At 58.7% G+C, this 56,372-nt stretch carries 54 protein-coding genes, 2 tRNA genes, 1 riboswitch and 2 other annotated features (1 of these 59 cut by a window edge); of the genes, 42 read left to right on the top strand and 14 right to left on the bottom strand.

All coding sequences use genetic code 11. From position 1 onward, the window contains the following. The first annotated feature begins 176 nt into the window (after positions 1 to 176). The 3 genes from GXM22_RS12930 (at position 177) to GXM22_RS12920 (ending at position 3,913) form a co-directional block, all read left to right on the top strand. Positions 177 to 1,724, top strand: coding sequence for an alkaline phosphatase (locus GXM22_RS12930; RefSeq protein WP_005935196.1), 1,548 nt, complete (start codon positions 177 to 179; stop codon positions 1,722 to 1,724). Positions 1,725 to 1,891: 167 nt separating this feature from the next. After that, positions 1,892 to 1,988: riboswitch (THF riboswitch) on the top strand. Between the two features lie 147 nt (positions 1,989 to 2,135). Further along, a complete protein-coding gene (locus GXM22_RS12925; RefSeq protein ID WP_005935200.1) occupies positions 2,136 to 2,645 on the top strand; it encodes a folate family ECF transporter S component in 510 nt (169 codons plus the stop codon). Further along, positions 2,642 to 3,913 carry a bifunctional folylpolyglutamate synthase/dihydrofolate synthase gene (locus GXM22_RS12920; RefSeq protein ID WP_005935201.1) on the top strand — a complete coding sequence of 424 codons (1,272 nt, stop codon included), beginning with the start codon at positions 2,642 to 2,644 and terminating at the stop codon, positions 3,911 to 3,913. Before GXM22_RS12925 ends, GXM22_RS12920 begins: the two co-directional genes overlap by 4 nt. 154 nt (positions 3,914 to 4,067) lie before the next feature. On the opposite strand, the gene fba is transcribed toward GXM22_RS12920, so the two are convergent. After that, the gene (gene fba / locus GXM22_RS12915) at positions 4,068 to 4,931 is read right to left on the bottom strand and encodes a class II fructose-1,6-bisphosphate aldolase (RefSeq protein WP_005935203.1); all 864 of its coding nucleotides are present in this window, start codon (positions 4,929 to 4,931) and stop codon (positions 4,068 to 4,070) included. A gap of 565 nt (positions 4,932 to 5,496) precedes the next feature. On the opposite strand from fba, the gene rlmB reads away from it, so the two are divergent. The 18 genes from rlmB (at position 5,497) to GXM22_RS12830 (ending at position 27,338) form a co-directional block, all read left to right on the top strand. Next, positions 5,497 to 6,300, top strand: coding sequence for a 23S rRNA (guanosine(2251)-2'-O)-methyltransferase RlmB (rlmB, locus tag GXM22_RS12910; RefSeq protein ID WP_005935208.1), 804 nt, complete (start codon positions 5,497 to 5,499; stop codon positions 6,298 to 6,300). A gap of 45 nt (positions 6,301 to 6,345) precedes the next feature. Next, the gene (locus GXM22_RS12905; protein ID WP_005935210.1) at positions 6,346 to 8,961 is read left to right on the top strand and encodes a hypothetical protein; all 2,616 of its coding nucleotides are present in this window, start codon (positions 6,346 to 6,348) and stop codon (positions 8,959 to 8,961) included. 138 nt (positions 8,962 to 9,099) lie between these two features. Further along, entirely contained in the window at positions 9,100 to 9,639 is a 540-nt protein-coding gene (gene rbr, locus GXM22_RS12900) for a rubrerythrin (protein WP_035394827.1), read from the top strand. Between the two features lie 111 nt (positions 9,640 to 9,750). Then, on the top strand, positions 9,751 to 10,449 hold the full coding sequence (locus GXM22_RS12895; RefSeq protein ID WP_005935214.1) for a LytR/AlgR family response regulator transcription factor: 699 nt from the start codon (positions 9,751 to 9,753) through the stop codon (positions 10,447 to 10,449). Next, complete coding sequence (locus GXM22_RS12890; protein ID WP_005935216.1) at positions 10,449 to 11,120, top strand: sensor histidine kinase; 672 nt, start codon at positions 10,449 to 10,451, stop codon at positions 11,118 to 11,120. The genes GXM22_RS12895 and GXM22_RS12890 overlap by 1 nt, the downstream gene beginning before the upstream one ends. A gap of 215 nt (positions 11,121 to 11,335) precedes the next feature. Then, complete coding sequence (locus GXM22_RS12885; RefSeq protein WP_035394829.1) at positions 11,336 to 13,165, top strand: ABC transporter ATP-binding protein; 1,830 nt, start codon at positions 11,336 to 11,338, stop codon at positions 13,163 to 13,165. Continuing rightward, positions 13,162 to 15,018 (top strand): ABC transporter ATP-binding protein, encoded by a 1,857-nt coding sequence (locus tag GXM22_RS12880; protein ID WP_005935219.1) that lies wholly within the window; start codon positions 13,162 to 13,164, stop codon positions 15,016 to 15,018. The genes GXM22_RS12885 and GXM22_RS12880 overlap by 4 nt, the downstream gene beginning before the upstream one ends. Before the next feature lie 266 nt (positions 15,019 to 15,284). Then, positions 15,285 to 16,271: an Ig-like domain-containing protein gene (locus GXM22_RS12875; protein WP_035394831.1), complete on the top strand. Its 987-nt coding sequence runs from the start codon at positions 15,285 to 15,287 to the stop codon at positions 16,269 to 16,271. 17 nt (positions 16,272 to 16,288) lie between these two features. Beyond that, positions 16,289 to 16,411, top strand: a complete 123-nt coding sequence (locus tag GXM22_RS15370; RefSeq protein ID WP_005935225.1) for a hypothetical protein — start codon at positions 16,289 to 16,291, stop codon at positions 16,409 to 16,411. Between the two features lie 277 nt (positions 16,412 to 16,688). Beyond that, a complete protein-coding gene (locus GXM22_RS12870; RefSeq protein WP_005935227.1) occupies positions 16,689 to 17,321 on the top strand; it encodes a helix-turn-helix domain-containing protein in 633 nt (210 codons plus the stop codon). Between the two features lie 128 nt (positions 17,322 to 17,449). Further along, complete coding sequence (locus GXM22_RS12865) at positions 17,450 to 18,511, top strand: SseB family protein (RefSeq protein ID WP_005935229.1); 1,062 nt, start codon at positions 17,450 to 17,452, stop codon at positions 18,509 to 18,511. Between the two features lie 97 nt (positions 18,512 to 18,608). After that, a complete protein-coding gene (dnaK, locus tag GXM22_RS12860; protein WP_099357279.1) occupies positions 18,609 to 20,411 on the top strand; it encodes a molecular chaperone DnaK in 1,803 nt (600 codons plus the stop codon). Between the two features lie 81 nt (positions 20,412 to 20,492). Continuing rightward, positions 20,493 to 20,752, top strand: a binding site (T-box leader). 113 nt (positions 20,753 to 20,865) lie between these two features. Beyond that, positions 20,866 to 21,792 carry a MetQ/NlpA family ABC transporter substrate-binding protein gene (locus GXM22_RS12855; RefSeq protein ID WP_035394877.1) on the top strand — a complete coding sequence of 309 codons (927 nt, stop codon included), beginning with the start codon at positions 20,866 to 20,868 and terminating at the stop codon, positions 21,790 to 21,792. A gap of 150 nt (positions 21,793 to 21,942) precedes the next feature. Further along, entirely contained in the window at positions 21,943 to 22,956 is a 1,014-nt protein-coding gene (locus GXM22_RS12850; RefSeq protein WP_005935238.1) for a methionine ABC transporter ATP-binding protein, read from the top strand. Then, positions 22,953 to 23,609, top strand: a complete 657-nt coding sequence (locus GXM22_RS12845; protein ID WP_005935240.1) for a methionine ABC transporter permease — start codon at positions 22,953 to 22,955, stop codon at positions 23,607 to 23,609. Before GXM22_RS12850 ends, GXM22_RS12845 begins: the two co-directional genes overlap by 4 nt. A gap of 195 nt (positions 23,610 to 23,804) precedes the next feature. After that, a complete protein-coding gene (locus GXM22_RS12840) occupies positions 23,805 to 25,079 on the top strand; it encodes an O-acetylhomoserine aminocarboxypropyltransferase/cysteine synthase family protein (protein WP_005935242.1) in 1,275 nt (424 codons plus the stop codon). Between the two features lie 171 nt (positions 25,080 to 25,250). Continuing rightward, a complete protein-coding gene (metA, locus tag GXM22_RS12835) occupies positions 25,251 to 26,189 on the top strand; it encodes a homoserine O-acetyltransferase MetA (RefSeq protein WP_005935244.1) in 939 nt (312 codons plus the stop codon). 117 nt (positions 26,190 to 26,306) lie between these two features. After that, positions 26,307 to 27,338, top strand: a complete 1,032-nt coding sequence (locus GXM22_RS12830) for a DmpA family aminopeptidase (RefSeq protein WP_035394880.1) — start codon at positions 26,307 to 26,309, stop codon at positions 27,336 to 27,338. 78 nt (positions 27,339 to 27,416) lie between these two features. Here GXM22_RS12830 and GXM22_RS12825 read toward each other — a convergent pair whose 3' ends face one another. The 3 genes from GXM22_RS12825 to GXM22_RS12815 are packed head-to-tail and all read right to left on the bottom strand — an operon-like array spanning position 27,417 to position 29,618. Continuing rightward, the gene (locus GXM22_RS12825) at positions 27,417 to 28,292 is read right to left on the bottom strand and encodes a LysR family transcriptional regulator (RefSeq protein ID WP_005935248.1); all 876 of its coding nucleotides are present in this window, start codon (positions 28,290 to 28,292) and stop codon (positions 27,417 to 27,419) included. 11 nt (positions 28,293 to 28,303) lie between these two features. Continuing rightward, a complete protein-coding gene (gene tsaA / locus GXM22_RS12820; protein WP_005935250.1) occupies positions 28,304 to 28,996 on the bottom strand; it encodes a tRNA (N6-threonylcarbamoyladenosine(37)-N6)-methyltransferase TrmO in 693 nt (230 codons plus the stop codon). A 1-nt stretch (position 28,997) separates the two neighbouring features. Continuing rightward, positions 28,998 to 29,618, bottom strand: a complete 621-nt coding sequence (locus GXM22_RS12815) for a LexA family protein (RefSeq protein WP_005935252.1) — start codon at positions 29,616 to 29,618, stop codon at positions 28,998 to 29,000. 183 nt (positions 29,619 to 29,801) lie between these two features. Here GXM22_RS12815 and GXM22_RS12810 point away from each other — a divergent pair, with 183 nt between their 5' ends. Both GXM22_RS12810 and GXM22_RS12805 read left to right on the top strand, forming a co-directional pair. Next, on the top strand, positions 29,802 to 30,041 hold the full coding sequence (locus tag GXM22_RS12810) for a helix-turn-helix domain-containing protein (RefSeq protein ID WP_099357280.1): 240 nt from the start codon (positions 29,802 to 29,804) through the stop codon (positions 30,039 to 30,041). Further along, positions 30,041 to 30,334, top strand: coding sequence for a hypothetical protein (locus GXM22_RS12805; RefSeq protein ID WP_005935258.1), 294 nt, complete (start codon positions 30,041 to 30,043; stop codon positions 30,332 to 30,334). The genes GXM22_RS12810 and GXM22_RS12805 overlap by 1 nt, the downstream gene beginning before the upstream one ends. Before the next feature lie 39 nt (positions 30,335 to 30,373). Here GXM22_RS12805 and GXM22_RS12800 read toward each other — a convergent pair whose 3' ends face one another. Next, positions 30,374 to 30,538: a FeoB-associated Cys-rich membrane protein gene (locus GXM22_RS12800; RefSeq protein ID WP_035394833.1), complete on the bottom strand. Its 165-nt coding sequence runs from the start codon at positions 30,536 to 30,538 to the stop codon at positions 30,374 to 30,376. A 158-nt stretch (positions 30,539 to 30,696) separates the two neighbouring features. On the opposite strand from GXM22_RS12800, the gene GXM22_RS12795 reads away from it, so the two are divergent. From GXM22_RS12795 to GXM22_RS12775, 5 genes are all read left to right on the top strand, one after another. Continuing rightward, positions 30,697 to 30,773, top strand: a tRNA-Val gene (locus tag GXM22_RS12795). Between the two features lie 271 nt (positions 30,774 to 31,044). Next, positions 31,045 to 31,527: a GNAT family N-acetyltransferase gene (locus tag GXM22_RS12790; protein ID WP_005935263.1), complete on the top strand. Its 483-nt coding sequence runs from the start codon at positions 31,045 to 31,047 to the stop codon at positions 31,525 to 31,527. Between the two features lie 235 nt (positions 31,528 to 31,762). Next, positions 31,763 to 32,044, top strand: a complete 282-nt coding sequence (locus GXM22_RS12785) for a type II toxin-antitoxin system prevent-host-death family antitoxin (RefSeq protein ID WP_005935267.1) — start codon at positions 31,763 to 31,765, stop codon at positions 32,042 to 32,044. Next, positions 32,034 to 32,330 carry a type II toxin-antitoxin system RelE/ParE family toxin gene (locus GXM22_RS12780; RefSeq protein WP_005935269.1) on the top strand — a complete coding sequence of 99 codons (297 nt, stop codon included), beginning with the start codon at positions 32,034 to 32,036 and terminating at the stop codon, positions 32,328 to 32,330. Before GXM22_RS12785 ends, GXM22_RS12780 begins: the two co-directional genes overlap by 11 nt. 124 nt (positions 32,331 to 32,454) lie before the next feature. Next, on the top strand, positions 32,455 to 33,219 hold the full coding sequence (locus GXM22_RS12775) for a nucleoside phosphorylase (protein ID WP_005935271.1): 765 nt from the start codon (positions 32,455 to 32,457) through the stop codon (positions 33,217 to 33,219). Between the two features lie 215 nt (positions 33,220 to 33,434). On the opposite strand, the gene GXM22_RS12770 is transcribed toward GXM22_RS12775, so the two are convergent. Then, a complete protein-coding gene (locus GXM22_RS12770; RefSeq protein ID WP_005935273.1) occupies positions 33,435 to 34,379 on the bottom strand; it encodes a bile acid:sodium symporter family protein in 945 nt (314 codons plus the stop codon). Positions 34,380 to 34,485: 106 nt separating this feature from the next. Further along, positions 34,486 to 34,742: a binding site (T-box leader), on the bottom strand. A 309-nt stretch (positions 34,743 to 35,051) separates the two neighbouring features. Here GXM22_RS12770 and GXM22_RS12765 point away from each other — a divergent pair. Further along, on the top strand, positions 35,052 to 35,540 hold the full coding sequence (locus GXM22_RS12765) for a DUF6514 family protein (protein ID WP_005935277.1): 489 nt from the start codon (positions 35,052 to 35,054) through the stop codon (positions 35,538 to 35,540). A 78-nt stretch (positions 35,541 to 35,618) separates the two neighbouring features. Then, positions 35,619 to 35,933 carry a hypothetical protein gene (locus GXM22_RS12760; RefSeq protein ID WP_097773328.1) on the top strand — a complete coding sequence of 105 codons (315 nt, stop codon included), beginning with the start codon at positions 35,619 to 35,621 and terminating at the stop codon, positions 35,931 to 35,933. 87 nt (positions 35,934 to 36,020) lie between these two features. On the opposite strand, the gene GXM22_RS12755 is transcribed toward GXM22_RS12760, so the two are convergent. From GXM22_RS12755 to GXM22_RS12730, 6 genes are all read right to left on the bottom strand, one after another. After that, positions 36,021 to 37,391 carry an NCS2 family permease gene (locus tag GXM22_RS12755; RefSeq protein WP_005935280.1) on the bottom strand — a complete coding sequence of 457 codons (1,371 nt, stop codon included), beginning with the start codon at positions 37,389 to 37,391 and terminating at the stop codon, positions 36,021 to 36,023. Positions 37,392 to 37,626: 235 nt separating this feature from the next. Then, a complete protein-coding gene (locus GXM22_RS12750; protein WP_005935284.1) occupies positions 37,627 to 38,775 on the bottom strand; it encodes a hypothetical protein in 1,149 nt (382 codons plus the stop codon). Between the two features lie 17 nt (positions 38,776 to 38,792). Continuing rightward, positions 38,793 to 40,244, bottom strand: coding sequence for an MBOAT family O-acyltransferase (locus GXM22_RS12745; protein ID WP_005935286.1), 1,452 nt, complete (start codon positions 40,242 to 40,244; stop codon positions 38,793 to 38,795). Positions 40,245 to 40,413: 169 nt separating this feature from the next. Next, positions 40,414 to 41,025, bottom strand: coding sequence for a recombinase family protein (locus GXM22_RS12740; protein WP_035394836.1), 612 nt, complete (start codon positions 41,023 to 41,025; stop codon positions 40,414 to 40,416). Positions 41,026 to 41,109: 84 nt separating this feature from the next. Then, a complete protein-coding gene (gene mscL / locus GXM22_RS12735; protein WP_005935290.1) occupies positions 41,110 to 41,568 on the bottom strand; it encodes a large conductance mechanosensitive channel protein MscL in 459 nt (152 codons plus the stop codon). A 230-nt stretch (positions 41,569 to 41,798) separates the two neighbouring features. Then, a complete protein-coding gene (locus GXM22_RS12730) occupies positions 41,799 to 43,490 on the bottom strand; it encodes a M3 family oligoendopeptidase (RefSeq protein WP_035394885.1) in 1,692 nt (563 codons plus the stop codon). A gap of 244 nt (positions 43,491 to 43,734) precedes the next feature. Between GXM22_RS12730 and acpP the strand changes: the two genes are divergently transcribed. The 10 genes from acpP (at position 43,735) to fabZ (ending at position 52,321) form a co-directional block, all read left to right on the top strand. Next, a complete protein-coding gene (gene acpP, locus GXM22_RS12725; protein WP_005935295.1) occupies positions 43,735 to 43,962 on the top strand; it encodes an acyl carrier protein in 228 nt (75 codons plus the stop codon). Between the two features lie 11 nt (positions 43,963 to 43,973). Further along, entirely contained in the window at positions 43,974 to 44,846 is an 873-nt protein-coding gene (accD, locus tag GXM22_RS12720; RefSeq protein WP_005935297.1) for an acetyl-CoA carboxylase, carboxyltransferase subunit beta, read from the top strand. Continuing rightward, positions 44,843 to 45,796, top strand: a complete 954-nt coding sequence (locus GXM22_RS12715) for an acetyl-CoA carboxylase carboxyltransferase subunit alpha (RefSeq protein WP_005935299.1) — start codon at positions 44,843 to 44,845, stop codon at positions 45,794 to 45,796. The genes accD and GXM22_RS12715 overlap by 4 nt, the downstream gene beginning before the upstream one ends. After that, on the top strand, positions 45,793 to 46,737 hold the full coding sequence (locus GXM22_RS12710) for a beta-ketoacyl-ACP synthase 3 (RefSeq protein ID WP_005935301.1): 945 nt from the start codon (positions 45,793 to 45,795) through the stop codon (positions 46,735 to 46,737). The genes GXM22_RS12715 and GXM22_RS12710 overlap by 4 nt, the downstream gene beginning before the upstream one ends. Positions 46,738 to 46,915: 178 nt before the next feature. Continuing rightward, the gene (locus tag GXM22_RS12705) at positions 46,916 to 47,851 is read left to right on the top strand and encodes a DUF561 domain-containing protein (RefSeq protein WP_005935303.1); all 936 of its coding nucleotides are present in this window, start codon (positions 46,916 to 46,918) and stop codon (positions 47,849 to 47,851) included. Next, entirely contained in the window at positions 47,845 to 48,912 is a 1,068-nt protein-coding gene (locus GXM22_RS12700; RefSeq protein ID WP_005935305.1) for an NAD(P)H-dependent flavin oxidoreductase, read from the top strand. Before GXM22_RS12705 ends, GXM22_RS12700 begins: the two co-directional genes overlap by 7 nt. Further along, on the top strand, positions 48,909 to 49,841 hold the full coding sequence (locus GXM22_RS12695; protein ID WP_035394840.1) for an ACP S-malonyltransferase: 933 nt from the start codon (positions 48,909 to 48,911) through the stop codon (positions 49,839 to 49,841). Before GXM22_RS12700 ends, GXM22_RS12695 begins: the two co-directional genes overlap by 4 nt. Beyond that, positions 49,838 to 50,587: a 3-oxoacyl-[acyl-carrier-protein] reductase gene (gene fabG, locus GXM22_RS15140; RefSeq protein ID WP_005935309.1), complete on the top strand. Its 750-nt coding sequence runs from the start codon at positions 49,838 to 49,840 to the stop codon at positions 50,585 to 50,587. Before GXM22_RS12695 ends, fabG begins: the two co-directional genes overlap by 4 nt. A gap of 15 nt (positions 50,588 to 50,602) precedes the next feature. Beyond that, a complete protein-coding gene (fabF, locus tag GXM22_RS15135; protein WP_005935311.1) occupies positions 50,603 to 51,841 on the top strand; it encodes a beta-ketoacyl-ACP synthase II in 1,239 nt (412 codons plus the stop codon). Between the two features lie 3 nt (positions 51,842 to 51,844). Beyond that, entirely contained in the window at positions 51,845 to 52,321 is a 477-nt protein-coding gene (gene fabZ / locus GXM22_RS12685; protein WP_005935313.1) for a 3-hydroxyacyl-ACP dehydratase FabZ, read from the top strand. 194 nt (positions 52,322 to 52,515) lie between these two features. Here the strand turns inward: fabZ and GXM22_RS12680 are convergent. Together GXM22_RS12680 and GXM22_RS12675 are read right to left on the bottom strand one after the other, a co-directional pair. Beyond that, a tRNA-Val gene (locus GXM22_RS12680) sits at positions 52,516 to 52,591 on the bottom strand. Positions 52,592 to 52,735: 144 nt separating this feature from the next. Continuing rightward, positions 52,736 to 53,329, bottom strand: coding sequence for a TetR/AcrR family transcriptional regulator (locus tag GXM22_RS12675; RefSeq protein WP_035394844.1), 594 nt, complete (start codon positions 53,327 to 53,329; stop codon positions 52,736 to 52,738). A 248-nt stretch (positions 53,330 to 53,577) separates the two neighbouring features. Here GXM22_RS12675 and GXM22_RS12670 point away from each other — a divergent pair, with 248 nt between their 5' ends. Next, positions 53,578 to 55,677 (top strand): efflux RND transporter permease subunit, encoded by a 2,100-nt coding sequence (locus GXM22_RS12670; protein ID WP_005935321.1) that lies wholly within the window; start codon positions 53,578 to 53,580, stop codon positions 55,675 to 55,677. A gap of 5 nt (positions 55,678 to 55,682) precedes the next feature. After that, positions 55,683 to 56,372, top strand: the 5' portion of a protein-coding gene (locus tag GXM22_RS12665) for a hypothetical protein (protein WP_005935323.1). The gene runs 1,215 nt beyond the window's last position; 690 of the gene's 1,905 nt are visible here — the first part of the coding sequence; its start codon is at positions 55,683 to 55,685; its stop codon lies off the right edge, out of view.

Here is a 56,372-nt window from a genome sequence, read left to right as displayed (position 1 = left end):
CGATTTTACAAAGACCACCTGTTTTTTACCAATTCCTGTTTTTCATTGCCCAAGGTTTACCTAAGATTTGCCTTACCATGGTTTCCCCTCTTTCTCCGAACGGGTACAATAGAACCGTTCCCAAGATACATTGCAACAGGGCCCGGGAGGGCTCAGGATAAGAGAGGAATTATCGTATGAAAGAACATAAAATGTCCCGCCGCAACTTCCTGAAAGTGGGTGCTGTGGCATCTGCCGCCGGTCTGATGACTGCTGCCCCTGTGGCTGCAAACGCTGCCGCTCCGGCCGCTTCCACCGCAGCTGACGAGGAGAACTGCTTTGGCCTGTTCCAGAAGAAGCCCAAGTACATCTTCCTGTTCATCGGCGATGGCATGGGCACTGCCCAGATCCAGTCTGCCCGGTTCTATCAGGGCACTGTCACCAACAACGGTGCCATCACCGAGGCAGAGCTGAGCTTTACCCAGTTCCCGGAGGTGGGCAGCGTGACCACCTACGACAGCACCTCCTTCTGCCCGGACTCCGCTTCCACCGCCACCTCCATCGCTTCCGGCAAAAAGACCGAGAGCGGTGTCATCAATATGTGCCCCTGGACCCGTGATGTGCCCTATGAGACCATTGCGGAGAAGCTCCATAAGCAGAAGGGCTACAAGGTTGGCATTGTTTCCACGGTGAATATTGACCACGCTACCCCTGCTGCCTTCTATGCACACCAGAAGACCCGCAAGAACTACTATCAGATCGGCGTGGAGCTGGCAAACTCCGGCTTTGAGTATTTCGCAGGCGGCGAGTTCCAGAAGGTGAACGGCGATGGCACCGACCCCAACAACCACGAGGTGGCTGCACAGGCTGGTTACCATGTTGTCACCACCCAGGCCGGTGCTGCTGCCCTGAAGGCCGGGGCCGGCAAGACCCTGATCATTGCCGAGAACCTGGCCGACGGCAAGTCCATGAACTACGCCATGGATGCTGCTCCGGGAGAGTGGCAGCTGACCGACTATGTCCGCAAGGGCATTGAGCTGCTGGACAACAGCAACGGCTTCTTTATGATGGTGGAGTCCGGCAAGATCGACTGGGCCTGCCACGCCAACGATGCCGCTGCCTCCATCCATGATGTGATCGAGATGCACAACGCAGTGCAGGCCGCTGTGGAGTTTTATGCCCAGCACCCCGACGACACCCTGATCCTGGTGACCGCTGACCACGAGACCGGTGGTCTGGGCATTGGCTACAAGACCACCAACTACGATACCTTCCTGACCAACCTGGCCCACCAGAAGATGTCCTACGCAAAGTTCGATTCCACCTATGTGAACAACTACGTGAAGAATCAGACTCCTTTTGAGACCGCTATGCAGGACGTGAAGGCAAACTTCGGCCTGACCCTGCCCACCGACCCCGATGCCGCCAGCGCAGGCAAGCTGCTGCTGACCGACTACGAGGTGGAGAACCTGCGCACCGCTTACGAGCGCACCCTCAAGGTCGGCTCTTCCAGCCAGAGCAAGATGAGCCAGCAGGATTACGAGCTGTATGGCACCTACATCCCCTTCAGCATGGCCATCTGCCACACCATCAACCACAAGTCCGGTGTGGACCACACCACCTACGCCCACACCGGTGCCATGGTGAACCTCTACGCCCGTGGTCAGGGGGCAGACAAGTTCCGCGGCGTGTATGACAACACCGAGATCTTCCACAAGCTGGCTGAGCTGACCGATGTGCAGTAATTGACCAGACCTTTTGTACCCCAAAGCCCTCCGGGACGAGACGCACCGGAGGGCTTTTTGTGTAGGCCGGAATTGTGCACCCCGCCAAAAATCTGCCCCGCGAATTGGGAAAGATGATGGGAGTTGTGGTTGCAATGGGCCGGAAAAAGGCATATAATAAGACCATCAACAGAGTAAGGCCATGCGCGTTAAGTGCCGCATCAACGGGGAGTTGTGCTGCGGACGAAGGTAAGACCCGCGGTGCATGGCCTGCATCCCGCTGCTGCATGGACTTGGGTGCAGATGGGGCCGTCTGCGGCCCCGTCTGGATGTGAACCGTTGAATCACGCCCTCCTTTGTGCGGTTTGTCACAGGGGAGGGCGTTTTGCATTGCCTGCCCCGCGGTTCCCGAAACAGGGGAGGACAATTGATATGAACCATTCCAGAAATTCCGTCCGCAAGCTCACCATGCTGGCCCTGCTCACTGCCATGAGCATCGTGTTTGCCCGGGTGCTGAGCATTTCCACCGGCTTTGTCCGGTTCAACCTGGGCAGCCTGCCCACCCTGCTGGCCGCTGTGCTGTTCGGGCCGGTGGAGGGCTTTGCCGTGGGTGCAGTGGCCGATATGATCGGCGGCACCCTTTCCGGCTACGCCATCAACCCGCTGATCACGCTGGGGGCTGGCTCCATCGGCCTGACGGCGGGCCTTCTCTGGCGCGCCCTGCCCAACCTGCGGCTGGGCCTGCGCACCCAGATCAGCGTGTTTGCCGGCCATGCGGTGGGCTCCATTGTCATCAACTCGCTGGCACTCCACCTCTTCTATAACTATCCGTGGAGCGTGCTGGTGACCCGCATTCCAAACGCGCTGGTCCTGGCGGCGGTGAACACCGTGCTGGTGCGCCTGCTGCTGGAAAACAAAACGATCCGAGGCATTGCACAATGAACTATGAAGAAGCGCTGAACTATATCCATGCCGTCCAGTGGGCGGGGCACAAGCCGGGCCTGACCCGCACCCGGACCCTGCTGACCGCACTGGGAGATCCGCACAAGCAGCTGAGATTCATCCATGTGGCGGGCACCAATGGCAAGGGCAGCACGGCGGCCATGCTGGCTTCCTGCCTGCAGGCGGCGGGTTACCGGGTGGGCCTGTATACTTCGCCCTTTATCAACCGGTTCAACGAGCGCATTCAGGTAAACGGCCAACAGATCCCGGACGAGGCGCTGGTGCGGCTGGTGGAGCGTGTGAAGCCCGCTGCCGATGCCATGACCGATATCCCCACCGAGTTCGAGATCATCACGGCATTGGGGATGCTCTGGTTCGCTGAGACGAAATGCGACATCGTGGTGCTGGAGGTGGGCCTGGGCGGCACGCTGGATTCCACCAACGTCATCGACCCGCCGGAGTGTGCGGTCATCACGGCGCTGGGCATGGATCATGTGAAGGAGCTGGGCCCCACCCTGGCCGATATCGCATCGGCCAAGGCGGGCATCATCAAGCCGGGCAGTCCGGTGGTGAGCTATGGCGGTGTGCCCGAGGCCGATGCCGTCATCGCCCGTACGGCGGCAGAGCGGCACGCGCCGCTGACCGTGGTGGATCTCAGCAGGCTGACCATCGAGGACGGGGATCTGGATGCTGTCACCTTTGATTTTGACGGCCTGAACGGCATCCGCCTGCCCCTGATCGGCAGCTATCAGCCCCGGAACGCCGCCACGGCCATTACGGCCCTGCGGGTGCTGCGCAGCCGGGGCTGGAACATCCCGGACAGTGCCATCCGTGCCGGTCTGGAACAGGTGCGCTGGCCGGGCCGGTTCGAGCTGCTGCGGCATTCGCCCGCCTTTTTGCTGGATGGCAGCCACAACGCCCACGGAATGCGGGCCACCGTGCAGAGCCTGCGGGACCGCTTTCCGGGGCAGAAGTTCGTGTTCCTGCTCAGCATCATGGCGGACAAGGATGTGGACGAGATGCTGGCACTACTCCTGCCGCTGGCCGGGCAGTTCGTCACCGTAGCGGCCCATACCCCCCGCGCCATGCCCGCTGAGACGCTGGCCGAACAGATCCGCGCCCGGGGCGGCAGGGCTGAGCCTGCTCCCACCATTGAAGCCGGTGTGGCCCGGGCGGTCGCCCTTGGGGGCACCGGCCCCGTGTGCGCGCTGGGCACGCTCTACTTCTCCGGCGATGTGCGGGAAGCGTTTGCAAAATTGAACCAGTAAAGAAGAGGGGCTGCGGCACACGGGAAAAACCGGTGCAGCAGCCCCCTTTTTGCGGACTGGCTTACAAAAAAATGCCCCGCTGTTCTGTGCATCACAGAACAGCGGGGCAGTATCATTTATGGGGCGGGAATGTGCTCAGGAGATGCGCTTCGGCTCAGGCCTTGCCTGCGCAGCCGAACAGCTCGATCTTCTCCTTGCACTTGTCAACGATGGCCTGAGCGCCGGGAGCCAGCAGCTTGCGGGGGTCGAAGCCCTTGCCCTGCTGATCCTTGCCAGCCTCGATGTACTTGCGGGTGGCCTCAGCAAAGACCAGCTGGCACTCGGTGTTGATGTTGATCTTGGAAACGCCCAGGCTGATGGCCTTCTGGATCATCTCGTCGGGGATGCCGGTGCCGCCGTGCAGGACCAGAGGAATGTTGTTGGTAGCCTTGTGGATGCGGTCCAGTGCCTCAAAGTCCAGGCCCTTCCAGTTGGCGGGGTAAACGCCGTGGATGTTGCCGATGCCGGCAGCCAGGAAGTCGATGCCCAGATCGGTGATCTTTGCGCACTCAGCGGGGTCTGCGATCTCGCCAGCGCCCACAACGCCGTCCTCAACGCCGCCGATGGAGCCGACCTCGGCCTCGATGCTCAGGCCCTTGGAGTGTGCCAGAGCGACCAGCTCCTTGGTCTTTTCCGCGTTCTCCTCAATGGAGTAGTGGCTGCCGTCGAACATGATGGAGGAGAAACCGGCCTCAACGCAGGCCTTGCAGCCCTCGTAGGTGCCGTGGTCCAGGTGCAGGGCAACGGGAACGGTGATGCCCATGGTCTCCACCATGGAGCTGACCATGGCGGCAACGGTCTTGAAGCCGGTCATGTATTTGCCTGCGCCCTCAGAGACACCCAGGATAACGGGGCTCTTCATTTCCTCGCAGGCGGTCAGGACTGCCTTGGTCCACTCCAGATTGTTGATGTTGAACTGGGGCACACCGTAGTGGCCATCGCGTGCCTTGATCAGCATTTCGGTTGCATTTACCAACATTATTCATTACCTCCGCAAAATCATTTTGGGGTGAAAAAGCCGTTTTGGATACAAGATTGCGCATCCTTTAACGAACCTAAGGGTAGTATACCCCAATTACAGGATAAAATCAAGGCGGTTCCCGCGGCGTTTTCAACACAAATTCACATTGGGCATTTTGATGTTGGAGATTCTGGCAAAAACCACTGGATCTCCCTTCAAAAAATTGTCACAATTCCGACTTGAATTTTACAAAAAGTACGGCGAAAAGTTTGCGTGTCGAACCTGGGAGGTTGAAAACTCGGTGGAAACTGTGGAATTCCACCCGGAAAGTGGGCGTACAAACTTGATTTTTGAACATTTTCCACCGGGTTTTCAACATGTGGAAAAATTTGAGCCGAATTACCGATTGTATAGCCTGCTGAATGTGGAAAACTTTTGCCTTCGGCAAACATTGCGAAGAATGCCGGGGTATGCTATACTTTAGAATGTATCAGTGTCAAAATATAGTAAAACTGAAACAGAACGAAACCATGGCGCGGCTCAAACGGCCCGCCTTGCCATAGAATGGAAGGAGAACACATCAATGGACGAACAGAAAATGCCGCGCCGCCCCCGCCGCAGCAGCACGGAGGAGCAGCCCAAGAATGAGAGCCTGGTCTACGGCAAAAACCCCGTGACCGAGCTGCTCAAGAGCGGTTCCGGCGTGGATACCGTGCTGATCGCGGAGGGCATGGCCCCCGCCGTGGCAGCTTACTATACCGCCATGGCCAAGGAGGCCGGGGCCACGGTCAAGCGGGTGCATCCCAACAAGCTGCGCCTGATGACCGGCACCGAGAGCCACCAGGGCGTGGCCGCCTTTGCCAGCGAGATCGAATATGTGACCGTGGAGGACCTGCTGAACGTTGCCAGAGAGAAGGGGGAGCCCCCTTTCCTGGTGCTGAGTGACGGCATCGAGGACCCCCATAATCTGGGCGCGGTGATGCGCTCTGCTCTGCTGTGCGGAGCCCACGGCATCGTCATCCCCAAGCGGGGCGGCGCATCCGTGACCCCCACCGTTATCAAGTCCAGCGCCGGTGCGGCCGAGCGCCTGCCTGTGGCCCGCGTGGCCAACATCGGCGAGACCATCCGCCGACTGAAGGATCAGGGGGTGTTCGTCTACTGTGCCGATATGGATGGTGTTCCCCTGCGCAAGAACAACCTGACCGGCCCCATCGCACTGGTGCTGGGCAGCGAGGGCAGCGGTGTATCCCAGCTGGTGAAAAAGCTCTGCGATGGTGTGGTGCGGCTGGATATGGCCGCTCAGGGCACCGGTGTGGACAGCTTCAATGTCTCGGTGGCGGCTGGCATCATCCTGTACGAGATCCAGAGCCAGCGCGCCGCAGAGTAAGAAACAGCGGCCAGACCGCCGTGACCAGAACAGGGAGGGACTAGGATGCCAAAGGATGATAAGCGCAAAGAGCTGACACAGGAAGAGATCGATGCGCAGAACGAGAAGTTCCGCACGTTTTTCAGCACCAGCGTGGCACAGGTGCCCGAAGAGATGAAGCGCCGCGATGAGGAAAAGGAGAATACCGGCAGCCTGCTGGGCAAGCTCTTTCACCGCGAAAAGGACAAAGAGGAGCCAGCCGCCGCCCCGGCCGTGCAGAATGAGCTGCCGCCCACGGGTGAGATCGTGCTGGGCCATGAGGAAGAAGCAGAGGCCGGCCTGGAGCTGGCATTGGAGCCCGGAGAGCTGGAGGAAGCAGAGCCTGTGGCTCTGCCCACCGCGCCGGAAGTCCCCGCAGCGCCGAAGCCGGAACCCCGGCCTGCACCCCAGCCCGAGAAAAAGCCGGAGCCGCCCTGCCGCCGGAAACCCCTGACCCCGCAGGAGCAGCAGGAGGATGCAGAGATGGCCGAACTCAAGGCCATGCTCTATGGCACCCCCAAGCCTGCCCCGGTGGAGGAGGTGCAGGATGCCCCCGAAGAGGTGCTGGCCGTGGAGCCGGAAGCTCCCGCAGCGCCTGAGGGCCCGGCCATCCCCATGGTGTTTGCCGAGGATCAGTCGGTAAAGCAGGCGAAGTCTGCCCCGGAAGCCGCGCCAGAGGTTGAGCCGGAACCGGAAACGGCGTTCCAGTTCTTTGGCAAGGGCGCGGACGAGAACGAGCCGCAGGCCCCTACCCGCACCGAGGCCCCCAGCAAGGACGACAGCATGAGCCTGCCGCTGATGGGACTGGAAGAGGACGAAGCGCCCGCCCGGCCTGCCGCCCCGGCAGAGGAGGCCCCGGCCCAGCCTGCTGAGGAAGCGGCCCCTGCCGCGCCGGAGGCTGAGGAGAAACCTGAAGAAGAAGCCGAGCCGGAAACGCCCGAGCAGGTGGGAGAGAAGCTTCGCCGGATGGGCGCGGAGCTGACGCTGCGGTGCGTGCTGGAGGGCATCCTTGCCGTGGTACTGCTCCACTTTGGCCTTGTTGCCGAGGGGCTGCTGGCCCCTGTGGCCTCCCTTGACCCCGTGATCGCTCCGGCGACGTTCTATGCCGCCAACCTGCTCTTTCTGGCCGGTGCGCTGGCTGTGGGCTGGCCTGTCCTGCGGGATGGTCTGCAGGGTCTCAAGGGCCGCCCCAGTGCAGACACCATGCCGGCGCTGGCCGCCTGCGGTGCGCTGGTGCAGGCTGCGGTCGCCCTGCTCAACGCCCAGAGCTATCAGAACTCCAGCTGGACGCTGCTTTCCGGCGTGGCCGCACTGGGCCTGTTCCTGGCCCTGCTGGGCAGCCGTGTCCTGCTGACTGCCGTCAGAAACGGCTATGACCTTGCCGCCCGATCCCCTGAGGGGCTGCAGGGCGCATTCCGTGTCCGGGATAAGGACCTGATCCGGGTGCTGGCCCGGAGCCTGGATCAGAAAGACCCCTGGGTGCTGCTCAGCCGCCCTGTCCAGTGGGACGAGGCGCTGGTGGAGCAGAGCTTCGGGGAGCGCGCCAGTGAGCGCCGCGCCCGCAAGACAGCCCTGATCCTGCTGGGTGCCGCCGTGCTCAGCGGGCTGGTGTTCCTGCTGTTTGGCGGCGGGCCCAACGGCATGGCCGCAGCCCTGACCTCCATGCTCTGCATGGGTGCACCGCTGTCCTCCACCTTGGTTGCGGGCATCGCTTCTCTGCGCCTGCAAAAGACCGCAGCCGCCGCCGGTGCCGTGGTGCCCGGCTGGGCTGCCATTGAGGAGCTGGGCGGTGTGGACACCGTGCAGGTGGATGCCGACGAGCTCTTTACCGCAGACAGCGTGAATCTGGAGGATATCCGCATCTTCAAGGGCGGCCGCATCGACCGTGCCATCCTCTATGCGGCCAGTATCCTCAACCACAGCTGCGAGACCCTGCGGGGTCTGTTCCGCCAGATCATCGAGGACCGCACCGAGATCCTGTACCCTGTGAAGGATCTGGAGGTCCACCACGGTCTTGGCTTTGCCGCCTGGTGCGATAACAACCGGGTGCTCATCGGCAACCGGCTGTACATGGAGCGGGAGGGGGTGCCCCTGCCTGAGCAGGAGTACGAGGATGAGCACTCCCAAAACGGCGCGCTGCAGATCCTGTATCTGGCTGTTTCTGGCAGCCTGCACGCCATGTTCGTGCTCCATTATGTGGGCGGCCGCAACGCCGCCCGCGGGCTGGAGGTGCTGCAGCGGGAGAACATCCGCCTGCTGGTCACCTGTGAGGACCCCAGCCTGACGGCCCGCCACATCACCGAGGCTTACCATCTGCCCGAGGGGATGATCACCCTGCTGGATGAGGAACAGTGCAGCGCGCTGACCCCTGCCCAGCCGGACGAGACTGCCCGCTGCTGTATGCTGCATGATAAGGGCTTTGCCAGCCTGATCGGCGGCCTGCGCGCGGCGGAAAAGGCCCAGAACGCCGAGACGAGCGCCACCACGGTGCAGATGGTCTCGGTCTGGTTCTCGGTGGTCATCGGTGTTCTGCTGACCTACGCGGGCAGCATCGGCACCCTGTCGGTGGCCGCTGTCCTGATGTATCAGGCAGCTTGGAGTGCTTTGAGCATTGCGGTCTGCGCCCTGAAACAGCACAACTGAGAATAATTCTCAAATAAATAGGAATTATTCTTGATTTCCTTGGCGAACTCTGGTATAATACTCTCAGAAGGAATGCCCCGGCGGTCACCGGCGGCGAGATGATACGCACACTACGCATCATAAAAGGAGAGCATGAATATGGAACTCAAGGGTACCAAGACCGAACAGAACCTGTGGGAAGCATTTGCAGGCGAGAGCCAGGCCCGCAACAAGTACACCTTCTTCGCCAGTGTGGCCAAGAAGGAAGGCTATGAGCAGCTGGCTGCCATCTTTGAGGAGACTGCCGCCAACGAGAAGGAGCACGCCAAGATGTGGTTCAAGGCCCTGAACGGCGGCTCCATCCCCGACACCATGACCTGCCTGGAAATGGCCGCCGGCGGTGAGCACGACGAGTGGACCGAGATGTATCCCCGCATGGCCAAGGAAGCCAAGGAAGAGGGCTTCCCCCAGCTGGCCGCCCTGTTCACTATGGTGGCACAGATCGAGAAGGAGCACGAGGAGCGCTACCGTGAGCTAGCTGAGAACCTGAAGAACAACAAGGTCTTTGCCCGTGAGGAACAGCAGGTCTGGCAGTGCCGGAACTGCGGCTATACCTACATCGGCAAGTCCGCACCCCTCAAGTGCCCCGTCTGCGCACATCCCCAGAGCTACTTTGAGTTGAAGAAGCATAATTATTAAGCGTTATAAAAAGAAGCGGCTGGTGCGCCAGCCGCTTCTTTTTTGTTGCAATCGGGGAGAAAGTGTGTCATACTTCTACCCAGAGTTTACGGAAAGAGAGGAGAAGCCGCCATGTCATACCGTGCCGCGATCTGTGATGACAGCACGACCGATGCTGAATTTGTGGGGAGCATTCTGCACCAGTGGGCCGCAGAGCGTGGCATTGAGGTGGAGAGTGAGCGCTTTGCCTCGGCGGATGCCTTTCTTTTTCGCTACGCAGAGGACAAAAGCTTTGACCTATTACTTCTGGACGTGGAAATGCCGGGCACGGACGGTGTGACGCTGGCCAAAACGGTGCGGCAGGAGAATGAAGCCGTGCAGATCGTGTTCATCACCGGCTACTCCGATTACATTGCCGAGGGCTATGACGTGGCCGCCCTCCACTACCTGGTGAAGCCGGTCAGCCGCGAAAAGCTCTTTGCTGTTCTCGACCGTGCCTGGGAAAAGCACCGCCGCAACGCCCGGTGCCTGAACCTGGAGCTTTCCGGCGAGCTGGTGCGCCTGCCGCTGTATGAGGTGCGGTATCTGGACGTGCACCAGAATTACGTCACGGTTCATGCCAAGCAGGATTACACCGTCAAGCGGACGCTTGGTGAGTTCGAGGCCCAGCTGGACGAAGGCTTCCTCCGGGTGGGGCGGGGGATGATCCTGAACCTGAAACAGATCCGCCGTGTGACCAAAAAGGAAGTCGTGCTGGCCGATGGTACCGCCCTCCCATTGCCCCGGGGTGCCTATGAGCCCCTGAACCGGGCAATCATTGAGAGGACTTAATGATGAAACTTAAATTCTTTTCAAAGCTCCTCGATAAACGCATCGCCGCTTACCAGCGGGAGCTCATCGAGACCCACTACAAAGAGGTGGACAACATGTACCGCCAGATGCGGGGATGGCGGCACGATTACCGGGGACACATCCAGACCATGAAGGTGCTGGCGGCACAGGGGGATATGGACGGCATCAAAGCCTACCTGGATGCATTGGATACCGACCTGAACACTGTTGATCTGGCTGTAAAAACCGGCAACGCCATGGCTGATGCCATCATCAACAGCAAGATCTCCCTTGCCAAGAGCCGAAATATCCCGGTGCAGATCGATGCCCATATCCCGGTCAAACTGAAAATGAGTGAGCTTGACCTCTGCTGCATCCTGGGCAACCTTTTTGATAACGCCATGGATGCCAGTGCGGAGCTGCCCGAGGAGGAGCGGCTCATCCGGGTATATATGGATATGAAGGGCACACAGCTCTATATCTCCTTCACCAATTTCACGGCAACTAAAAAGCAGAAAAAGCTTGCGGGCCGTTTTGTCACCACCAAGGGCGAGGGCCACGGCTTCGGGCTGGTGCGCATTGATGCCATCGTGGAAAAGCTGGATGGCTACCTCAGCCGCAACAGCGAGGATGGGGCATTCACGACGGAGATATTGATTCCACAGGTGTAAACCTCTCAGGCGCTCCGCGCCAGCTCCCCTGATTGGGGAGCCAAGTTCACGCTGCTACTGGCTTGCCTCTCCTACTAGGAGAGGTGGCAATGCGAAGCATTGACGGAGAGGTTCCTGCAATTCATCCCCCAAATCAGGCGTTTCGTCCCCGGAATGTGTTGGGGGCGATTTTTTGTGTTAGGATCATTGCCAGACAAGTGAAAGGGGATTCCAAAATGGGAAAGAACGAGAAAACCAAAAAGCCAAAGCCCAAATACAATGTCTGGCAGAACACTGCCTACATGCTCTCGGTGGCCTGGGACACCCGACGGAGCGTGCCGCTGCTGGTGGTGCTGCTGGCCGTCTGCACGGCAGGCAAGACCACTGCCGAAATGCTCATCAGCCCGGCGGTGCTGGGCAAACTGGAAAGCGGCGCGCCGCTGGGCCAGCTGCTGGGTGCCATCGGCGGGTTCACCATCCTGCTGTTTGCCCTGACCGCGCTGTGCTACTACATCGACCACCTCACCATGTTTGGCCGGTGCGGCGTGCGGCTGGAGCTGCTGAAGCGCGTCAACACCAAGCGCACCCGCACGGCCTATGCCAACCTGCTGGATGAAGCCTTCCGTCTGATGTATCAGAAGGGCCACGATGCCTGTATGAACAACCGTGCTTCCGGCGAGGCTTTTTGGAAAAGTTGGACGGATATCATGACAAATCTCATCGGCTTCGGGGTGTATCTGGCTCTGCTGTCCGGGCTGAACCCCTGGCTCTGTGTCCTGACGGCCCTGACCGCTGTGGTGAGCTATTTTTCCACCAGGAATATCAACGAGTGGGGCTACCGCCACCGGGAGGAGGGGGCAAAGATCACCCGGAGCCTGCATTACCTGCGCAACACCGCCGAGGGACGCGAGTTCGGCAAGGATATCCGCATCTTCGGCCTGCGGCAGTGGCTCACTGACCTGTACGATTCTGCTTTGCGGCTCAACTATGCCTTTCTTGAAAAGCGGGAGCGCGCCTACCTGACCGCCAACCTCATCGACCTGGCCCTGCTGCTGGTGCGCAACGGTGCGGCCTATGCTTATCTGCTCTGGCTCACCGTGACCAGGGGCCTGCCGGTGTCGGAATTCCTGCTCTACTTCGGTGCGGCCTCCGGCTTTGCCCAGTGGGTCACAGGCCTGATGGAGCAGTTTGCCCTCCTGCGCAAGCAGAGCCTGGACATCTCCACCATCCGGGAGTTCCTCGAGCTGCCGGAACCCTTCCGGTTTGAGGAGGGCATCCCGCTGGAAAAGCGGCTGGATATGCCCTATGAGCTGCAGCTGGAGGATGTGAGCTACCGCTACCCCGGTGCGGAGAAAAACACCATCGCCCACATGAGCCTGACACTGCACCCCGGCGAGAACCTGGCCATCGTGGGCTTGAATGGCGCTGGCAAGACGACACTGGTCAAGCTGATCTGCGGCTTCCTTGACCCCACCGGGGGGCGTGTTCTGCTGAACGGGCAGGATATCCGGCAGTATAACCGCCGGGATTACTACAAGCTGTTTGAAGCGGTCTTTCAGGATTTCAGCGTGCTCTCCTGCACGGTGGCCGAGAATGTGGCCCAGGCCATGGACGGCATCGACGAGGAAAAGGTGCGGTACTGTCTTGACCAGGCAGGGCTGACGGAAAAAATCACATCCCTCCCGGCGGGTATCAAGACCCATGTGGGCCGGGATGTCTATCTGGACGGCGTGGAGTTCTCCGGCGGCCAGACCCAGCGCCTGATGCTGGCCCGTGCCCTGTATAAAGACGCGCCTATTCTTGTGCTGGATGAGCCCACTGCCGCCCTTGACCCCATCGCCGAGGATGATATCTACCAGAAGTACAACGAGATGACCCGGGGCCGCACCAGCCTGTTCATCAGCCACCGGCTGGCCTCCACCCGTTTCTGTGACCGCATTCTCTTCCTTGAAAACGGCCGTGTGGCCGAGGAGGGGACCCACGACCAGCTGATGGCCCAAAACGGCGGCTATGCCAAGCTGTTTGCGGTGCAGAGCAAATATTACAAGGAGGGCAAGGCCGTATGAACGAAGAAAAAATGACCCTGAAGGAAAGCGTCCGGCTGACCCTGCGGGCCTGGTGCTTTTACTGGAAAAATACGCCCCGCTTTGTGCTGTCCACCGTGCTGTGGGCACTGGCGGATGCCGTCAGCCCCTATGCCGTGGTCTGGTTCTCGGCCCGGCTGGTGGCTGAGCTGTCGGACGCGCGGGACCCGCAGGCCCTTGCCGTGGATGTGGCGTGGGTGCTGGGCGTGACCGCTCTGCTCACGCTGGTGCGGTCGGTCCTGCTCCACTGGAAGAGCGTGGAGCGGGAACAGCTGAACTGGCAGCTGGGCCATGACTGCTTTATGGAAAAGCAGATGTCCATGGATTATGCCGACGAGGACAGCCAGCAGGTCTACGACCTCTACAATTTCATCCAGCAGAGCGAAAGCTTCTGCAGCGGCGGCAATCCTAACGCTGTGGCGCTGCTGGACAGTGTATCCGCGGCGGTATTCCGTATTCTGGGCGGCGCGGTGCTGTCGGTGGGGCTGTTCACGGCCAGGGTGCCCGCCGGCCCGCTGACAGTCCTCAACAGCCCGCTCTGTGTTCCGGCAGTGCTGGTGCTGATCCTGGCCGTGGCGTGGCTCTCGCCGGTGTGCGCTTCCAGCGCGGGCATCAGCAGCCCGGATATCGAGGAGGAGGGCCGCTGGGGCAACCGGCTCTGGGCCTTCCTCATGGGGGTATGTCGGGATGACAAAAAGGCGCTGGATGTGCGGATGTACGACCAGTTCGAGTTTTTGAAAGATCACGCCGCCGTCTCCATGCCTGCCTTTGAGCGGGCCCGCAAGGGGAAATTCGGCATCCTGAATGCCACGGGCAACGCCGTTTCGGCTCTGCTCATGGGTCTTGCCTACCTCTTTGTATGCCTGAAGGCCTACGGCGGGGCCTTTGGTCTGGGCGCTGTGACCCAGTATGTGGGCGCAGCCACCAACTTTTTTGTGGGCATCGGCGGGCTGTTCACCGCCGTGGGCGACTGCAGATTCAACGCCCCCTACCTGAAAACGCTCTATGACTATCTTGACCTGCCCAACAAGATGTACAAGGGCAGCCTGACCACCGAAAAGCGGAGCGACCGCCAGTATACCGTGGAGTTCCTGGATGTCTCGTTCCGGTACCCCGGCAGCGAGCAATATGCCCTGCGCCACCTGAGCATGACCTTCAAGGTGGGGGAGCGGCTGGCCGTGGTGGGCATGAACGGCAGCGGCAAGACCACCTTCATCAAGCTGCTCTGCCGCCTATACGACCCCACCGAGGGTGTCATCCTGCTCAACGGCATCGACATCCGTAAGTACCGCTACGATGAGTACATGGATATCTTCTCGGTGGTGTTCCAGGATTTCAAGCTGTTCGCCCTGCCGCTGGGCCAGAATGTTGCCACGGCCCAGCATTATGATGTCGCCCGTGCCGCCGACTGCCTGCAAAAAGCGGGCTTTTCCGACCGGTTGGCCCGGATGCCCAAGGGGCTGGACACCTGCCTTTATAAAGATTTGGACGAGGATGGCGTGACCATCTCGGGCGGCGAGGCCCAGAAGATCGCCATTGCCCGGGCCCTGTACAAGGATGCACCTTTCATCGTGCTGGATGAGCCTACCGCCGCCCTGGACCCGGTGGCTGAAGCGGAGATCTACGCAAAGTTCAACGAGATCGCGGGCGATAAGACTGCAATTTATATCAGCCACCGGCTGTCCTCCTGCAAGTTCTGTGATGAGATCGCCGTGTTCGACCACGGCGAGGTCGTCCAGCAGGGCACCCATGAGGAACTGCTGGGGGAGCCGGATGGAAAGTATTACGAACTGTGGAACGCCCAGGCACAGTATTACACCGAAGAAAGCGCGTGAACCTGGCCTCCCTATCAGGGGAGCTGTCACCGGAGGTGACTGAGCGCTTTTTGGCCCTGATGTTCTGCACAAAAAAATCGGAAAAAACTGGAATTCCCGACGAAATCGGGTGCGAAAGCACAGCACTTTGGGCGAAAAACTTGACCCACAATGGCCGGACGTGTAAAATAAATCAATAGTGAGAAAAATCATGGACGCGAAATTTTTCCATGTGTGCGGCATTCCTTTGATCCCATGGGATGAAACAAGGAGGGAAGTTCGACCCAATGAAATGGAAATTCCAAACCGCGGGGCGGCTTCTGGCCCTGCTGGCTCTGAGCGGGGCCCTGCTGGCTGCCCCTTTGCCCGCGCAGGCCGCGCCCGGTGTGCTGACAGGCCTGACCGGAACCGGCTCCAAGCTGGAACTGGAGCTGACCGAGATGGAGCTGGAGATCACCGATGATGACCCCCGCCCCAAGGGCTACCTGTATACCAGCGGCCAGAGCGATTATTACTTTATCGTCTGGATGAGCAGCAACTCCAATGTTGCCACGGTGGATGGCGACGGCAAGGTGACGGGCCGCAATGCAGGCACTGCCATCATCACCGCCATCTCCGACCACGGCGAACGCGCCGCCTGCAAGGTGACCGTGACCCGCAAAAATGAAGAAGCAGCCAGAAAAAAGCCCACGCTGGATACCACCAGCCTGAGCCTTGTGCTGCAGTACAATGACCTGCACCCCACCCATCAGCTCCAGCTGACCAACAGCGACCACTCCTTCCTCTATGTCTACCAGTGGATGAGCAGCAACCCCGAGGTTGCCACAGTCAGCGACAAGGGCCTTGTCACGGCTCAGGCGGCGGGCACCACCACCATCACGGCAATGGTCTCCAACGGCCAGGCTTTGCGGTGCAGCGTCACGGTGACTTCGGATATCGGCAAGGTGACCTTGAACAAGAGTGACCTGCTGCTCCGCACCGTGGGCACCCAGGAACGTCTGACGGCCACCGTTGCGGTGGAAGGCGGCGGCAGTGTGCCCATTACATGGGTCAGCAGCAACCCCGGTGTCGTTACCGTGGATGCGGACGGCGTGGTGACCGCCATTGCCGATGGAGAAGCCAAGGTCACGGCTCTTTCGCCCGCCGGACGCTTTGACGTGTGCAGCGTTGTGGTGGGCATGGCGGCGGAGAAGTACGAATCTGAAGCCGACCTTGCTGACGAGCTCAAGCTCCCGGATCCCTACGTTGCCGTAAGGCTGAATAAACTGGCATAAAGAAAAAGCACCCGCCCATGGCTGTTTTTGACGGCTATGGGCGGTTTTTGCGTGTATGGAAACAGATGCGCTGGGAAAAACTTGCCGAAGAGGAATTTTTTGCAAAAAATATTTTGCGTTGCGTGTTGTGGTGTGCCTGACACATCCGGCCGCCTCCGGCAGGTGAAAAAGGACAAAATGGCCCGAACGTTGTTTAAGACAGGGGGCGGATGCCCCACGGAGCGGCGAAATCTCTGTAAAAAAGGCGGCTACCCGGCTTGAATGACACATTTAACGAAAATTTGACGTGAAGTGATTGAATTTGCAACTCTTGACAGAAGGCGGGACAAACCATTATCCTTTTATCAGAGGAAAGTATTTTATGTCGCCAGACGTTGGAATGCCTGGTGTACAAGTGTGTGTCAGGAGGGAAAGAATATGTCCAACTACCGGAACCGAATCGGGGAAGCCATTGCCTTTGCCCGGAACGTGGCGGGCAGATCTCAGCAGGAGCTTGCGGATATGCTGGGGCGGGACAAGCGCACCATTCAGAAATGGGAGCGGGGCGAGATCCGCATTGCGCTGGAGGATTTTCTGGATGTATTCGATACTCTGCACCTGCCGGTGGGGCCCTATGAAATGTGGATCCGGCATCCGAAACTCTTTCCGCGCGGCACGGAGGATATCAAGGGCTTCAGCACCGAAAAGAAGCGGAGGACACTGGCGGATTATTATCTGCATCAGGCTGCACCGCTGGAGATCGAGCAGGAGTATTACATCCTGTTCGGCGACCACGGCAGCAACAGCTGCGGCATCCGGCAGGAGCTGCTGGCCAACCTGCAGACTCCGCTCCGTGACCGCAAACGGATCGTGAACCAGATCATCGACAACTACTATGAGGCCCGGGCCATCGGACATCTGACCGACCCGGAGGGCCAGCAGCCAGTGATGCCCATTCTGGAAGCCTGCTACGATGCCAGTGCACGGAGCGTGAAAGCCAACGAGAACCGGTACAGCATCGGCAGCATCGAGAACTATCTGGATGGCGCAGATGATGCGGCAGATGAATGAACCTGACAGCAGACGGCCATGTGCAGCCGCCTGCTGTTTTTGCGTGCGGCCTGCCTGCGGGAAAATATTGTGAAATTTGCGGATTCCTGCTATACTTATCCTATTGACGAAAAAGAAGGGTGAGATAAATGGCATACAACATGGGCGGTCGGCGCTTCCGGCCGGTGGGCAGCGGAAAAAAGCGGACTGCGCCGCAGTACGGGCCGGTGGGCACAGGCTGCCCGTTTGTGGAGGAGGCCGTGGCGCGGCTGTACCGGGAACAGAGCGAGGAACATTTCTGGAGCCTGATGAACGCCCTGAACTATGCGCTGGAATTGCAGACCAAGGTGCTGGTGCCGCTGGATGCGGCGGTGGACCCCCAGAGCGGGGCCGCACCCTGGGCACACCTGCCCATCCCGGAGGAGCGGGCCGAGGGCCTGCCGCCCTGGCTGCTCCACACCCGGAAAGAGCGGAACTATCTGCCGCTGTTCACCTCGGTAAAGAACGCCGAGGCGGAAAAAGCCAGCGCAACCCGCCCCATGGTGGAGCGCGGCCTGCGCAGCGCCATGGAGTATGCACTGGAAACGGACGGCATCGATGGTGTGGTGCTGGACCCGTGGACAAGTTCTGCCACGCTGGATGTCTCCCTGCTCAGCGGGCTGCTGAAATCGGAGCGGGGAAGCGACAACCCCGGCGCTCAGGAGCTGGAAGCCGGGCACGCCGCCGCCCGGGCCGGGGATTGGCAGGAAGCGGTAGCACGCTACACTGCCGCCGCCGAGGCGGGCAGCGCAGAGGCGCTTTCTGCCCTGGGGGACTGCCTGTATTATGGCCGGGGTACCCGGAAGAATAAGACCCAGGCCCGGCGGATGTGGAAAAAGGCCGCACAGGCCGGGGAGGTGCAGGCCATGATCGCCCTGGGAGATGACTGTGCCGCATCGGGCGGGGAGATGGCGGAGACCCTGCAATACTACCGCCGCGCCCAGAGCGCTGCCCGGGAGGTGCCGGACATCGCCTACACCCCGCAGGTCTGCCTGCGTCTTGCCCAGTACGAGACCCAGTACCTCTCCCGCAAAAAGGCGCTGCTGCAGGTGGCTGAAGCCGTGCAGGGCTTTCGGATCCTGCAGGCTGAGGGTGAAACGGATGCTGCCGACTGGCTGCGGGAGGCTGAACTGCTGACCGATCAGCTGCTGGCCGACGATAAAAACGCCTGAAACACAGTTTCTTTACATTTGTTCTAAGAAATCGTCATAGGAAACCGGTAAGATATTCAAGGAAATATTCTGCGCCGAAGAAAAGAGGACAAGCACTATGAGCAAAGTGATCGGAATCGACCTTGGTACCACCAACTCCTGCGTGGCGGTGGTGGAGGGCGGCAAGCCTGTGGTCATCACCAACGCCGAAGGCGAGCGCACCACCCCCAGCGTGGTGGCCTTTACCAAGGATGGCGAGCGTCTGGTGGGCGGCGCGGCAAAGCGCCAGATCGCCACAAACTCCGGCCGCACGGTGTCCAGCATCAAGCGGTACATGGGTTCTGATCACCGAGTGCATATCGATGGCAGAGACCTGACCCCGCAGGAGATCAGCGCCATGATCCTGACCAAGATCCGCCGCGATGCCGAGAGCTATCTGGGCGAGCCTGTGACCGAGGCCGTCATCACGGTGCCTGCCTATTTTGACGACAGCCAGCGCAAGGCCACTCAGGACGCGGGCCGCATTGCGGGCCTGAATGTTCTGCGCATCATCAACGAGCCCACCGCCGCCGCGGTGGCTTACGGCCTGGACAACGAAGCCCCCCAGAAGATCCTGGTCTACGATCTGGGCGGCGGCACCTTTGATGTTTCGATCATTGAGATCGAGGACGGCACCTTTACGGTGCTGGCCACCGGCGGCGATACCCATCTGGGCGGCGATGACTTTGACGAGCGCATCGTTGAGTGGGCTGTGGCGGAGTTCCGCAGGTCTGACCGCATCGATCTGACCAAGGACCCCGCCGCCATGGGCCGCCTGAAGGAGGAAGCGGAAAAGGCCAAGAAGGAGCTTTCCAGCGCGCTTTCCGCCCAGCTGAACCTGCCGTTTATCGCGGTGGGCAAGGATGGCCCTCACCATCTGGATCTGAGCCTGGGCCGCCCCCAGTTTGAGATGATGACCGGTGACCTGCTGGCCCGCACCGTTCAGCCGGTGCAGAACGCCCTGCGGGATGCCGGGCTTTCCGCCAGCCAGCTGGGCAAAGTCCTGCTGGTGGGCGGCAGTACCCGGATGCCCGCTGTGGAGCGGCAGGTCCGGGAGCTGCTGGGCTGTGAGCCCAGCCACACCCTGAATCCCGATGAATGCGTGGCCATGGGTGCCGCCGTGCAGGGCGGCCTGCTGCAGGGCGGCGGAAAGCTGGCCGGTGCCACCGGCGCGGCCGCGCAGGGCCTTGTGCTGATGGATGTCACCCCGCTGACGCTGTCCATTGAGACGCTGGGCGGCGTGGCCACCCCCCTCATCACCCGCAACAGTATGATCCCCACCCGCAAGAGCCAGATCTTTACCACGGCCCGCCCCATGCAGACCAGCGTGGAGATCAACGTGCTGCAGGGCGAGCGCCACTTTGCCCGCGACAACAAGAGCCTGGGCAAATTCAAGCTCACCGGCATCCGCTCCGGCTTCTCCTCCAAGCCCCAGATCGAGGTCACCTTTGACATTGATGTGAACGGCGTGGTCAAGGTGTCTGCAAAGGATCTGGGCACCGGCCGGGAGCAGAACATCACCATCACTGGCAGCACCAATCTTTCTGAGAACGAGATCCAGCGCGCCATGGCCGATGCCGCCGCCTACGAGGAGGAGGATACCCGCCGCAGGGAGCGGCTGGAGCTCCACAACCAGGCCGAGATGCTGGCTTACAAGGTGGATGAAGCCCTCTCCAAGTGCAAAAAGGAGCTGGACAAGGACGAGAAGAACCGAGTCAAGAACGACCTTGCCAGCCTGCGCCGCTGCCTGCGCAAGGATAAGCCCGAAAAGATGAACGAGACCGAGGAGGCGAACCTCCGTCAGGCAAAATCTCAGCTGGAAGCCAGTGCCAACCACCTGATGGTGCTGTACAGCACGGAGCAGGATGCCGGCCGGCAGTAAGCAGGCAATTCCCTACTGAAAAACTTCGTTGAAAGGGTTGACAAACCCGGAAGAGTGGGGTATTATGTATGCAATATCACAAAAATGGCTGTGAAGAGAAGAGTAGGTTTTCGCATTGATCCTTCCAGAGAGCCCGGGCGGTGGAAAAGGGCAGGAAACAGGGAACTGAAAATGGTCTCGGAGCCGCGGGGGCGAAGTGCAAGAGTGCTAAGCCTGCGACGGGAGCGCCCGTTACAGCGTCCGGTTGTCGCGTTGCAAAACGCCGCAGCAGTGAGGCTGTCTCTGTGAGGGGACAGTAAACCAAGGTGGTACCACGGAAGTTTTACGCTTTCGTCCTTGTGGGTGTATGCCCGCTGAGGACGGAAGCGTTTTTTATTTTGCTTCCGGTGCAAAGGGTGCGGATTGTGCCGCACCGCACAAAAACATTTTTGTAAAAGTAGAGAGGGAAAACAAAATGTCTAAGATCACTCGTCGTAATTTTCTGAAAGTTTCCGGCGTGGCCGCTGCTGCCGCTGCCCTGACCGCCTGCGGCGGCTCTTCCTCCACCGCAAGCTCCGCCGCTTCCGGCGCTGCATCCTCTGAGGCTGCCTCCACCGCTGCCAAGCTGGACAAGATCAAGGTCGCTGTTCCCAACGATACCACCAACGAGGCCCGCGCTCTGACCCTGCTGGAGAAGAACGGCTTCTTCAAGCTGAAGGCAGATGCAGGCCTGACCGCCACCAAGAACGACATCGAAGAAAACCCCCTGAACGTCAATGTGGACGAGGTCGAGGCTGCTCAGGTGCCCAACGTCCTGCAGGATGAGGACTACGCTGTCATCAACTCCAACTACGCCATCTCCGCCGGTCTGGACCCCATGACCGACGCTCTGGCCATGGAGGATGGCACCTCTGCCTACGTCAACGTTCTGGTCTGCAAGGAAGGCAATGAGGAGGAGCCCAAGATCAAGGCTCTGGTCGCTGCCCTGCAGAGCCAGCAGGTCAAGGACTTTATGACCGAGAGCTACGGCGGCGCTGTGGTCTCCGTTGTGGAAGACCCCACCGACGGCTATGATCCTTCCATCGATTATGACGCACTGAACGGTGAGACTGTCAGCTGCGCTGCCACCCCCGCTCCCCACTGCGAGATCCTGGAGGTCTGCAAGCAGATCCTGGCCGACAAGGGCATTACGCTGGACATCCAGGAGTACGATGACTATGTGATCCCCAACACCATCGTTGAGGATGGCCAGTGCGATACCAACTACTTCCAGCATCAGCCCTACCTGGACAACTTCAATGAGGAGAAGGGCACCCACCTGGTCTCCGTTGCCGGTATCCACGTTGAGCCCATGGGCATCTACGGCGGCAAGCAGAGTGACCTGAGCCCGATCGAGGGTTAAGCGAACTCCCCCAGTCACCTTGCGGTGACAGCCCCCTCGGGGAGGGGGCCTTTGCCTGACCGTTCTGTTTCAGGCTCCCTCTATGAGGGAGCTGGCAAATCCGTAAGGATTTGACTGAAGGAGCTTATTCAACAGCAAGGAGCAATTTCTGTGATCGAGATCAAACACCTTTCCAAGACCTTCCAGATGAAGGACGGCGCAGTGAATGCGCTGAAGGACATCAACCTGACCATCCCGGATGGCTCGATTTACGGCATCATCGGCATGTCCGGCGCGGGCAAATCCACGCTGGTGCGCTGCATCAACCTGCTGGAGCGCCCCACCGAGGGCAGCGTGGTCATTGACGGCGTGGAGATGGAAAAGCTCACGCCTGCCCAGCTGCGTCAGCGCCGCCGGGAGATCACGATGATCTTCCAGCAGTTCAACCTGCTGATGCAGCGCAGCTGCCTGAAGAACATCTGCTTCCCCATGGAGCTGGCAGGTGTGAAGAAAGAGGAAGCCGAAAAGCGCGCCAAGGAACTGCTGGAAATGGTGGGCCTGCCCGATAAGGCCAACGCCTACCCGGCCCAGCTCTCCGGCGGCCAGAAGCAGCGCATTGCCATTGCCCGCGCACTGGCAACTGACCCCAAGGTCCTGCTCTGCGATGAGGCCACCAGCGCGCTGGACCCCAACACCACCCACTCTATCCTGACCCTGATCAAGGACATCAACCGGAAGCTGGGCATCACGGTGGTGGTCATCACCCATCAGATGAGCGTTGTGGAGGAGATCTGCGATCACGTTGCCATTCTGGACGGCGGCGTTGTGGTGGAACAGGGCGAGGTGAAGGAGATCTTCGCCAACCCCAAGACCGCCGCGGCAAAGCGTCTGGTGGCTCCCAACGGCGGCAGCGCAGCCCGCGACCTGTCCAGCTTTGCGCCGGACGATCATGTGGTGCGTGTGACCTTCAACGGTTCTTCCGCCGCAAAACCGCTGGTGGCAAGCCTTGCCGCCGAAAAGGGCATTCTGGTGTCGGTGCTCAGCGCCGATACCCGCGACCTGAGCGGCCAGTGCTACGGCTCCATGCTGCTCAAGCTGCCCGCTGACCTGGACGAAGCAAAACAGGCTGCTGCCTACATGCGGGCACAGCCCGGCATTACGGTGGAGGAGGTGACTGGAGAATGACCATTGCAGATTATGGCTTTGCCATCTGGGAGACCTTCTATGTGACGTTGCTCTCCACCGCGTTCTCTCTGGTCATCGGCCTGCCGCTGGGCGTGCTGCTGGTGGCCGGTGATAAGGACGGCATTTTGCCCCTGCCCGGCTGGCTGATGCACCTGCTGAATATCATCATCAATATCCTGCGCAGTGTGCCTTTCCTGATCTTGATGATCTGCGTTTTTCCGCTGACCCGTATCATCGTGGGCACCACCGTAGGCACCAAGGCCACCATCGTCCCGCTGGTGGTCGCGGCCTTCCCGTTTGTGGCGCGTCTGGTGGAGACCAGCCTGCGCGAGTTGGATGAGGGTGTGGTGGAAGCCGCCCAGAGCATGGGCGCGACCCCGTTCCAGATCATCACCAAGGTAATGATCCCCGAGTGCCTGCCCGGCCTGATCTCCAGCATGACCACAGCTTTGACCACCATTCTGGGCTACTCGGCCATGTCCGGTGTCATTGGCGGCGGCGGCCTGGGCAAGATCGCCCTTTCCTACGGCTACTACCGCTATCAGACCAACATTATGATCGTCTGCGTCATCCTGCTGGTGCTGCTGGTGCAGATCTTCCAGACCGTTGGCACCTTCTGGGCCGCCAGAAGCGATAAGAGGCTGAGGAAGTAACTCCTTCAGTCGCACTTCGTGCGCCAGCTCCCTCGGAGAGGGAGCCTTAAAGCCTCCCTCTTTGACGGAAGGAGTTCTCTCCTCATTTCGCCCCGGACGGGAAGTAAAATTCAACGTTTCAATTCCCCGCCGGAGGCATGTGCTCCTGCGGGGAATTGTACTATTCGGACAAACCCAGTAAAGGAGTATGTTGCAATGAACCGTGATACCATCTGTGTGCAGGGCGGTTATACGCCCGGCAATGGCGAGCCCCGCCAGATCCCCATCATCCAGTCCACCACCTTCAAATATGCCACCAGCGAGGATATGGGCAAGCTGTTCGACCTGGAAGCCGACGGCTACTTCTACTCCCGCCTGCAGAACCCCACCTGTGACCTTGTGGCCAAGAAGATCTGCGAGCTGGAGGGCGGCACCGCCGCCATGCTGACCTCCAGCGGTCAGGCAGCCAACTTCTTTGCCCTGTTCAACCTCTGCGAGGCCGGTGACCATATCGTGGCATCCAGCACCATCTACGGCGGCACCTTCAACCTCATCTCCGTCACCATGAAGAAGATGGGCATTGAGGCCACCTTTGTGGACCCGCTGTGCACCGAGGAGGAGCTGAACGCTGCCTTCCAGCCCAACACCAAGGTAGTGTTCGGCGAGACCATTGCCAACCCCGCCCTGACCGTGCTGGATATCGAGAAATTTGCCAAGGCTGCTCACGCCCACGGCGTGCCCCTGATCGTGGACAACACCTTCCCCACGCCGGTCAACTGCCGCCCCTTTGAGTGGGGCGCGGATATCGTGACTCACTCCACCACCAAGTATATGGACGGCCACGGCGCTGTGCTGGGCGGTGCCATCGTGGACGGCGGCAAGTTCGACTGGATGGCCCACGCCGAGAAGTTCCCCGGCCTGTGCACCCCGGACGACAGCTACCACGGCATCACCTACGCCGAACGCTTCGGCAAAGAGGGTGCCTTTATCACCAAGGCAACAGCTCAGCTGATGCGGGACTTCGGCTCCATGCAGTCCCCGATGAATGCCTATATGCTGAACCTCGGCCTGGAAAGCCTGCATGTCAGGATGCAGCGCCACTGCGCCAACGGCATGGCTGTGGCAAAGTTCCTCGAAAGCCATCCCAAGGTGGCCTATGTGAATTACTGCGGCCTGGAGTCCAGCCCCTACCACGCACTGGCTGAAAAGTATCTGCCCAATGGCAGCTGCGGCGTGGTCAGCTTTGGTCTGGCCGGCGGCCGCGAAGCCGCCAGCATTTTTATGAAGGAGCTCAAGCTGGCCGCCATTGAGACCCATGTGGCCGATGCCCGCACCTGCTGCCTGAATCCGGCTTCCAGCACCCACCGCCAGATGAACGATGAGCAGCTGAAAGCCGCCGGTGTGCCCGCAGAGCTGGTGCGCATGAGCTGCGGTCTGGAAAGTGCTGAGGATCTGATCGCAGATATCGCACAGGCTTTGGATAAGATTTAACGGTCTCGCCCTCTCAGTCACCTGCGGTGACAGCTCTCCCAAGGGGAGAGCCAATTGCGGCCCATGGTCAGCAGATGCTGAACCTGGGAGATGCGCTGCCTCCCCCTTTGGGGGAGGTGGCATTGCAGAGCAATGACGGAGAGGGCAATCCATCTAAAGGAGTAACCATCTATGCCCCTCATCATCCCGAAAACGCTCCCCGCCTACGATGCCCTGTACGAGGAAAACGTCTTTGTCATGCACCGGGAGCGGGCAGCGTCCCAGCATATCCGCCCGCTGGAGATCCTGATCCTGAACCTGATGCCCACCAAGATCGCCACCGAGACCCAGATTGCCCGGCTGCTGGCCAACACGCCGCTGCAGGTGCACATGACCCTGCTGCAGACGGTGAGCCATGAGGCAACGCACGTCTCCGCGGCCCATCTGGAGGCCTTTTATAAGACCTTTGACGAGGTGAAGCATAACCGCTACGACGGCATGATCATCACTGGCGCTCCGGTGGAGACCATGGACTTTGAGCAGGTGGATTACTGGCCGGAGCTGTGCGAGATCATGGATTTCAGCGAGACGAACGTCTATTCCACCCTGCATGTCTGCTGGGGTGCGCAGGCGGGCCTGTACTACCACTACGGCATCCGCAAGGAGCTGCTGCCTGCCAAGATGTTCGGCGTGTTCGAGCACCGGGTCATCCGGCCCTCCAACCCGCTGGTGCGCGGCTTTGATGAGGTGTTCTATGCCCCCCACAGCCGCCACACCGCCATGAGCCGGGAAGATATCGACCACTGCAGTGCGCTGCGCATCCTTGCCGAGAGCGATGAGGCAGGGCCTTTCCTGATGAGCACCGAGAACGGCCGGCAGATCTTTGTCATCGGCCACCCGGAGTACGACAAATACACGCTGGATGCGGAGTATAAGCGGGATGTTGCCAAGGGTCTGCCCATTGCAGTGCCCAAAAACTACTACCCCAACGATGACCCCAGCCAGCCGCCGCTCTTCCGCTGGCGCGCACACGCCCATCTGCTGTATGAAAACTGGCTGAACTACTACGTCTACCAGAACACCCCCTATGATCTGGGAGAGATGCAGCGCGTGAAGCACTCTGAGGGGTGAACCCGCTCAGCCGCCTGCGGCAGTTCCCCCATGGGGAAGCCAGGTTTACGCACGACTGTTTTTCTGCCTCTCCTATCAGGAGGGGCGGTATTGGAAAGCAATAACGGAGAGGTATTTATGGGAATCGATAAGAATGAATGGGGCTTCCGGGTGGGACATCTGCCCCACGGGGAACGCAATAAGATCAGTGATGTGCCGGGCGTGACAGTGGGCCATTGCACACTGGCGGATGGCGATATCCAGACCGGCGTGACTGCGCTGCTGCCTCACCCCGGGGATGTGTTCCATGATAAGGTGCTGGCGGCCTGCCATGTCATCAACGGCTTCGGCAAGACCACCGGCCTTGTCCAGATTGATGAGCTGGGCACGCTGGAGACCCCCATCCTGTTTACCAACACCCTGAGTGTGGGCACCGTGGAGACGGCGCTGGTCAAATATATGCTGGAGCGCAACCCCGATATCTGCGAGACCACCGGCAGTGTGAACCCGGTCGTCTGCGAGTGCAACGACTGCGGCCTGAACGATATCCGGGGCCTGCATGTCACTGAGGCGCATGTGGCTGCCGCTCTGGCAGACTGTAAAGCAGATTTCGCCGAGGGTGCAGTGGGTGCCGGACGCGGAATGCGCTGCCACGGGCTGAAAGGCGGCATCGGTTCCGCCTCCCGGCTGGTGGAGCTGGACGGTAAGTCTTACACCATCGGGGCACTGGTGCTCTCCAATCACGCCACCTTCGATGACCTCATCGTGGCGGGCACACCCATCCACGAGCTGTTGGAGGCCCGCATCCCGCCCCATGAGGACAAGGGCTCCATCATCACGGTGCTGGCAACAGATATCCCCCTGAGTGAGCGCCAGCTGCGGCGGCTCTGCCACCGGGCGCTGGTGGGGCTTTCCCGCACCGGCAGTGCCTGCGGCAACGGTTCGGGTGAGATCGTTCTGGCCTTTACCACGGCCAACCGGATGCCGCATTACTCGGACAAAGCCCTCCTGCCCATGGAGATGCTCCACGATGATGCCATCAACCCGCTGTTCCGGGCGGTGGCCGAGTGTGTGGAGGAAAGCGTCCTGAGCAGCCTGCTCCACGCCGAGACCGTCACCGGCTACCATGGCCGGACGGTGCAGTGCCTTTCCGACCTGTTGAAAAAATAATGTAAATAACAAGCCTTTCCGTATGGTGCACCTCGCAGTGTGACACCAGCGGAAAGGCTTGTTTTTTTATCGTTATCTTTATTTCTGCACCAGCGTGATGAATGCTTTCATCTGGGGGGTGAGCCATTTATCCCTGTGGTAGAACAGCTGCCGCCGCATCTCCACGCGGCAGGCGGGGACATTCAGGCGGGCCAGCGTTCCGGCGGCGAGGGCATTCTGTACGATGTACTCGGGCAGGAAGGAAAGCCCCATGCCGTGCTCGACCATCTGGCAGAGCAGGGAAGCACTGCCCAGCTCGAGAAAGGGCTTGATGGCCAGCCCCTGCGCTGCCATGCACTGGTCGAGGGCATCGCGGTAGCTCATGCCCCGCTCAGTCAGCAGAAACTCCTGCCCGGCCAGTTCCTGAAGCGTGACTTCCGCCTGCCCGGCCAATGGGTGCCCGGCGGGGGCCACCACGCAGATTGGCTCCGGCTCATCCACGGCCAGCACGAAGCTGGGCTGCAGCAGCGGCTTGTCCAGCGTGTAAGCCAGATCGATCTGATTGGAGCCCAGCATCTGGAGCATCTCATCGTCGGTGGCGGTGCGGAGCACCAGCTCCACCTGTGGGCAGAGGGCGTGATACCGCTGCAGCAGGTCGGGCAGAAAAGTGCTGCAGACCGAATCTGCCAGTGCCACCCGCAGGGTGCCGCTGACCTGCCGGGCAGGCTGCAGGGCCGCTTTGGCCTGCTCGGCTGTGGCCAGCAGGGAGCGGGCATAGGTCAGAAAGGTCTGCCCGGCATCGGTCAGGCGGACCGTTTTGCCCACCCGGTCGAAGAGCGGCGTTTCCAATTCGGCTTCCAGCTGGGCCACCTGCGCGGAGACTGCCGACTGGGAATACCCCAGCTCCCGTGCCGCACGGGAAAAGCTGTGCAGCTCCGCAATATGCAAAAAGGTGTTGATGGTACGCAGTTCCACGGCGGCACCTCTCAGCGGCGGGTGATGCCGGTCACGGTCAGAACAGCACCATCTACGACAAAATGGACTTCCAATCCCGAAAATTCCATTCCGTATACCCGCTCCGGGTCGTGCTGGTAGGAGGGGCGGGGGTCGTTTTCCAGCACGCCCCGCAGGCCGTCCCGCTCGGCAGCGGGTACGGCTTCCCACAGCTCCGGCGGGCATTCGACCCGCAGCCTGTGCGTCTGGGTCTGTGCCGTGAAGCCTGCCGCTGCATCCGGGTGACAGTCGGCGTAGGGGATGTAGGGCTTGATGTCGTAGATGGGGGTGCCGTCCATCAGGTCTGCGCCCCGCACGATGAGCACCGGGCCCACCTCGGGGCGGTGCTCGATGGCCTCCAGCCTGACGCTGGAAAGGCCCAGCGGATTGGGCCGGAAGGGGGAGCGGGTGGCAAACACGCCCATCCGGGTGTTGCCGCCCAGGCGCGGGGGCCGGACGGTGGGAGACCAGTTCTCCCGCACCGCGCCGGAGAACTGCCACACCAGCCAGATGTGGCTGAAATCCTCCAGCCCGCGCAGGGCATCGGCGTTGCGGTATTCCGGGGTGAAGATGATCTCGCCCCGCAGGCCGTCCACCAGCCCGCTCTGTCGGGGGATGCCGAACTTGGTGGGGAAGGCGGTGTGGATGTGTGCGATGACCTTCAGGGTCATGGTTTCGTTGCTCATATTATAAACCTCTGCAGAAGCCCACGGCTCTGCCCTCAATCTGGATCTCGTTCAACTGTGGCCCGGCATAGATCATGGGCGGGCAGACGGCGGCGTTGTCGGCCAGAAGCATAACGGTGTCGCCCTGCCGGTGAAAATGCTTTAAGGTGGCCTCGTCGCCGATCCGCACGGCGGCGATCTCGCCCTGCTCCACCTCGGGCTGGCAGCGGATGCAGACGATGTCACCATCGCAGATGGTGGGGGCCATGCTGCTGCCGTGGCAGGTCAGGGCAAAGTCGGCGTGCCATGCGGCAGGAACGCCGATGTAGCATTCGATGTTCTGTTCGGCGGTGATGGGGGAGCCGCAGGCAATGCTGCCCACCAGCGGTACCCGCACCATTTCGGGCAGGGGCTCAAACCCCGGCGGGACAAACGCAGTGTTTTCCAGCCCCATCAGCCATGCGGGGGTGGTCTCCAATGCAGCGGCAAACTCCTCCACCTTGGACTGCGGGATGTCGTTGACCCCTTTTTCCAGCTTGGTGATGGAGGATTTGGAACGGTAGCCCATCCGCTGGGCAAGCTCTTCCTGAGAGAGCCCCAGCTCGAGCCGACGCTGTAAGATACGGCGGGAAAGTTCTGACATGGCAGAGACCTCGCTTTTCCTGAAAAAGAATGTTCTGCCGTGAGTATATCAGAAAAGTTCTTAAAAATCAACGATTTTCGCGCGATTTTGGTAAAATAGTTGACAAAAAATCAACATCGAACTATAATACAACCAAAGATTGTGAAACGACGCGCAGAGATCCAGATGAAAGGAGAACCTTTGATGACAAATACCACACAGATCCGCGCCTACATTGAAAGCCAGGGCCTCAAGCTGGGCCATGTGGCACGGGTGCTGGGCATCAGCAGCAGCGCCCTGCATCAGAAGCTGAACGACGAGAGCGATTTCAAAGTCAGCGAAGCCGACCGTCTTTCTGCCATGCTGGGGCTGACCATGGAGCAGCGGGATGCCTGCTTCTTTGGCCCGGGCACCCGAATGTGCCAAAGAAAGGGGGCGGCGTGATGACCGCTGAACAGCGCAGAAAGACCCGGGAGGCCCTGCAGAACTACGGTACCCGCCAGTGGGCCCGCAGCCCGGCCAATTGGGGCTGGGCCCGGGCCATCCAGCAGACGCAGGAGTATTACCGCACCGCTGACCCCATCCGTGCAGGCCTGCTCCAGCTGCGCTACCTGGAGCGCCGCAAGGAGGAAGACGTGCTGGAGCGGCTCTGCATCGGACGCACCACCTACCAGAAAGCTCAGCTCGATCTGCTGAGCACCGTAGCCGTTTTTGCCGCCCGCTACGGTGCCCTGTGACGCAAAATGCCCCCGGACAGCCATCCGGGGGCATTGCAGTCAGCGCGTTTTCTTTTCCGGAGTATCGCAGTGCTGGTGGCAGGAGGCACAGTTGCCGCCGCAGCCTTCGCCTTTCCAGCCGCCCTGCTTGGAGATCCAGACCACTGCCAGGGCAAACAGCCCTGCCAGCACCAGAATGGTAATGATCCCACGAAGTGTCAGCATTGAAAAAACCTCTCTTTTTGCGCTGGAATGCGCAATTTCAGTATACACCATTTTGCGCAAAAGAGCAACTGCCTCGCAGTGGGAAAAAATTGCGAAAAAATCAAAATTAGGGCTTGCCAATCCACTTCGGTTGTGGTATAATTCTCTTGTTCCGATTCGGAGGATTAGCTCAGCTGGTTAGAGCACCTGCATCACACGCAGGGGGTCTGGGGTTCGAGTCCCTAATTCTCCACCATACAGTTCGTACCCGAACCCGATTCTTTACGAAAAAGGGTTCGGGTACTTTTTTGTTTATTGAAGTTTACCGCAGCAACCGAACGGTAAATGAGCAAAGGCAGGGTATCACCATGGCGGTGGTATCCTGCCTTTTGTGCTATATGGTGCGTTTGGGGGGAATCGCTGCGTATGCAGGAAAAAGGGCAAGCTCTGACATATAGGGGTGTTCTTTCCTTGGCGGGTGTGATATACTCGGCTCAACAAATCGGAATTTAGCGAGGTAAAGATATATGCTTCATTTAGAAAAAGTAAATGGTAATAATGTCTGGGATATCCTGAAACTGACGGTATCGGAATCGCAGAAGAACTTCGTTGCCACCAATGAGATCAGCATCATTGAAGCGTATACTGCAATTACGGGAAACGGTCATGCATTCCCGTTTGGTATATATGATGAGGATAAGCCTGTAGGCTTCCTGATGATTGGTTTTGATGTTGATGATTATTGGACGGATGCACCTGAAATTGCAAAGGGAAACTATAATCTGTGGCGTCTTATGATCGATAAGGCATATCAAAACAGAGGGTACGGGAAAGAAGCGGTCAGCCTTGCATTAGAGTTCATAAAATCTATGCCTTGTGGAGAAGCGGAATACTGTTGGCTATCATATGAACCCGATAATGCAGTTGCCCGTCAGATGTATCGCTCTTTCGGTTTCGAAGAAACCGGTGAAATGGACGGCGAAGAACTGATCGCTGTTCTGAGACTGTAATTAACAACTTCCAGTTTGTCGCAACCTCAACAGCAGGGTTTGGGGCAGGCACGCCCCAACAAGAACACTTCAAAAACGCGGAAGCGTTGCAGAAGTGCAGTCCCGGAAGGGCAGAAAATTTTCAAGAATTGAAAATTTGTGGCCACGGGACGATTCTTGCTCTCACCGTCAGAATCATCCGCCTTGCATTCGTAGTCATTTTGTGATACAATCATCCCGATAGGAGGTGTCTCGTATGATGCAGACATTCGTTCGCCCTTCCCGGGATCTGCGCAACCATTACGCCGAAATTTCGGAGATGCTCAAAGACCACGACCATGTGATCATCACGAATCATGGCCGTGGAGAATCCGTTCTCATCAACATTGAGGACTACGCCAAGTACGAAGAGTTTTTGCACCAGCGATATGTTGCCGAGGCACTTGCCAAGGCAAAACAGCAAGCGGCTGACCCCGACACGCAGTGGGCAGACCACGAAAGCGTATGGGAGACGCTGGGCAAGCAGTATGACGTATAAGATCAAATATCTGCCCCTTGCTGTGCAGGACCTGAACGATATCGCCCGGTATCTGTCTGGCTTTTACCCTAAAACAGCCAGCCGTGTACTGAAAGAGCTGCGGGAGAAGATCACAAAATTAGGCGATACCCCGAAAATGTGCGAGGTCTACCACCTTGACCCTGCTTATCGTAGGATGGTCGTTGACCAGTATCTTGTGTTCTACCGCGTCAACGATGAAATAAAGACTGTGGAAGTCCACCGTGTGTTGCGCGGTGCTTGGAATTTGCCGCAGTATCTGGAATAAATTCAGGTTCGACTGCTGTGGACAATGCTCCACCATACAGTTCGTACCCGAGCCCGATTCTTTGTGAAAAAGGGTTCGGGTATTTTTATTTTGTGCAGCAATTTGCAGGAAGAGGAAATTCTCCATGATACAAAAACATGATCTTCCCATTCTTGAATACGATTTTGATTCGATTGAGGTCATCAGGCCCAATCATGGCGCAGAGCAGCTCGTCCTTCCGGAAAAATGTGTGTTTGGTTTTCTGGGTGATGTGATTGATGATTACGCATTTGAAATGGATGCAGTCATTGCCGAACACTTTGAAACCATTACAAAAAGCTATCCTGTTTATATCGTCCATCAAAATGGGCTGGAATTTTGCCTGTGTCAGGCACCGCTGGGAGCTGCCGCGGCTGCACAGCTTCTGGATTTTTTGATCTCCTGCGGATGCAAAAAAATTATTGCAGCCGGTTCCTGCGGAGTGCTGACCGATTTGGACGAAAACGAATTCTTGATTCCAATCAGGGCGATGCGCGATGAAGGCACTTCGTATCATTATCTTCCAGCCGCTCGGTTTGTTGATTTGGAGCCTTCCGCAATAAAAGCCATTGAGCAGACTTTTTGTGCGTTGAATATTCCGTTTCAAAAATGTATCACATGGACAACGGATGGTTTTTTCCGAGAAACACGAGATATGGTAGAATATCGCAAATCCGAGGGCTGTGCCACAGTTGAAATGGAGTGTGCTGCACTGGCCGCCTGTGCCCAGAAGCGTGGTGCAGTCTTTGGCCAGATTCTCTACACTGCCGATTCCCTTGCGAATGTTTATGTCCATGATGAGAGAGATTGGGGAAAGGGCTCTTTGCGGAAAGCGCTGGAGCTTTGCATCAATGTTCTTATCACCATGTGACGATTCACCACCATACAGTTCGTACCCGAACCCGATTCTTTACGAAAAGGGTTCGGGTACTTTTTTGTTTATTGAAGTTTACCGCAGCAACCGAACGGTAAATGAGCAAAGGCAGGGTATCACCATGATGGTGGTATCCTGCCTTTGCTATTATAAGTTCAGCAGATTGAAAGTTATAACGGAAGCCTCCGGGCGTTCGAGGTTCTTACGAACCATCAGTCCTTCTTCTCTGCAGTGCGGGCAAAGAAGTTGGCAAGGACAGCACCGGAAATGTTATGCCACACAGAGAACACCGCACCGGGGATGGTTGCCAGCGGATACTGTGCAAAGTGGGCAGCGGCCAGAGAGGTGGCCAGACCGGAGTTCTGCATACCGACCTCGATGGAAATTGCACGGCACTTGGTGGAGTCCAGCTTCAGCAGCTTGCCCACGCCAAAGCCGGTGAGATAGCCCAGCAGGTTGTGCAGGATGACCACGGCCAGGATCAGCAGGCCGCTGGTCATGATCTTAGCGGAGTTTGCGGACACAACGGCGCAGATGATGAGCACGATAGCAGTGGTGGAGATCAGCGGCAGCACACGGACGGCATTCTGGGTGAAGGCGTGGAAGAAGTGATTGACCACAAAGCCCAGTGCGATGGGAACCAGCACCACCTTGACGATAGACAGGAACATATTCACGGGGTTCACCTCCACGCGCTGACCGGCATACAGCAGAGTGAGCAGCGGGGTGAGGAACGGAGCCAGCACGGTGGAAACAGCAGTCATGCCAACGGACAGTGCAACATCGCCCTTGGACAGATAGGTCATCACGTTAGAGGAGGTGCCGCCGGGGCAGGTGCCCACAAGGATGACACCGATGGCCAGCTCAGTGGGCAGATGGAACACCTGCGTCAGCGCCCATGCAAGGAAGGGCATCAGCGTGAACTGTGCGATGCAGCCGATGATCACGTCCTTCGGGCGGCTGAACACCACCTTGAAATCCTCCGGCTTCAGGGTAAGGCCCATGCCGAACATAACGATGCCCAGCAGGGTGTTGACCCATGCGGTCTTTACCACGCTGAATGTGCCGGGGAAGAACAGGGCCAGCGCTGCCACCACAATGACGATGCCAGCCATATACTTGCCTACAAAGTCGCTTACTTTTTCCAGTGTTTTCATGTTAAACTCTCCTTTTCCAGGTCCTGATTTTTGCGGATGCAAAGGCAATGAAACATCCGGAAAATGGCTTTCCCGCAAACAAAAACGCCTTTGTCCCTTACGGTTTGTAAGAGACAAAGGCGTAGATCCTCTGCGGTACCACTCTTATTGCCGGTGCAAAGCCCGGCCCCTCAGTGCGCATCCAACAATGCGCGGCCCGTGATAACGGGGGCCTGCCGTTCCCGCTTACTGGGGCGCAGATGCCGCCCATTCAGCCGGAAAGCTCGGAGAGGATCTTCCCACGGACACCCTGCACTGCCTTGCACCATCCGGCAGCTCTCTGCAGCATTCTTTCCGGGTACTCTTTCTCGTCATAGCCGAATATTTCACTGCCCCGGAGTATACTCCCCTGCAAGGGGAAAGTCAAGTGATACGGCCCGTCGGATTTTTCATCTGGTTTGCATCCGGAGTGAAAGCATTTCAGACAAGGGCAGTGCCGGGGTCTGCGGCAGACGATGCGGAGGCAAAGCAGAATGAGCCGCCTTATCCGCACAGCGAACAAATGATATACCAGAAAGTCCGATCTTACGACCAATTTTGCAACTTTTTCTGCTAAAAAGTGGTTAAGCTGCGGCAAAGATTTTTCTTTTATGCTTTCGGCTTTCTGTGAAACATTCTTTCATCTGTTGCTGCGTGAAGTTGATTTTCCAAAAATTTTCTACGATATTCCGTAAAAATATTCATTTCCATTTTCCGGTTCGTATTTTTACTGCACCACCGGTTTCACCGGACATGCAAAACACGCCGCCAAATTTTGAAATTTTGGCTGTTTATTTTGATGCCAAGAGATGGTATATAAATTTTGTCAGAACATTTTGTGGGCAGCGAACCTGCATTCACGCAGCCGTTTCAAAGCGGCGTGACAATTTTGATAGAGAGGTGATTGGTGTGTTTTGGTATCATTGTGTTATGGAACGACTTTATCATCCCGCGTGTGGTGCGTATACATCCTTTGGCATCGCCGCGTGTTCTACATCTCACGGACGACACCGAAAACTGCGGTTCATCTCAGATGTCTCCGTTGACCCGGTGCGGGTCCTTCGCCTGGCCGCGCGCTGTACCGCGTGCCAGCTCGATCCGTCCCAGCTGATGGATGTGGTGGAGGATCTGCTGGCGGAATAAGGCCGCTTTTTGCGGGAGGAGTTTTTTCTGTCACAATTCTATGGTATACTGGTAGAAAAAACGCCGGAGGATACCACCATGGCAGAAATGAACCAGGCCCAGCGGGAGGAAGAGCTGGCCCGCCGTGAGGCACTGCTTGCCCAGCGGGAGGCCCAGCTGGAAAAGGAGCAGGCAGAACTTGCCGCCGCCAAAGCCCAGAGCGCTGAGAGAAAAAAGACTCTGCTGGACAACAACGACCCGAATTTCGTCAACCCCAAGGAAAAGCTCTACGACAAATTCCCCCTCACGGTCCACCAGATGGACATCATCATTGGGGTGCTGTTTGCCCTCATTCTTCTGTTTCTGGTGCTGGGCATGACGCACACCAGCTTTTTCGGGCTGTTCGGCGGCTGAACCCTGCCCGCCCCACCCGCACAGGAACCAATAAACGCACGAAAGCCCCGGCCGGAGCCGGGGCTTTCTGTTTGCTGCAAATGCCTGTTACAGCAGGACGTATTTCAGGATGAACAGAACGGTCAGCACATACATCAGGGGGCTGATCTTCTTCTCCTTGGCCTTGCCGGTGAGGACATTCAGCAGGGTCCAGGAGATGACACCGATGGCGATGCCCTCAGAGATGCTGTATGCAGTGGGCATTGCCAGGATGGTCAGGAATGCGGGGATGCCCTCAGCAGGATCGTCGAACTCGATCTTCAGGGCAGAACCCATCATGTAGAAGCCAACGATGATCAGGGCCGGAGCGGTCGCAAAGCTGGGGATGGTCAGGAACAGGGGGCTGAACACCACGGCCAGCAGGAACAGCACACCGGTGGTCATGGAGGTCAGGCCGGTGCGGCCGCCCTCGGTCACGCCGGAAGCGCTCTCGACGAAGGTGGTGGTGGTGGAGGTGCCCAGCACGGCACCGGCGCAGGTGGCGATGGAGTCGGCCATCAGCGCGCCCTTGATGTTGGGCAGCTTGCCCTCCTCATCCAGCATGTCGGCCTTGGAAGCAACACCGATCAGGGTGCCCAGGGTATCAAACAGGTCAACGAAGAGGAAGGAGAACATCACGGCGAAGAAGTTCAGGATGCCCACGCCGGAGAAATCGGTCTTGAACACCTGACCAAAGGTCTTGCCCAGAGCAGAGAAATCGAAGCTGATGAAGCTGGTAGGGATGACGCTGTACATGCCGGCATCGGGGTTGGGGATGTAGATGCCGGTCAGCTCGCAGAGGATGCCCAGCACCCAGGTGATGAGGATGCCGTACAGGATGCCGCCCTTGACCTTTTTGACCAGCAGGATGGCGGTGATGAGCACGCCCACCAGAGCGAGGATCGCACCCACGCCGATGCTGTGGAAGGTCTCGCCCTTGAAGTGCTGATAGGTGACAAGGGTGGAATCGCTGTTCACGATCAGCTTTGCGTTCTGCAGGCCGACGAAAGCAACGAACAGGCCGATGCCCACGCTGACAGCGCTCTTCAGGGTCATGGGGATGGCGTTGAAGATGGCCTCACGCACATTGGTCAGGCTCAGCACGATGAAGATGATGCCCTCCACAAAAACGGCCATCAGGGCCAGCTGCCAGCTGTAACCCATGGTCAGGACGACCGTGTAGGAGAAGTAGGCGTTCAGGCCCATGCCGGGAGCCAGAGCGAACGGATAGTTGGCCAGCAGAGCCATCAGGGCAGTGCCAACGAACGATGCCAGCGAGGTGGCGATCAGGACCGCATTGGCATCCATGCCAGAAGCGGAGAGGATGCTGGGGTTGACCGCAAGGATGTAGGCCATCGTCATAAAGGTGGTGACACCCGCCATGAGTTCGGTCTTGACATCGGTGTGGTTTTCTTTCAGGTGAAAGATCTTTTCTAACATGAAAGTTCCTCCTGTGTTATAGTAAAAACAAAAACCGCCGCGTGGGAACCGGCGGAAAGAACAGCTCCCATTGTAGCAGAACTGTTCCTACCTGTCCATGGTCGAAACACAGAAAATTCACGAAAAGTTCAAACTTTCTTGTATAGGTATGACTTATCCGAGGGCTTTTTGGCGTTTTATGGAAATTTTTCTTTCCGGTCATAGAGTTTGTGCATGTCGGAGAAAGATTTGAGTGTCATTTCATACTGCTCACTTTGTGTTCCATGAGATATTCCGCAGTCTTGTCGTCGGCATAATCAGGCTGCGCATTCAGGCGGGTAATATTCTCTTCTGTGATGTTGGCATAGAATGCACGCTCTGCCTTGAGATAGTCCTGATAATTTTCCTTCGTCAGCAGCCCTACCCCATCGTGCATCCACCGGAGCATGGCACTGTTGACCCATTCACCGTAGTGAATCGTATCCTTATAGTTGTTCAGGTCTGTGGTCAAGGCGGTATCATTGTTGAACGAATACAGATGAATGTTCGGATGCTCCAGAATCAGTTCAATGATATACTGTTCTGCTTCCAGCTGCCGGTAAAGAGTTCCTTCATTGGTGATGCTGTTCCACCACGCAATGCTGTATGGTGAGAAGAAATAGTAGAAGTCCACATCCGGGTACTGGTCGGCCAATGAAGTTACGTTCTGCGTGATCTGCTGTGTGATCGTCTGCCTTTCCTCTTCGGTCAGATGCTTTTCTTCGGCAGGAACAGTATAGACAAGACCGTTCGGTGCCACCGTGTCGATGCCAAACGTATAATACTGATTCCATCTCGCGTAATCATCGAACGAGGTGATGCCCGGGGTAAAGCCCGGTGCATCATTTTGCCTCATCATGGCATAAACACGGCCAAAGAGCACATCTTTGTTATACACATATTGGACATCATTGAACGGGTTTTCGTCATAAAGATAGGTCGGATATTTGCCCAGATCCTCCCGCATCCGGTTCGGGGAATCGAAGAAAAAGCCCATATCCAGGCAGCGGACAATGGTTTTCAGGTTCGGGTTATGCCGCAGGGCAATTTTCAGGTTGTCGTTCATCTCCTTGTAGGAACCGCCGGAATAGGAAACCTTGATAGAGTGGACATCGAAGATCTCATCAAGCTCCGAGGTCTTGAAATTTTCCGTCATAGAGGTTCCGGTGATCAAGGCGTTATAATCAAAGTGCTTGCTGATACCGTCATTCTGGCTGCGCTGGTTGTTCAGCACATAGTAATAGGCGCTGGTATCCGGCTTGTGATAATGAAAATAAGGATCGACTTTATAGACTTCATATCCGATCAGACCAAGGGCCGCTACCACAAGAACAGCCCATCCGGCCAGCCATGTTTTTGCTTTCATGCAAGATTCCCCTCTCCTCAGAAATTGAAATAAACGAATACAGATTCCGCACTCAGGCAGATAAAGCTCCAGACAAAGGCAACTGCCGCCAACAACATCGTAAAACCAGAGTTCTGCATCCGTTTCTTATAATTGTTTTCAGGAACAAGGCAGAGTAACAGGGAGCCAAAAACAAACAACAGCATCCAGAAGCCGTGCATTCCGTTGGTCAGTCTGCCGATATGGAGCACATCTGTCAGGAAGCCTGCCTCTGGTAGAACAAAGCTGTTGAGCAGACCCTCACTGATCGAGGTGCTGTTAAACTGTGCAATCGTTTTGATGATCTGCTTCCATTGTCCGATGGAATCTGAGCGGAACAGCAGCCAGAGGACATTGACGCAGAAAAAGGAAACTGCCCAGCGGACAGGCTCAAAAATCTTTTCCTCCAGCTTTCCGAATATCCGGTCAAATACCATCATCAGGCCATGCAGAATGCCCCAGAGCAGGAACGTCCAGTTCGCACCATGCCATATACCGCTGATAACAAAAATGATCATGGTGTTCAAATATGTAAAGAACAGGCCTTTCCGACTGCCGCCCAGTGGAATATAGACATATTTCGTAAAGAACTTCGTCAGCGAGATATGCCAGCGCTTCCAGAAATCACGGATAGACAGCGCTTTGTAGGGCGAATCGAAGTTGATAGGGAGATCGATGTTCAACATCATGGAAACACCAACAGCCATATCACTGTAACCGCTGAAATCAAAATAGATCTCAAACGTATAAAACAGCATCACCAAAAGCCAGTCCATTGCTGTGGCCACGCCAAGGTTACTGTACCCCCATGCGACAGCTGCAGCAAAGGTGTCAGCAAGCATGACCTTCTTGAACAGGCCGAAGCTGAAAATTTTTACACCGCAGGCCAGGTTGTCCCAGTTGATCTTTTTTCGGTCAAGATCATTGAGCTGCTCCACAAAGTCCACCGGTTCCATCAGCGGGCCCATCAGCAGCTTGGGAAAATATGTGATGTAGGCCAGATAATCGATCAAGTCTGCTTTGAGCAGTTCCTTACGGTACACCGAGACAAGATATGCGATTTGTTGGAACGTGAAAAAACTGATGCCCACTGGCAGAAGCAGAGTTTTCAGGGCATGTTCTGTATGGAACAGTGCATTGTAATTGGTGATTGCAAAGTTGAGGTACTTAAAATAGAGCAGCAGCGCAGCATTGATGCAGACCGGTACTGCCAGGAAAAAACGCCGCCAACGGAGCTTTTCGCTCTCAAGCAGTTTTGAAAAGATATAATTGACCAGCAGGCTCAGCCCAAGGGGCAGCAGTGTTCTCGGTTCAGCATACGCATAGAAAAACAGGCTGGCTCCGATAAGCACAAGTTTGTTCCATACAGGATGGACACGCCCCAGCGTAAAATAGCCCAGTAGGACAAGGGGCAGAAAGCACAGGATGAACAAAAACGAATTGAACTGCATAGATTCCTCCGGATTTCAAGAAAGTGTACTTTTTTAAAATCCACGGCACAGAGGATACTTCTGTGCAAGTGCTTGCAAAATCACTCAATATATGTAGATTTTAGAGGAAACTGTGCTATAATAATCATTGTTTGTCTGAAAATAACCACTTGCGGAAAAGTACACCTTTTTAGAGAGGCTTCTCTTTCTCCTGCTTTTTCGCCCGATAATAAAAGCTGCTCACAGGCATACTGCACGCTTCTGCGGCTTGCTTGCCGGAAAGTTCTCCTTTTTTCCAACGTTCGACCGCCAGAAAAAACGACTTCGGCAACGGCTTTGGCGGTCTGCCCAGACGAACCCCTCTGGCTTTTGCAGCAGCAATTCCCTCAGCCTGCCGCTGACGGATATTGGAGCGCTCGTTTTCTGCCACAAAGGAGAGCACTTGCAAAACGATATCACCCAGGAATGTTCCCATCAGATCTTTGCCGCGTCGGGTGTCCAGCAGCGGCATGTCCAGCACAACGATATCCACCTCCCTGTCTTTGGTCAGATACCTCCACTGCGCCAGAATCTCGTCGTAATTGCGGCCCAGCCGGTCAATGCTTTTGACATAGAGCACATCGTCTTTTTTGATGCGGCGCAAAAGTGCCTGATACTGTGGACGGTCAAAATCCTTGCCGGACTGCTTATCAAGGTAAATGTTCTGCTCCGGAATTCCGAAGGCGCGCAGCGCCAGTTTCTGGCGCGCTTCATTCTGTTCCCGCGTGCTAACCCTGATATATCCATAGTCTGTATTTGCTATAAAATCGACCTCCTATTCACAAGAAAGCGCCCCCGCTCACTGCGATCTTACAGTGAACGGGGGCGCTGTGCTTTTTCAGGGAACTCAGTCGTTGATCTCGGGGAAGCCTTCCAGCTTGGAGGTGCACTGGGGGCAGCGCACGGCCTTGATGGAGATCTCGCTCTGGCAGTAGGGGCAGACCTTGGTGGTCGGCTCCGCAGGAGCTTCCTCGGCCTCTTCCTTCTTCTTGTTGAACACGGCGTTGAAGGCCTTCAGCACCAGGAACAGCACAAAGGCAACGATCAGGAAATTGATGATCGCGCTGATGAACGAGCCGATCTTCAGATCAACATCGCCGATCTTGACAACAACTTCAGAGAAATCGTTGTTGAAGAACAGACCGATCAGCGGATTGATGACATCGCCCACCAGAGAATTCACGATTGCCGTGAATGCCGAGCCGACGACCACACCAACTGCCATATCCAGCACGTTGCCGCGCATGGCAAAGGCCTTGAACTCCTCAAAAAACTTTTTGACACCCTTGATCTTTTGTTCTGCCATATTGCAATACCGCTCCTTTTCACACCCCGCAATGGGATCTTGTTGGTTCTATAATAATAGAAAAGAGCGGGTTTGGCAAGAGGTAAACCCCACCGTCAATGCTTCGCATTGCCACCGCCCCTAATAGGGGCGGCCCTGGCGTTACGGAAAGCTCTGCGAGTTTTCCTATATGCCAAAGGCCCCACTACTAGGGGGGCTGGCGAGCGAATGCGAGCCTGGGGGGTTAAGCCTTACACCTGATGCTCTGCGATCCACTGGCCCATCTGCTGGGCGATGGCCTTGATCGAGCCATCCTCAAAGGGAACCTTCAGCCCGGCGGTCTGCATCAGCTCCGTGTAGCTGGCCAGACCGGCGCGGCGCACCAGCTTGAGGTAGCGCTCCCAGGCATCCTTGTGGTCCTTGAGGCTCAGCAGGAAGAACTGCAGTGCTGCCATGGTGGACAGGCAGTAATCAATATAGTAGAAGGGGCACTCATAGATGTGGAGCTGGCGCTGCCAGCCGGCACCGCGGCCATAGAAGGGCAGGTTGTCGAAATCGATCCAGGGGCGGTACTTGTGCTCCAGTTCCAGCCAGACGGCGTTGCGCTCGTCCGGGGTGAGGTCGGGGTTCTGGTACATCCTGTGCTGGAACTCGTCCACGATGCAGCCATAGGCCAGGAAGAGGAAGCTGTCCTCGGCGTGGAGCAGGGCGTATTTCTCAGTGTCCTTGCCAAAGAGCAGATGGTGCCAGGGAGCCGTCAGGAACTCCATGGCCATGGAATGGATCTCGGCGCTCTCCATGCCGGGGCACTCGAGGTCTGCGGGGACCTTGGGGTCACGCTCGGCCACATAGCCCTCAAAGGCGTGGCCGCACTCGTGGGTCAGCACGTCCACGTCTGCGGAGGTGTTGTTCCAGTTGGCAAAGATAAAGGGGGCCTTGTAGGTGGGCAGGCTGGTCATATAGCCGCCGGACATCTTGCCGGGGCGGCTCTCCACGTCGAACAGCTCATTGTCCTGCATGAAGTCAATGAATTCTGCGGTCTCGGGGCTCAACTCATGGTACATGGTGCGGGCAGCGGCCATCCGGGCATCGTAGCCGGGGATGGGAGAGGGGTTGCCGTCCTGAAACGCCACAGGCAGGTCGGAGAAGGTCAGGTGGGAGATGCCGGTGCGCTTGCAGCGCAGCTCGATCACCTTTTTCAGCTCAGGCACCACATCGCTGGCCACCTGGTCGCGGAACTTCCGGATCTCGGCAGGGCCGTAGCCGATGCGGTTCATCCGTACATAGGAAAGCTCGCTGTAATCGTGGTAGCCCAGGATCTGCGCCTGTGCGTTCAGGTTCTTGACGATCTTAGTGTACAGGCCGTCCAGCTCGTCACGGTGGGCATCGAAATACGCGGCCTCGGCCTCGTAGGCGGCGCGGCGGACGGCAGGGTCCAGGTTCTCCTTATAGGGGCCCAGCTGGGGAATGGTCAGCTGCTTGCCGTCAAACTCGACCAGTGCGCCGCCGTACACCTGCTGGTACTGGCTGACAAGGGCGTTGTACTCCTTCTGCAGTTCCACGGTGCGGTCATCCATGCCCAGCACGGCATTTTTCATGCCAGCCACGCAGGTGGTGCCAAAGGCTTCGGTCAGCGCGTCCACATGGGCGTTGGCCAGAAATGCCCGGCTGATCTCCACCCGTGCGTTCTCCACGGCGGGACCGTTGGCATCAAAGAAGTCCTGCTCGGCCTTCCAATAAGCGTCACGGGTGTCGCAGGTGTAGTGGATGCTTGCCAGCTGTGCGGCGGTGCTGTAATCGGCAAAGGCGCGGCTCTGCTCGTAGTAAACATTCACCAGCTCCTCGCCGCTGGCAGCCCCGGCGGCCTTGGCGGCCAGCGCCTTGCACTGGCCCAGCAGGGCATTAATGTCCGGGCGGGTATAACTCATTTCGCTGAATTTCATGGGATCCATCCTTTCGTTCCTTCTTGTCTGAGTGCTGAATCCATATTAGCACGTTTTGGGAAAAAGGGCAATGGAAAAGAGGAACTGCCCCTGTGGAGGAAAGTGTGTCAGAATTGTAAAAGATAAAATATTTTAGCTATTATTCTTGACTTATCCGACGATTCAGATATAATGGTCGTGTTCGCAAGAAGCCTCAAACTTTTTAGATAATAAAAATACAAACCAATCAAAGGAGAATATTACCATGACGTTTGAAGAAATGAAGAAGATCGTTGTTGACACCCTGAACTGCGAGGAGGACAAGGTGACCATGGAGGCCAGCCTGACCGAGGATCTGGAGGCCGACAGCCTGGATGCCGTGGAGCTGAACATGGCGCTGGAGGATGCCTGCGGTGTGTCCATCCCGGACGAGGAGCTGGCAAAGCTCAAGACCGTGGGTGACATCTACAACTACATCACCGCACATATCTGAGGAAACATGCGATGAATGATATCCGAGATCTGCTCCCCAACCGGATGCGGGAGCGCACTTTCCAGCTGAAGGCCAAGCGGGATGCCGGAGCTGTCTGGCACGAGCCGCAGTTTGTGGAGTGCAAGCAGTGCGGCCGCCGCGCTGCCCGCACCCTGTGGGCCAGAAGCCTGTATGTCTGCCCCAACTGCGGCTATCACATGCCCATTGGCGGGTATTACCGGCTCAGTCTGGTGCTGGATCACGGCAGCTTCCGGGAACTGGACGCTGACCTTGATCCGCAGGATGTGCTGAACTTCCCCGGATACGGGGAAAAGCTTGCCGCCGCCCAGAACAAGACCGGCCTGCACGAGGCTGCTGTCACCGCCGTCGGCCGCATTGGCGGCGTGGCCTGTGTGGCAGCCGTGTTGGACAGCCGGTTCTTTATGGGCAGCATGAGCACGGCTGTGGGCGAGAAGATCACCCGCGCCGTGGAGTACGCCACCGCCAAGCGCCTGCCTCTGGTCATCTTTTCGGCCAGCGGCGGCGCGCGGATGCAGGAGGGCATTTTCAGCCTGATGCAGATGGCCAAGACCAGCGCCGCCATCCAGCGCTTTTCGGCAAAGGGCGGGCTGTACGTCAGCGTGCTGACCCACCCCACCACCGGCGGCGTGACCGCCAGCTTTGCAAGCCTGGGCGATATCATGCTGGCCGAACCGGGGGCACTCATCGGCTTTGCCGGCCCCCGTGTCATTGAGCAGACCATCGGTGAAAAACTGCCCGCCGGGTTCCAGCGCAGCGAATTCCAGATGGAACACGGCTTTGTAGATCAGGTGGTGCCCCGCAGTCAGCTGCGGGATACGCTGATCCAGGTCCTGCAGCTTCATGCCGGAGGGAAACACGAATGATAAAAGATATTTTGGAGCAGCTGGCCCCGCTGGACGCACAGATCGCCGCGCTGAAGGGCAGCGGCAGTGACATGGAGGCCATCACCGCCCATGCGTCCGAACTGGCAGAGCTGGCGGTGGAAGAGGACGAGATTCTGCGCTCCTGCGGCCCGCTGACTGCCGAGGATCGGGTCTTTCTGGCCCGTCACCCGGAGCGTCCGCACATCGACGAGACGATCTCTGCCCTGTTCACGGATTTCTTCGAGCAGCGCGGCGACCGGCAGTGCAAGGAGGACGCGGCCATTCTGGGCGGCGTGGCCCGTTTCCACGGGATGCCGGTGACGGTCATCGGCCACCGCAAGGGCTCCACGCTGGAGGAAAATCTGGCCTGCAACTTTGGAATGCCGGGGCCGGAGGGTTACCGCAAGGCTCTGCGCCTGATGAAGCAGGCTGAAAAATTCGGCCGCCCCATCATCACCTTTATCGACACGCCGGGCGCTTACCCCGGCAAGGATGCCGAGGAGCGGGGGCAGGGCGAGGCCATTGCCCGGAATCTGATGGAGATGAGCGGCCTGACGGTACCGGTCATCGCCGTGGTCACCGGCGAGGGCTCCTCCGGCGGCGCGCTGGCACTGGGTGTGGCCAACCACATCCTCATGCTGGAAAACGCGGTCTACTCCGTGCTGAGCCCCGAGGGCTTTGCCAGCATCCTGTGGAAGGACTCCTCCCGCAGCGGCGAGGCCTGTGAGATGATGAAGCTGACGGCGCAGGATCTGTACCGCGGCGGCATCGTGGAAGAAGTGATCCCGGAGCCGGTGGGCGGTGCCCAGCGCTGCCACGCGGCCCTGTTTGAGCGCATGGATGCCGCTCTGCGCGCCCACCTGAAAGAACTGTGCCGCATGAGCGACCGGCAGCTGGCCGATCAGCGCTATAAAAAGTACCGCCAGATCGGAGAAACGAGGAACGCATGAATGGTTTACAGCTGATCGCCACCGGCGGGGCACTTCCCGGACGGACGATCACCAATGACGCGCTGAGCCGCATGGTGGACACCAGTGACGCATGGATCACCAGCCGCACCGGCATCCGCACCCGGCACTGGTGCACCGAGGACGAATCTGCCGCCACGCTGGCCATTGCGGCCGCGCGGCAGGCCCTTGACCGCAGCGGCCTTGCCCCGGCGGACATTGCCTGCTGTGTCTGCGCGACCCTTTCTGCCCCGGATGCCACCCCCAGCGTGGCCTGTCAGGTACAGGCGGCACTGGGCCTGCCCGAAAATCGGCCCGCGCTGGACATCAACGCGGCCTGTTCCGGTTTTCTCTATGGCATGGCCGTGGCGCGGGGGATGCTGACGACTCTGGGCGGGCAGTATGCCCTTGTCATCGGGTGCGAAGCACTTTCCCGCCTGATGGACCCCACCGACCGCTCCACCTGTGTGTTGTTCGGCGACGGGGCCGGAGCCGCTATTTTCCGGCTGGCAGATACCCCCTTTGCGTTGACGCTGGGGGCACGCGGCAGCGATGTCCTCCATGCGGGCGGGCCGAGCCGGGAAGGCTCTGCCCCCATCACCATGGACGGCAAGGCGGTGTTCCGCTTTGCCGTGGATGCCCTGCCCAAGTGCCTGCACACGGTGCTGGACGAGACCCGGCTGACCCTCGACGATCTGTCGTGGGTGGTCTGCCATCAGGCCAACAGCCGCATCATCGACCACTGCATCAAGGCTCTGCAGGCCGACCCGGCAAAATTTTATAAGAACATGGATCGCCACGGCAACACCAGCGCCGCCAGCATTCCGGTCGCCCTCAACGAGCTGGCCGAGAGCGGGCAGTTGACCCCGGGCAGACCGCTGGCCTGCATCGGCTTTGGCGGCGGCCTGACCTGGGGCGGCGCGATCCTGCAATACAAAGAGTGAAAATCATGTTCGGCAAACGGGCTCGCCCTCTCAGTCACCTTCGGTGACAGCTCCCCCAAAGTGGGAGCCTTTGGCAAAACCGAAAAGTTTACCGTACTGCCAAGGGCTCTCCCCTTGGGAGAGCTGTCGAGCAGAGCGAGACTGAGAGGGCGAGGACGCTTACCGATAGGATAAAACTATGAAACTTTTAAATGAAATTTTAGGCACAAAATACCCCATCATCCAGGGCGGCATGGCAAACATTGCCACCGGCGAGTTTGCCGCAGCCTGCTCCAATGCAGGTGCACTGGGCATCATCGGTGCGGGCGGCATGAATGCCGACACCCTGCGCGAAAATATCCGCCGGTGCAAGCAGCTCACAGACAAGCCCTTTGGCGTGAACATCATGCTGATGCACCCGCAGGCAGACGAGTTTGCCCAGATCGTTGTGGAGGAAGGCGTGCAGGTGGTCACCACCGGCGCAGGCAACCCGGGCAAATATGTTCCCATGTGGAAAGCGGCGGGCATCAAGGTGATCCCCGTGGTGGCTGCCGCTGTGCTGGCAAAGCATCTGGAGAAGCTGGGCATCGATGCCGTGATCGCCGAAGGGACCGAGAGCGGCGGCCATGTGGGCGAGATGGCCACCATGGCACTGGTGCCGCAGGTGGTGGACGCAGTGGATCTGCCCGTCATTGCGGCGGGCGGCATTGCCGACGGCCGTCAGCTGGCAGCCGCCCTTGCGCTGGGTGCCTGCGGCGTGCAGGTGGGCACCTGCCTGCTGGTGAGCGAGGAGTGCCCCATCCACGAAAACTACAAGGCTGCCCTGCTCAATGCCAAGGACAGCGATACCATCGTGACCGGACGCATCGGCGGTTCCCCGGTCCGGGTGCTGAAAAACCGGATGAGCCGTGAATATGTCCGGCAGGAAAAGGCCGGTGCCGATAAGATGGAGCTGGAAAAGTACACCCTGGGCAGTCTGCGCCGGGCCGTGTTTGAAGGCAACACCTCCACCGGCAGTCTGATGGCCGGTCAGGTGGCCGGAATGCTCCACGAGGTGCGCCCTGTGGCGGACATTCTGGATGACCTGTGGAACGGCGGGAGGCAGCGTATCCACGCGCTGAGCGAGGAATGCTGACGCTCGGAAAGAAAGTCCTGTCTGTGCCCATCCTGCAGGGCGGCATGGGCGTGGGCGTTTCTCTGGGCGGGCTGGCCGGTGCCGTGGCGGCCTGCGGCGGCATGGGGTGCATCTCCACCGCCGATGCAGGCTACCGGGAGCCGGACTTTGCCCGTGACCCGGCCAGCGCCAACCACCGCGCCCTGACCGCTGAGATCCGGAAAGCAAAGCAGATCGCAAACGGTGCCGGTATGGTGGCCATCAATGCAATGGTGGCCACGCAGGACTACGCCGCCGCCATCCGCACCGCGGTGGAAGCGGGCGTGGACGCTGTGGTGTCCGGCGCGGGTCTGCCGCTGGAGCTGCCCGGCCTTGTGAACACGATGGAGGTCGCCATCGCGCCCATCGTTTCCAGCGGACGGGCGGCAAAGCTCATCCTGCGCCGCTGGGCCAAGGAGTTCGGCCGCACCGCTGATTTTGTGGTCATTGAGGGCTGCAAGGCAGGCGGTCATCTCGGCTTTGCGGAGCAGGACCTGTTCTCCGGAAGCTGCCAGACGCTGGATGAGATCCTGCCGGAGGTGCTGGCCGAGGTAAAGCCCTATGAGGCGCAGTTCGGCCACAGCATCCCCGTGTTTGTGGCGGGCGGCGTGTACACCGGGGCCGATCTGGCTCACTTTACCAGACTGGGTGCCGCAGGCGTTCAGCTTGCCACCCGCTTTATCACCACCTACGAATGCGATGCATCCCAGGGGTACAAGGACGTTCTGCTGAATGCAGGTTCTGAGGATGTGCGCATCATCCACAGCCCGGTCGGGATGCCGGGCCGGGCGCTGAACACGCCGCTGGTGCAGGCCATGGCGGAGGGCAGACGCTTCCCGCCCCGGCACTGTGCCCGCTGCCTGAAGACCTGCGACCCCGCCAAGGTGCCCTACTGCATCACCCATGCACTGATCGAAGCGGTCAAGGGCAACCTGGAGGAAGGACTTTTCTTCTGCGGGGCCAATGTGGGCAGGCTGGACCGGATGTACACTGTCCGTGAGCTGATGGATGAACTTGTGACCGAATGGAGGCAAAACCGATGAAGCTTGCTGTTTTATATGCCGGTCAGGGTGCCCAGCACCCCGGCATGGGCAAAGAATTTTACGAAGCATCTTCCGCTTTCCGTGCCGCGTTCGACGCTGCAGACCTTCCGTTTGATCTGCACCGCGTCTGCTTCGACGACCCGGACGGCGTTCTGAATCAGACCGAATACACCCAGCCCTGCATGGTGGCCTTTGCCTGCGGCGTATCCGCCGTTCTGGCCGAGCAGGGGGTCAAGCCTGCTTATGTGGCCGGTCTCTCTCTGGGCGAATATTCCGCGCTGGAAGCCGCCGGTGTATTCACCGCCAAGCAGGCCATTGAGCTGGCAGCCTACCGCGGCAAAGCCATGGCCGACGCGGCCAGCGGCATCGACTGCGGCATGACCGCAGTGCTGAACCTCGACCGGGTCCCCCTTGCAGAATGCTGTGAGCAGGCATCCGCGCTGGGCTGTGTGCAGATCTGCAACTACAATTGCCCGGGCCAGCTGGTCATTGGCGGCGAAAAGGCCGCAGTGGACAAGGCTGCAGAGCTTGCAAAGCAGGCCGGTGCCCGCCGGTGCATCCCGCTCAAGGTGAGCGGACCGTTCCACACCCGTCTGATGGCTCCCGCCGGGGATGCCCTGGCAAAGCGCTTTGCCGCCGAACCCTTTGGCGAAATGAGCGTTCCGGTGCTGTTCAACTGCCTGGGCCGTGAAAAAGCCGAGAGCGACAGCATCCCGGCCCTGCTGGTCCGGCAGGTGCAGAGCAGTGTCCACATGGAGGACACCCTGCACCGTCTGGGTGAGCTGGGTGTGGATCACATTCTGGAGGTCGGCCCCGGCAATGCGCTCTCCGGCTTTGTGAAAAAGACTCTGCCCGGTGTGACTTGTGTGTCGGTGGAGACCCCGGCGCAGCTGGACACCGTTCTGAACGCATGGAAGGAAGAACAATGAACGAAGAAACCATCATCCGTACCGCCGTTGTGACCGGCGGAAGCCGGGGAATCGGCCGGGCCGTGTGCGTACAGCTTGCCCGGCAGGGCTGCCATGTGGTGGTCAACTACTGCCACGGCGAAGCGGCCGCCGCTGAGACCGTGTCTCTCTGCAGGGCCCAGGGCGCGCAGGCTGTGGCCGTGCAGGCCGATGTTTCCACCGCCGAGGGCTGCAAAAAGCTCTTTGAGGAAGCGGTGAACGCCTTTGGCCGGGTGGATATCCTTGTGAACAATGCAGGCATCACCCGGGACAACCTGATCCTGCGCATGTCCGAAGCAGACTTTGATGCTGTGCTGGACGCAAACCTCAAGGGTGCGTTCCTCTGCTGCAAGGAAGCGGCCCGCCGGATGGTGCGTCAGCGCCGGGGCCGGATCATCAATCTGAGCAGCGTCGTTGCCCTGCGGGGCAATGCAGGCCAGACGAATTACGCTGCCAGCAAGGCTGGGCTCATCGGCCTGACCAAAAGCCTGGCCCGGGAGCTGGCCAGCCGCAATGTGACAGTAAACGCTGTTGCGCCCGGCTTTATTGAGACTGATATGACCGCCGCCCTGCCGGAGGCTGTCCGCACCGAAATGGCAAAGGACATCCCGGCAGGCCGCGCAGGCCAGCCGGAGGACGTGGCAAACGCGGTGGCGTTTTTTGCCGCAGAACAAAGCAGCTATCTCACCGGGCAGGTGCTCTGTGTGGACGGCGGCATGGCAATGTAAAAGGAGAAATTCTCTATGGAAAAACGCAGAGTCGTGATCACCGGTCTGGGCACCGTGAACCCGCTGGGCAACACTGCTGCCGACAGCTGGGCTGCCGCAAAGGCAGGCCGGTGCGGCATTGGCCCCATCACCCAGTTTGATACCACCGATTTCAAGTGCAAGCTGGCCGGTGAAGTGAAAAACTTTGACCCCGAGACCGTTGTAGACAAAAAGGAAGCCCGGAAGATGGCCCGCTTCACCCTGCTGGCACTGGCTGCTGCAGCCGAGGCCATTGCTGACAGCGGCCTGAACACGGAAGCAGAGGCCAAAAACATCGGTGTGGTCCTTTCCAGCGGCATTGGCGGCCTGCCCACCATCGAGGAGCAGCACACCCGCGGGGAAGAGAAAGGCATGGAGAAGGTCAGCCCCTACTTTGTGCCTATGTCCATTGCCAACATGGCGGCGGCACAGGTGGCCATCCGCTTTGGCCTGAAGGGCATGTGCACCTGCCCGGTCACGGCCTGCGCCGGCGGCACCAATGCCGTGGGCGATGCCTTCCACCGCATCCGGGACGGTTACGAGACTGCCATGGTCTGCGGCGGTGCCGAAAGCTGCATCAGCCCGCTGGGCATCGGCGGTTTTACCAGCATGAAGGCGCTTTCCACCGCCACCGACCCGGATGCTGCCAGCCTGCCCTTTGATGCCCGCCGCGGCGGCTTCGTGATGGGCGAGGGCAGCGGTGTGCTGGTTCTGGAAGAGCTGGAGCACGCCCGGGCACGCGGTGCGCATATCTACGCCGAGGTGGTGGGCTATGGTGCCAACTGCGATGCTTACCACTTTACTGCACCGGCTCCCGGCGGCACAGGTGCCATCGACTGCATGAAGCTGACACTGGCCGATGCAGGCATTGCCCCGGAGCAGGTGGATCACATCAACGCCCACGGCACCGGCACCCACATGAACGATGCCTGCGAGACGGCTGCCATCCATGCCGTGTTCGGTGAGCACGCAAAGCAGCTGACCGTGGTCAGCACCAAGAGCATGACCGGCCATCTGCTGGGCGGTGCGGGCGGCATCGAGGCCGTGTTCACGGCACTGGCCCTGCGAGACCAGTTTGCCCCGCCCACCATCCACTACGAGCAGCCTGATCCGGAATGCGATCTGGACTATGTGCCCAATGCAGGCCGTGCACAGGCCATGACCTACGCACTGAGCAACAGCCTGGGCTTTGGCGGGCACAACGCCTGCATCGCCCTGCGCAGATGGGAGGGCTGAGCCATGGCAGAACCGCGCACCGTGCGGGAGAACGCAAACACCCTGAACAGTGAGCAGATCGCAGCCCTTCTGCCCCACCGCTACCCCTTTGCCCTCGTGGACCGTATCCTGGACTATGAGCCGGGGCAGTGGGCCATTGGCCGCAAGTGCGTATCCCGCAATGAAGAATTCTTCTGCGGTCACTTCCCGGGCCAACCGGTCATGCCGGGGGTGCTGATCCTGGAAGCACTGGCCCAGACCGGAGCCGTGGCGGCGTTGAGCGTTCCCGAAAACAAAGGCAAACTGGCCCTCTTCGGCGGCATCAAGAATGCCCGCTTCCGCAAACAGGTCACCCCAGGGGATGTTCTTACGCTCCATTGTGAGCTGGTGGAACAGCGCGGCCCTGTGGGCATCGGGAAAGCGTCTGCTTATGTGGATGGCAAGTGCGCTGCCACAGCGGAGCTGACCTTTGTGCTGACCGAAGCAAACACAGGGGCTTAAGGCGCTTTGTGCGCAGCGGTCGCCCCCAATACCATATCGTATATAAAAGGCAGGATACCATCGCCATGATGATATCCTGCCTTTGTTCGTTCCTGTTTACCGTTCTGCATACTCTCGGCATAGAGAACATCTTGTGAAACAAAAAAGTACCCGAACCCTTTTTCGTAAAGAATCGGGTTCGGGTACAAACTGTATGGTGGACGGTACAGGACTCGAACCTGTGACCTCCTGCACGTCAAGCAGATGCTCTACCAGCTGAGCTAACCGTCCAGATGTCGTATCGACTTGAGTATGATACCACATTTTTCGCGCAATTGCAAGGGCTTTTTTGAAAAAAGTCTGCCTTTTCCGTTTTTTACCCCGGAGGATTGGCGCAAAGGCACCTTTGCGGGGGCTGGCAGGGGAGAGGTGCGCTCAGAGCGCCCGGCGGATGATGTCGTAGAGGATGGGTTTCATGTTGTCGATGTTGTCGGGCTTGCCCTCCAACACGGAGGTATAGCACACCGATATGCACATGCTGCCCAGGGCGGTGATGCGCTGGTAGATCTCCCGCTCGGTGCGGCCCGCCATCTCGGGGCTGCACATCACGATCTGGAGGACCTTGCGCATCAGCGGTTCGGCCTCGCCGCTGGCTTCGATCTGATCCAGCCCGGGCCAGACAAAGCTGCGCTCCAGGAAGCGGAGCATCAGGGTGTCCGCGCGCAGGGCTTCGATGATATGGTCAATGACAAAGATCATCTGGTCGGGGAAGCTGGTAAGCTCGGCGGCGTGCTGTTCGGCAGCGGCACAGGCGTTGTCCAGCAGCTGGTAGCTCACCCGGGCCAGCAGGGCCTGCGTGACCGAACCCTTATCGGCAAAATAGAGGTAGAATGTGCCCTTGCCCACCTTGGCGCGGGAGGTGATATCCTCCACGCTGGTCTTGGAGGTGCCCCGCTCCAGAAACAGCTCGTAAGCTGCATCCAGAAGCGCGCGGCGCTTTTCCTGTTTCTTTCCTTCCACGGTGCTCATAGCTTGCTGCATCCTCTTTTCTGACGTTGTTTTGTCGTGTAAACAATATTTTAGCAGGGAGAAGGGAAGAGCGCAAGAGCAAAAGCCCCCGGACAAGCTATACAATTTTTGCTTTGTGATAAGAAAACTGACTTTTGGTCATTTTTTGTCTTGACACCTTGCGTCGATTGGTTATAATAGTGCTTGCTCAGAAATGACCACGGGTCATTTTAGAACAGATCCAATCAACTTTCGTATGGAGGGTTCCCATGAAAAAGATCGCACAGAGCATCGTGCGTCTGCGCAAGCTGATCTTAACAGTAGCGGTCCTGCTGTTGATCCCTTCCGCAATCGGCGCGGTTGCTACCCGCATCAACTATGATGTCCTGACCTATCTGCCGCAGGAGCTCGACTCCATGATCGGCGAGGTAGCGCTTGAGGACGACTTCCATCTGGCCTCCACCGGTATGATCACGGTGGAAGGCCTGCCTACCAATGAACTGATCGCCATGAAGAAGGACATTGATGCGGTGCCCGGTGTCACACAGACCTTCTGGCTCAGCGATGTCATCGACCCCAGCATCCCCACCGAGATGCTGCCCGCGGATGTCCAGCAGTTCATGTTCGGCAAAAACGATTCCACCATGCTCATCGTCCGGTTTGATGCGCCCAGCGCCAGCGACGAGACGATGAACGCCGTCCAGCAGATCAAACAGGTGCTGCGGCACGACTGCTACTTTGGCGGCATGAGCGTCATCTTGCAGGATACCAAGGCACTGATCAATGAAGAGATGCCGCTGTACATCCTGTGCGCTGTGGGTGCCAGTATGCTGGTGCTGTTCCTCTCGCTGGAGAGCACCATCACGCCCGTACTGTTCATGCTGGGCCTGCTGTTCCCCATTGCATACAACTTTGGCACCAACATCTTCCTGGGTCAGATCAGCTACATCACCCAGGCGCTTTCCACGGTGCTGCAGTTGGGCGTGACGATGGACTTCTCCATCTTCCTGCTCCACCGTTATCAGGAGGAAAAGGAACTCCGCTCCTCCAACGAGGAAGCTATGGTAACCGCCATCTGCAAGACCATGACCTCCATCACCGCTTCCTCCCTGACCACCATTGCGGGCTTCCTGGCACTGTGCGCCATGCGCCTGACGCTGGGCCGCGATATCGGTGTTGTTATGGCAAAGGGTGTGGCGCTGGGTGTCATCTGCACCATCGTCATCCTGCCTGCTTTGATCCTGACCTTTGATCAGCAGGTCGAAAAGTACAAGCACCGCACCATCGTGCCCAAGCTGACCAAGCTCAGCTACTTTGTTTCCAAGCATGCAATGCCCATCGTGGTCGTCTTTCTTGTGCTGCTGGTGCCCTTTGTGGTGGCCCAGCAAAAGACCGAGGTCTACTACACCCTGTTCGACTCGCTGCCCCAGGACCTGACCGGCATCGTTGGCACCAACAAGCTGGGCGAGGACTTTGGCATGACCACCTCCCACTTTATTCTGGTGGATGAGGACCTGACCGCAACACAGGTGTCTGACCTCTGCGATGAGCTCAAGGGTGTGGACGGCATCACCCAGGTGGTGAGCTTGGATTCCATCACCGGTCCGGGCTTCCAGACCGAGCTGCTGCCCGACAGCGTGACCGAGATCCTGCAGTCCGGCGGCTACAAGCTCATTCTGGCCAACAGCTCCTATAAGACCGGTACCGATGCCATCAACAACCAGCTGACCGAGATGAACGACCTTATCAAGGCGGTTGACGCCAACGGTGTCATCACCGGCGAGGGTGCCATGACCAAGGACCTGATCGAGGTTGCGGACGTGGATTTCAAGAACGTCAACGTCTGGTCGATCATGGCAGTCGCTGCCATTATCCTGATCTCCTTCCGGAGCCTGTCCATCCCTGTGCTGCTGGTTGCCAGCATCGAGGCCGCCATCTCCATCAATATGGGCATCCCGTACTTCACCGGTACCCAGCTGCCCTTCATCGCCAGCATCGTCATCGGCACCATCCAGCTGGGCGCGACAGTGGACTACTCCATCCTGATGACCACCCGTTATCACGAGGAGCGCAGCTATGGCCGCACCCCGCGGGAAGCTGCCCAGCAGTCGCTGGAGCACTGCAGCCAGTCCATCCTGACCAGCGGCCTGACCTTCTTTGCCGCAACCGTCGGCGTGGCCGCCATCAGTAAGATGGAGCTGCTGCAGAGCATCTGCCGACTCATCTCCCGCGGCGCACTGATCAGTATGGCTGTCATTCTGGTCGTTCTGCCCGCCGCCCTGATGCTGCTGGACTGGGTCATCCGCCACACCACCATGCACTGGCTGGTCCCTGAATCTTCCAACGCCAAGAAGTCTGATAAGGAGTAATTACCATGAAAAAATCGCTTCGTTTCGCCAGTGCGGCGCTGGCGCTGACTCTCGCCGCAGGCATGACCCTGCCCGCCTTTGCAGCCGCCAAGGCCGATTATTCCAAGGACGAGACCGTCTACGCCGTGATGAACGCCGACGGCTCCATCAAGTCCACCACCGTCAGCGAGCACCTGTACAGCGCTTCCGGCCTGTCCAATGTTACCGATGAGAGCACTCTGACCGATATCCAGAACACCGAGAGCGATGCCGCGTTCACCCAGGACGGCGAAAAGCTGGTCTGGAACACCGACGACACCGACGTGTACTATAAGGGCAATACCGACAAGGCCCTGCCCATCACCGCAAATGTCACCTATACGCTGGACGGCGTGACCGACAGCCTTGAGAACCTGATCGGCAAGAGCGGCCACCTGACCGTGACCGTTGACCTGACCAACAACGAGACCGGCACAGTGACCGTCAACGGCAAGGAGCGCACCGTTGTCACCCCGCTCATCACTGCTGTGGGCGTGATCTTTGGTCAGGATGCCACCAACCTGAGCGCCGAGCACGGAATGCTGGAATCCGCCGCCAAGAGCAGCGTGGCCGCTTTCGTCTGCCTGCCCGGCGTAAAGGACTCTCTGGACGGCCTGCTGCCCGATGACCTGTCTACTGTGGAGGATTATCTGCAGGACAGCGTCACCGTGGAAGCC

Origin of the sequence: Faecalibacterium duncaniae, assembly GCF_010509575.1 — a bacterium.
GTDB lineage: Bacteria > Bacillota > Clostridia > Oscillospirales > Ruminococcaceae > Faecalibacterium > Faecalibacterium duncaniae.
The sequence above is the reverse complement of the archived record's forward strand: the minus strand, read 5'-3'. Positions and strand labels throughout refer to the sequence as shown.

Coding starts and splice junctions, on each gene's coding strand:
- GXM22_RS12930 (WP_005935196.1), top strand. CDS start 177: ATGAAAGAACATAAAATGTCCCGCCGCAACTTCCTGAAAGTGGGTGCT.
- GXM22_RS12925 (WP_005935200.1), top strand. CDS start 2,136: ATGAACCATTCCAGAAATTCCGTCCGCAAGCTCACCATGCTGGCCCTG.
- GXM22_RS12920 (WP_005935201.1), top strand. CDS start 2,642: ATGAACTATGAAGAAGCGCTGAACTATATCCATGCCGTCCAGTGGGCG.
- fba (WP_005935203.1), bottom strand. CDS start 4,931: ATGTTGGTAAATGCAACCGAAATGCTGATCAAGGCACGCGATGGCCAC.
- rlmB (WP_005935208.1), top strand. CDS start 5,497: ATGGACGAACAGAAAATGCCGCGCCGCCCCCGCCGCAGCAGCACGGAG.
- GXM22_RS12905 (WP_005935210.1), top strand. CDS start 6,346: ATGCCAAAGGATGATAAGCGCAAAGAGCTGACACAGGAAGAGATCGAT.
- rbr (WP_035394827.1), top strand. CDS start 9,100: ATGGAACTCAAGGGTACCAAGACCGAACAGAACCTGTGGGAAGCATTT.
- GXM22_RS12895 (WP_005935214.1), top strand. CDS start 9,751: ATGTCATACCGTGCCGCGATCTGTGATGACAGCACGACCGATGCTGAA.
- GXM22_RS12890 (WP_005935216.1), top strand. CDS start 10,449: ATGATGAAACTTAAATTCTTTTCAAAGCTCCTCGATAAACGCATCGCC.
- GXM22_RS12885 (WP_035394829.1), top strand. CDS start 11,336: ATGGGAAAGAACGAGAAAACCAAAAAGCCAAAGCCCAAATACAATGTC.
- GXM22_RS12880 (WP_005935219.1), top strand. CDS start 13,162: ATGAACGAAGAAAAAATGACCCTGAAGGAAAGCGTCCGGCTGACCCTG.
- GXM22_RS12875 (WP_035394831.1), top strand. CDS start 15,285: ATGAAATGGAAATTCCAAACCGCGGGGCGGCTTCTGGCCCTGCTGGCT.
- GXM22_RS15370 (WP_005935225.1), top strand. CDS start 16,289: ATGGCTGTTTTTGACGGCTATGGGCGGTTTTTGCGTGTATGGAAACAG.
- GXM22_RS12870 (WP_005935227.1), top strand. CDS start 16,689: ATGTCCAACTACCGGAACCGAATCGGGGAAGCCATTGCCTTTGCCCGG.
- GXM22_RS12865 (WP_005935229.1), top strand. CDS start 17,450: ATGGCATACAACATGGGCGGTCGGCGCTTCCGGCCGGTGGGCAGCGGA.
- dnaK (WP_099357279.1), top strand. CDS start 18,609: ATGAGCAAAGTGATCGGAATCGACCTTGGTACCACCAACTCCTGCGTG.
- GXM22_RS12855 (WP_035394877.1), top strand. CDS start 20,866: ATGTCTAAGATCACTCGTCGTAATTTTCTGAAAGTTTCCGGCGTGGCC.
- GXM22_RS12845 (WP_005935240.1), top strand. CDS start 22,953: ATGACCATTGCAGATTATGGCTTTGCCATCTGGGAGACCTTCTATGTG.
- GXM22_RS12840 (WP_005935242.1), top strand. CDS start 23,805: ATGAACCGTGATACCATCTGTGTGCAGGGCGGTTATACGCCCGGCAAT.
- metA (WP_005935244.1), top strand. CDS start 25,251: ATGCCCCTCATCATCCCGAAAACGCTCCCCGCCTACGATGCCCTGTAC.
- GXM22_RS12830 (WP_035394880.1), top strand. CDS start 26,307: ATGGGAATCGATAAGAATGAATGGGGCTTCCGGGTGGGACATCTGCCC.
- tsaA (WP_005935250.1), bottom strand. CDS start 28,996: ATGAGCAACGAAACCATGACCCTGAAGGTCATCGCACACATCCACACC.
- GXM22_RS12815 (WP_005935252.1), bottom strand. CDS start 29,618: ATGTCAGAACTTTCCCGCCGTATCTTACAGCGTCGGCTCGAGCTGGGG.
- GXM22_RS12810 (WP_099357280.1), top strand. CDS start 29,802: ATGACAAATACCACACAGATCCGCGCCTACATTGAAAGCCAGGGCCTC.
- GXM22_RS12805 (WP_005935258.1), top strand. CDS start 30,041: ATGACCGCTGAACAGCGCAGAAAGACCCGGGAGGCCCTGCAGAACTAC.
- GXM22_RS12800 (WP_035394833.1), bottom strand. CDS start 30,538: ATGCTGACACTTCGTGGGATCATTACCATTCTGGTGCTGGCAGGGCTG.
- GXM22_RS12790 (WP_005935263.1), top strand. CDS start 31,045: ATGCTTCATTTAGAAAAAGTAAATGGTAATAATGTCTGGGATATCCTG.
- GXM22_RS12785 (WP_005935267.1), top strand. CDS start 31,763: ATGATGCAGACATTCGTTCGCCCTTCCCGGGATCTGCGCAACCATTAC.
- GXM22_RS12780 (WP_005935269.1), top strand. CDS start 32,034: ATGACGTATAAGATCAAATATCTGCCCCTTGCTGTGCAGGACCTGAAC.
- GXM22_RS12775 (WP_005935271.1), top strand. CDS start 32,455: ATGATACAAAAACATGATCTTCCCATTCTTGAATACGATTTTGATTCG.
- GXM22_RS12770 (WP_005935273.1), bottom strand. CDS start 34,379: ATGAAAACACTGGAAAAAGTAAGCGACTTTGTAGGCAAGTATATGGCT.
- GXM22_RS12760 (WP_097773328.1), top strand. CDS start 35,619: ATGGCAGAAATGAACCAGGCCCAGCGGGAGGAAGAGCTGGCCCGCCGT.
- GXM22_RS12755 (WP_005935280.1), bottom strand. CDS start 37,391: ATGTTAGAAAAGATCTTTCACCTGAAAGAAAACCACACCGATGTCAAG.
- GXM22_RS12750 (WP_005935284.1), bottom strand. CDS start 38,775: ATGAAAGCAAAAACATGGCTGGCCGGATGGGCTGTTCTTGTGGTAGCG.
- GXM22_RS12745 (WP_005935286.1), bottom strand. CDS start 40,244: ATGCAGTTCAATTCGTTTTTGTTCATCCTGTGCTTTCTGCCCCTTGTC.
- mscL (WP_005935290.1), bottom strand. CDS start 41,568: ATGGCAGAACAAAAGATCAAGGGTGTCAAAAAGTTTTTTGAGGAGTTC.
- GXM22_RS12730 (WP_035394885.1), bottom strand. CDS start 43,490: ATGAAATTCAGCGAAATGAGTTATACCCGCCCGGACATTAATGCCCTG.
- acpP (WP_005935295.1), top strand. CDS start 43,735: ATGACGTTTGAAGAAATGAAGAAGATCGTTGTTGACACCCTGAACTGC.
- accD (WP_005935297.1), top strand. CDS start 43,974: ATGAATGATATCCGAGATCTGCTCCCCAACCGGATGCGGGAGCGCACT.
- GXM22_RS12715 (WP_005935299.1), top strand. CDS start 44,843: ATGATAAAAGATATTTTGGAGCAGCTGGCCCCGCTGGACGCACAGATC.
- GXM22_RS12710 (WP_005935301.1), top strand. CDS start 45,793: ATGAATGGTTTACAGCTGATCGCCACCGGCGGGGCACTTCCCGGACGG.
- GXM22_RS12705 (WP_005935303.1), top strand. CDS start 46,916: ATGAAACTTTTAAATGAAATTTTAGGCACAAAATACCCCATCATCCAG.
- GXM22_RS12700 (WP_005935305.1), top strand. CDS start 47,845: ATGCTGACGCTCGGAAAGAAAGTCCTGTCTGTGCCCATCCTGCAGGGC.
- GXM22_RS12695 (WP_035394840.1), top strand. CDS start 48,909: ATGAAGCTTGCTGTTTTATATGCCGGTCAGGGTGCCCAGCACCCCGGC.
- fabG (WP_005935309.1), top strand. CDS start 49,838: ATGAACGAAGAAACCATCATCCGTACCGCCGTTGTGACCGGCGGAAGC.
- fabF (WP_005935311.1), top strand. CDS start 50,603: ATGGAAAAACGCAGAGTCGTGATCACCGGTCTGGGCACCGTGAACCCG.
- fabZ (WP_005935313.1), top strand. CDS start 51,845: ATGGCAGAACCGCGCACCGTGCGGGAGAACGCAAACACCCTGAACAGT.
- GXM22_RS12675 (WP_035394844.1), bottom strand. CDS start 53,329: ATGAGCACCGTGGAAGGAAAGAAACAGGAAAAGCGCCGCGCGCTTCTG.
- GXM22_RS12670 (WP_005935321.1), top strand. CDS start 53,578: ATGAAAAAGATCGCACAGAGCATCGTGCGTCTGCGCAAGCTGATCTTA.